The organism is Mucilaginibacter hurinus (assembly GCF_003324525.1).
Classification (GTDB): Bacteria; Bacteroidota; Bacteroidia; order Sphingobacteriales; family Sphingobacteriaceae; genus Mucilaginibacter; species Mucilaginibacter hurinus.
Genome location: NZ_QGDC01000002.1, coordinates 403,701 through 461,371 on the forward strand (window position 1 = coordinate 403,701; position 57,671 = coordinate 461,371).

Annotated in this window: 46 protein-coding genes and 1 tRNA gene (2 of these 47 cut by a window edge); 20 read left to right on the forward strand and 27 right to left on the reverse strand. The window is 42.4% G+C overall.

From position 1 onward, the window contains the following. The 4 genes from DJ568_RS04970 to DJ568_RS04985 all read left to right on the forward strand — a co-directional run. Positions 1-669, forward strand: partial view of a GH3 auxin-responsive promoter family protein gene (locus DJ568_RS04970; RefSeq protein ID WP_114004136.1) — the end only. The gene continues 831 nt to the left of window position 1, outside the view; only the last 669 of its 1,500 coding nucleotides appear in the window; the start codon falls outside the window, past its left edge; it ends in the stop codon at positions 667-669. An 81-nt stretch (positions 670-750) separates the two neighbouring features. After that, entirely contained in the window at positions 751-1,956 is a 1,206-nt protein-coding gene (locus DJ568_RS04975) for a 1-deoxy-D-xylulose-5-phosphate reductoisomerase (protein ID WP_114004137.1), read from the forward strand. Further along, entirely contained in the window at positions 1,957-3,282 is a 1,326-nt protein-coding gene (gene rseP / locus DJ568_RS04980) for an RIP metalloprotease RseP (protein WP_114004138.1), read from the forward strand. A 95-nt stretch (positions 3,283-3,377) separates the two neighbouring features. Beyond that, a complete protein-coding gene (locus DJ568_RS04985) occupies positions 3,378-5,819 on the forward strand; it encodes a T9SS type A sorting domain-containing protein (protein WP_114004139.1) in 2,442 nt (813 codons plus the stop codon). Between the two features lie 129 nt (positions 5,820-5,948). Here the strand turns inward: DJ568_RS04985 and DJ568_RS04990 are convergent, their stop codons facing one another. From DJ568_RS04990 to DJ568_RS05005, 4 genes are read right to left on the reverse strand one after another with little or no spacing between them, the layout of a single operon-like run. Beyond that, positions 5,949-6,506, reverse strand: coding sequence for a DUF4199 domain-containing protein (locus tag DJ568_RS04990; RefSeq protein ID WP_114004140.1), 558 nt, complete (start codon positions 6,504-6,506; stop codon positions 5,949-5,951). Positions 6,507-6,521: 15 nt separating this feature from the next. Next, a complete protein-coding gene (locus DJ568_RS04995; protein ID WP_114004141.1) occupies positions 6,522-7,190 on the reverse strand; it encodes a hypothetical protein in 669 nt (222 codons plus the stop codon). Positions 7,191-7,194: 4 nt separating this feature from the next. Beyond that, positions 7,195-8,451, reverse strand: a complete 1,257-nt coding sequence (locus DJ568_RS05000; protein ID WP_199560868.1) for a dihydroorotase — start codon at positions 8,449-8,451, stop codon at positions 7,195-7,197. After that, complete coding sequence (locus DJ568_RS05005) at positions 8,451-10,541, reverse strand: BatA domain-containing protein (protein WP_114004143.1); 2,091 nt, start codon at positions 10,539-10,541, stop codon at positions 8,451-8,453. The genes DJ568_RS05000 and DJ568_RS05005 overlap by 1 nt, the downstream gene beginning before the upstream one ends. A gap of 117 nt (positions 10,542-10,658) precedes the next feature. Here DJ568_RS05005 and DJ568_RS05010 point away from each other — a divergent pair, with 117 nt between their 5' ends. Continuing rightward, positions 10,659-11,393: a DUF72 domain-containing protein gene (locus tag DJ568_RS05010; protein ID WP_114004144.1), complete on the forward strand. Its 735-nt coding sequence runs from the start codon at positions 10,659-10,661 to the stop codon at positions 11,391-11,393. 77 nt (positions 11,394-11,470) lie between these two features. Here DJ568_RS05010 and DJ568_RS05015 read toward each other — a convergent pair whose 3' ends face one another. The 3 genes from DJ568_RS05015 to trxB form a co-directional block, all read right to left on the reverse strand. Further along, positions 11,471-12,208 carry a hypothetical protein gene (locus DJ568_RS05015; RefSeq protein WP_114004145.1) on the reverse strand — a complete coding sequence of 246 codons (738 nt, stop codon included), beginning with the start codon at positions 12,206-12,208 and terminating at the stop codon, positions 11,471-11,473. A 13-nt stretch (positions 12,209-12,221) separates the two neighbouring features. Then, complete coding sequence (locus DJ568_RS05020) at positions 12,222-14,525, reverse strand: family 20 glycosylhydrolase (RefSeq protein WP_114004146.1); 2,304 nt, start codon at positions 14,523-14,525, stop codon at positions 12,222-12,224. Between the two features lie 148 nt (positions 14,526-14,673). Continuing rightward, positions 14,674-15,630, reverse strand: a complete 957-nt coding sequence (gene trxB / locus DJ568_RS05025) for a thioredoxin-disulfide reductase (RefSeq protein WP_114004147.1) — start codon at positions 15,628-15,630, stop codon at positions 14,674-14,676. A gap of 179 nt (positions 15,631-15,809) precedes the next feature. On the opposite strand from trxB, the gene DJ568_RS05030 reads away from it, so the two are divergent. Next, on the forward strand, positions 15,810-17,066 hold the full coding sequence (locus DJ568_RS05030) for a hypothetical protein (protein ID WP_114004148.1): 1,257 nt from the start codon (positions 15,810-15,812) through the stop codon (positions 17,064-17,066). Here DJ568_RS05030 and DJ568_RS05035 read toward each other — a convergent pair whose 3' ends face one another. The 8 genes from DJ568_RS05035 to DJ568_RS05070 form a co-directional block, all read right to left on the reverse strand. Further along, on the reverse strand, positions 17,067-18,200 hold the full coding sequence (locus DJ568_RS05035) for a DUF4185 domain-containing protein (protein ID WP_114004149.1): 1,134 nt from the start codon (positions 18,198-18,200) through the stop codon (positions 17,067-17,069). Positions 18,201-18,303: 103 nt separating this feature from the next. Next, entirely contained in the window at positions 18,304-19,827 is a 1,524-nt protein-coding gene (locus DJ568_RS05040) for a RagB/SusD family nutrient uptake outer membrane protein (protein ID WP_114004150.1), read from the reverse strand. A gap of 32 nt (positions 19,828-19,859) precedes the next feature. After that, positions 19,860-23,222: a SusC/RagA family TonB-linked outer membrane protein gene (locus DJ568_RS05045; RefSeq protein ID WP_158534874.1), complete on the reverse strand. Its 3,363-nt coding sequence runs from the start codon at positions 23,220-23,222 to the stop codon at positions 19,860-19,862. A gap of 236 nt (positions 23,223-23,458) precedes the next feature. Next, positions 23,459-24,475 (reverse strand): FecR family protein, encoded by a 1,017-nt coding sequence (locus tag DJ568_RS05050; RefSeq protein WP_114004152.1) that lies wholly within the window; start codon positions 24,473-24,475, stop codon positions 23,459-23,461. Positions 24,476-24,557: 82 nt separating this feature from the next. Continuing rightward, entirely contained in the window at positions 24,558-25,115 is a 558-nt protein-coding gene (locus DJ568_RS05055; protein WP_114004153.1) for an RNA polymerase sigma-70 factor, read from the reverse strand. Between the two features lie 351 nt (positions 25,116-25,466). Next, positions 25,467-26,936 carry an IMP dehydrogenase gene (gene guaB, locus DJ568_RS05060; RefSeq protein WP_114004154.1) on the reverse strand — a complete coding sequence of 490 codons (1,470 nt, stop codon included), beginning with the start codon at positions 26,934-26,936 and terminating at the stop codon, positions 25,467-25,469. A gap of 217 nt (positions 26,937-27,153) precedes the next feature. Next, a complete protein-coding gene (locus DJ568_RS05065) occupies positions 27,154-28,428 on the reverse strand; it encodes a M16 family metallopeptidase (protein ID WP_114004155.1) in 1,275 nt (424 codons plus the stop codon). 55 nt (positions 28,429-28,483) lie between these two features. Further along, positions 28,484-29,728 (reverse strand): M16 family metallopeptidase, encoded by a 1,245-nt coding sequence (locus DJ568_RS05070; protein ID WP_114004156.1) that lies wholly within the window; start codon positions 29,726-29,728, stop codon positions 28,484-28,486. Between the two features lie 124 nt (positions 29,729-29,852). Between DJ568_RS05070 and DJ568_RS05075 the strand changes: the two genes are divergently transcribed. After that, a complete protein-coding gene (locus tag DJ568_RS05075) occupies positions 29,853-30,416 on the forward strand; it encodes a hypothetical protein (RefSeq protein WP_114004157.1) in 564 nt (187 codons plus the stop codon). A 79-nt stretch (positions 30,417-30,495) separates the two neighbouring features. Here the strand turns inward: DJ568_RS05075 and DJ568_RS05080 are convergent, their stop codons facing one another. After that, a complete protein-coding gene (locus DJ568_RS05080; RefSeq protein ID WP_114004158.1) occupies positions 30,496-30,840 on the reverse strand; it encodes a phosphoribosylpyrophosphate synthetase in 345 nt (114 codons plus the stop codon). Positions 30,841-31,124: 284 nt separating this feature from the next. Continuing rightward, positions 31,125-33,716, reverse strand: coding sequence for an ATP-dependent chaperone ClpB (gene clpB / locus DJ568_RS05085; protein WP_114004159.1), 2,592 nt, complete (start codon positions 33,714-33,716; stop codon positions 31,125-31,127). Between the two features lie 141 nt (positions 33,717-33,857). Here clpB and DJ568_RS05090 point away from each other — a divergent pair, with 141 nt between their 5' ends. Next, positions 33,858-35,222, forward strand: coding sequence for a sensor histidine kinase (locus DJ568_RS05090; protein ID WP_147238712.1), 1,365 nt, complete (start codon positions 33,858-33,860; stop codon positions 35,220-35,222). Positions 35,223-35,404: 182 nt separating this feature from the next. Here DJ568_RS05090 and DJ568_RS05095 read toward each other — a convergent pair whose 3' ends face one another. Then, positions 35,405-36,814: an ATP-dependent DNA helicase gene (locus DJ568_RS05095; protein WP_114004161.1), complete on the reverse strand. Its 1,410-nt coding sequence runs from the start codon at positions 36,812-36,814 to the stop codon at positions 35,405-35,407. A 125-nt stretch (positions 36,815-36,939) separates the two neighbouring features. Between DJ568_RS05095 and DJ568_RS05100 the strand changes: the two genes are divergently transcribed. The 3 genes from DJ568_RS05100 (at position 36,940) to coaD (ending at position 38,804) form a co-directional block, all read left to right on the forward strand. Beyond that, positions 36,940-37,734, forward strand: coding sequence for a DUF3822 family protein (locus DJ568_RS05100; RefSeq protein ID WP_114004162.1), 795 nt, complete (start codon positions 36,940-36,942; stop codon positions 37,732-37,734). Continuing rightward, on the forward strand, positions 37,725-38,267 hold the full coding sequence (gene rsmD, locus DJ568_RS05105) for a 16S rRNA (guanine(966)-N(2))-methyltransferase RsmD (RefSeq protein WP_114004163.1): 543 nt from the start codon (positions 37,725-37,727) through the stop codon (positions 38,265-38,267). The genes DJ568_RS05100 and rsmD overlap by 10 nt, the downstream gene beginning before the upstream one ends. Before the next feature lie 75 nt (positions 38,268-38,342). Then, positions 38,343-38,804 (forward strand): pantetheine-phosphate adenylyltransferase, encoded by a 462-nt coding sequence (gene coaD, locus DJ568_RS05110; RefSeq protein ID WP_114004164.1) that lies wholly within the window; start codon positions 38,343-38,345, stop codon positions 38,802-38,804. Here the strand turns inward: coaD and DJ568_RS05115 are convergent. After that, on the reverse strand, positions 38,773-39,411 hold the full coding sequence (locus DJ568_RS05115) for an NUDIX hydrolase (protein ID WP_114004165.1): 639 nt from the start codon (positions 39,409-39,411) through the stop codon (positions 38,773-38,775). The genes coaD and DJ568_RS05115 overlap by 32 nt on opposite strands. Between DJ568_RS05115 and pyrE the strand changes: the two genes are divergently transcribed. Then, positions 39,410-40,051, forward strand: a complete 642-nt coding sequence (gene pyrE / locus DJ568_RS05120) for an orotate phosphoribosyltransferase (RefSeq protein WP_114004166.1) — start codon at positions 39,410-39,412, stop codon at positions 40,049-40,051. The two genes, DJ568_RS05115 and pyrE, sit on opposite strands and share 2 nt — an antisense overlap. Before the next feature lie 9 nt (positions 40,052-40,060). Further along, positions 40,061-40,465 (forward strand): SRPBCC family protein, encoded by a 405-nt coding sequence (locus tag DJ568_RS05125; protein WP_114004167.1) that lies wholly within the window; start codon positions 40,061-40,063, stop codon positions 40,463-40,465. A gap of 331 nt (positions 40,466-40,796) precedes the next feature. Here the strand turns inward: DJ568_RS05125 and DJ568_RS05130 are convergent, their stop codons facing one another. Next, a complete protein-coding gene (locus DJ568_RS05130) occupies positions 40,797-42,641 on the reverse strand; it encodes a PAS domain-containing sensor histidine kinase (protein WP_114004168.1) in 1,845 nt (614 codons plus the stop codon). A gap of 293 nt (positions 42,642-42,934) precedes the next feature. On the opposite strand from DJ568_RS05130, the gene DJ568_RS05135 reads away from it, so the two are divergent. Beyond that, entirely contained in the window at positions 42,935-44,563 is a 1,629-nt protein-coding gene (locus tag DJ568_RS05135) for an ABC-F family ATP-binding cassette domain-containing protein (RefSeq protein WP_114004169.1), read from the forward strand. Between the two features lie 193 nt (positions 44,564-44,756). Here the strand turns inward: DJ568_RS05135 and DJ568_RS05140 are convergent, their stop codons facing one another. Continuing rightward, the gene (locus DJ568_RS05140) at positions 44,757-45,962 is read right to left on the reverse strand and encodes an MFS transporter (RefSeq protein WP_114004170.1); all 1,206 of its coding nucleotides are present in this window, start codon (positions 45,960-45,962) and stop codon (positions 44,757-44,759) included. Positions 45,963-46,190: 228 nt separating this feature from the next. On the opposite strand from DJ568_RS05140, the gene DJ568_RS05145 reads away from it, so the two are divergent. The 6 genes from DJ568_RS05145 to DJ568_RS05170 all read left to right on the forward strand — a co-directional run bounded on the left by DJ568_RS05145 (position 46,191) and on the right by DJ568_RS05170 (position 50,842). After that, positions 46,191-47,633 (forward strand): MBOAT family O-acyltransferase, encoded by a 1,443-nt coding sequence (locus DJ568_RS05145; RefSeq protein WP_114004171.1) that lies wholly within the window; start codon positions 46,191-46,193, stop codon positions 47,631-47,633. 3 nt (positions 47,634-47,636) lie between these two features. Then, positions 47,637-48,545 (forward strand): hypothetical protein, encoded by a 909-nt coding sequence (locus DJ568_RS05150; protein WP_114004172.1) that lies wholly within the window; start codon positions 47,637-47,639, stop codon positions 48,543-48,545. Between the two features lie 449 nt (positions 48,546-48,994). Continuing rightward, on the forward strand, positions 48,995-49,426 hold the full coding sequence (locus DJ568_RS05155) for a hypothetical protein (protein ID WP_114004173.1): 432 nt from the start codon (positions 48,995-48,997) through the stop codon (positions 49,424-49,426). 149 nt (positions 49,427-49,575) lie between these two features. Next, a complete protein-coding gene (locus DJ568_RS05160) occupies positions 49,576-50,043 on the forward strand; it encodes a RidA family protein (RefSeq protein ID WP_114004305.1) in 468 nt (155 codons plus the stop codon). Between the two features lie 60 nt (positions 50,044-50,103). Next, positions 50,104-50,176, forward strand: a tRNA-Lys gene (locus tag DJ568_RS05165). 174 nt (positions 50,177-50,350) lie between these two features. Then, a complete protein-coding gene (locus tag DJ568_RS05170) occupies positions 50,351-50,842 on the forward strand; it encodes a hypothetical protein (protein WP_114004174.1) in 492 nt (163 codons plus the stop codon). A 149-nt stretch (positions 50,843-50,991) separates the two neighbouring features. Here DJ568_RS05170 and DJ568_RS05175 read toward each other — a convergent pair whose 3' ends face one another. The 6 genes from DJ568_RS05175 to DJ568_RS05200 form a co-directional block, all read right to left on the reverse strand. Next, positions 50,992-52,137: a glycoside hydrolase family 26 protein gene (locus DJ568_RS05175; protein ID WP_114004175.1), complete on the reverse strand. Its 1,146-nt coding sequence runs from the start codon at positions 52,135-52,137 to the stop codon at positions 50,992-50,994. Positions 52,138-52,240: 103 nt separating this feature from the next. Continuing rightward, complete coding sequence (locus tag DJ568_RS05180; RefSeq protein ID WP_114004176.1) at positions 52,241-52,471, reverse strand: hypothetical protein; 231 nt, start codon at positions 52,469-52,471, stop codon at positions 52,241-52,243. A gap of 33 nt (positions 52,472-52,504) precedes the next feature. Beyond that, entirely contained in the window at positions 52,505-54,838 is a 2,334-nt protein-coding gene (locus DJ568_RS05185) for a tetratricopeptide repeat protein (protein WP_158534875.1), read from the reverse strand. A gap of 37 nt (positions 54,839-54,875) precedes the next feature. Then, the gene (locus tag DJ568_RS05190) at positions 54,876-56,198 is read right to left on the reverse strand and encodes an acetylxylan esterase (protein ID WP_158534876.1); all 1,323 of its coding nucleotides are present in this window, start codon (positions 56,196-56,198) and stop codon (positions 54,876-54,878) included. Between the two features lie 42 nt (positions 56,199-56,240). Beyond that, positions 56,241-57,509, reverse strand: coding sequence for an acetylxylan esterase (locus DJ568_RS05195; protein ID WP_158534877.1), 1,269 nt, complete (start codon positions 57,507-57,509; stop codon positions 56,241-56,243). A gap of 81 nt (positions 57,510-57,590) precedes the next feature. Continuing rightward, positions 57,591-57,671: the final stretch of an acetylxylan esterase gene (locus DJ568_RS05200; RefSeq protein ID WP_114004180.1), read on the reverse strand. The gene runs 1,251 nt beyond the window's last position; only the last 81 of its 1,332 coding nucleotides appear in the window; the start codon falls outside the window, past its right edge; the stop codon is at positions 57,591-57,593.

The window sequence follows — 57,671 nt, forward strand, 5'->3', positions numbered from 1 at the left end:
TTTATCGCTTTCCAGGATTCGCAAAACGAAAAAGGTCTGTTGCTGCTGGTAGATGCGGGTATATTTTATGAATTTGTGCCTGCGGATGAATATTTTAATGACACCCCTACCCGTGTTAGCCTTGAAGACGTAGAACTGGATAAAAATTACGCGCTGATACTTAACACAAACGCAGGGCTGTGGGGCTATAGCATAGGCGATACCGTTAAATTTGTGTCTAAAAATCCATATAAGATAGTTGTCAGCGGACGCATAAAGCATTATATATCAGCCTTTGGGGAACATGTAATTGGTGAGGAAGTTGAGCACGCACTCATGAGCGTGGCAAAAGAAGAAGGCGTTGACGTAGTAGAATTTACTGTGGCACCGCAAGTAACGCCCCCACCCGGCCAGCTGCCTTACCATGAATGGTTTGTTGAATTTGGGCAACAACCAAAAGATTTAAAAGCATTTGCCTTAAAGGTGGACCAGGCCTTACAGAAAAAAAATATTTACTATTTCGACCTTATTGAGGGTAACATTTTGCAGCCTTTGATTGTCCAAAGCCTAAAAAAAGATACCTTTATAAATTACATGCGGAGCCAGGGTAAGCTGGGTGGGCAAAACAAAGTGCCACGCTTGTCAAACGACAGGAAGATCGCAGATGAATTGGAGGGGTATATCAACTAATAATACGTCATTGCGAGGTACGAAGCAATCTATGGCAATCTGATTATGAGGTTGCTTCGGACTTCGTAATGACGACGGAATATGCAGAACGCAACTACCAATATTAAAAACATCGCCATACTGGGTTCTACAGGCAGTATTGGCACCCAGGCATTAGAGGTGGCAGCTGAAAATACCAACTTATTTAAAGTTGTATTACTTACCGCCAACACCAGCGCAGACCTGCTGATACAACAGGCCATTGCTTTTAAACCTGCGCACGTGGCTATATGCGATGAAAGCAAGTACGATACCGTAAAGCAAGCGCTCGCTCCCTTCGATATACAGGTACACGCCGGCCATAAAGCGGTTTCGCAACTGGTTACCCTTGCAGAAATTGATACGGTATTAACCGCCATGGTAGGATTCGCTGGTTTAGAATCAACCATCGCTGCGATACAGGCAGGCAAGCACATAGCGTTGGCCAATAAAGAAACCCTGGTAGTAGCCGGCGAACTGGTTATGGCGCTCGCAAAAAAACACAGTGTAAGCATATTGCCTGTAGATTCAGAACACTCCGCTATATTTCAATGCCTGGTGGGCGAAGAAAACAATTCAATAGAAAAGATTATTCTGACTGCCTCCGGCGGCCCGTTCAGAGGTAAAGACGCTGAATTTTTAGCGAATGTAACCCGGGAAGACGCGCTGAAACATCCAAACTGGGTGATGGGCGCTAAGATTACTATCGATTCGGCATCGTTAATGAATAAGGGCCTGGAGGTGATAGAGGCAAAATGGCTGTTTGGATTAACGGCCGAACAAATAGACGTAATTGTTCATCCGCAATCAATCATTCATTCGATGGTGCAGTTTACAGACGGCTCTGTTAAGGCACAAATGGGATTACCCGATATGAAACTTCCTATACAATACGCGCTGGGGTATCCGCAACGTATTGCCAACACGTATAAAAGATTTAGCTTTACCGATTACCCAAGTCTCACTTTTGAACAGCCCGACTTAGATACCTTCCGTAACCTGGCGTTGGTTTTTAATGCGCTTGAAAAGGGCGGCAATATGCCCTGCATTGTTAATGCCGCAAATGAGGTAGCTGTGGCAGCTTTTCTTGATAGGCAGATCGGTTTTTTAGCCATGAGTGATATTATTGAGCGTTGTATGGAGCAAATAAACTTTATAGCCCAGCCCGCATTAACCGATTATTTGAATACTGACAAACAAACACGCATCTTTGCACAAAATTTAATAGCGCCTTTACCGTTAAAGGCAGAACAACTTGATAATAAATAAATGAGTATAGTAATAATGGCCGGCCAGCTACTGCTCGGTCTTTCAATTTTAGTAATTCTGCATGAATTTGGGCATTTTATAGCGGCCCGCGCTTTTGGTATCAAGGTAGAGAAGTTTTACCTGTTTTTTGATGCCTGGAACTTCAGCTTGTTTAAATTCAATTACAAAGGTGTTGAATATGGTATTGGCTGGCTGCCGTTGGGCGGCTATGTAAAAATTGCCGGTATGATTGATGAATCAATGGATACCGAGCAAATGGCAGGGCCACCTCAGCCGTGGGAGTTCAGGTCTAAACCAGCCTGGCAGCGGCTTATCGTAATGCTTGGCGGCATTATCGTTAATATTATTGTAGGTATTTTCATCTTTTGGATGTTAACGGTAAGTTACGGCGAAAGCTATACACCCAATGAGGCTATAAAATATGGCATAGCGCCTGGCAAAGTGGGTACAAAAATCGGGCTGCAGGCCGGCGATAAAATTTACGCCATTAACGGTAAACCCATCGAGCGTTTTGAAGATTTGATTAGCCCGAAGGTATTGCTTGATAATACCGTGTTAAATGTACGGCGCGGCAATCAGAATATTGATATCACTGTACCACCCAGTATCCTTAACGACATTTCAGACGAAGGCATAAGTGAATTTATACTGCCACGAAGCAAATTCAGCGTCGATTCGGTAGTTAAGGGTAGCAATGCCGCAATGGCCGGACTTTTAAAAGGAGATAGTATAGTTGCTATAAATGGCTCACCAATTGCCTTTTTTGATCAGTTGAGTAAAACGCTGGCTGATAATAAGGGAAAGAAAGTTCAGCTGGACGTGAAACGGAAGGGTGAAATTAAGCAGCTAACGGCGCAGGTTACTAATCAGGGGACACTTGGTTTTTCACGTAAGCCTGACGAGCTTGAACGGAAAACAATTACTTACGGTTTCTTTGAATCCCTCCCTATTGGTGCTTCAAGGGCTATAAGCACTTTCAGAGACAATGCTAAAGGCTTAGGCAAGCTATTTACCGGCGACGTAAACCCACGTAAAGCTGTGTCGAGCCCCATTGGTATTGCCACAATGTACGGAGATCAATTTGACTGGGCACGTTTTTGGGGACTCACGGGCTTACTATCAATGGTACTTGCACTAATGAATTTATTGCCCATCCCGGCACTTGACGGTGGCCATTCATTGTTTCTTATTATCGAAATGATAAAAGGAAAACCACTAAGCGATAAATTTTTAGAACGAGCCCAACTGGTAGGGTTCGTTATGCTTATTTCGCTAATGGTTTTTGCTTTCGGAAACGACATTTTAAAACATGTGTTCTCGCGATGAAACACCGTGAAAACGGCTTTATAAACAGTATTTTTATATATTTGAGCAGTGCATCATTAAATGAGCACTGCTTTTTTATAAACCGATACTGAGTCATGTTCCAAAAGAAATCTGTTTTTTTTACTTCTTTATTAATCGTTTTTAGCGGTGGTGTTTATACTGCAAAGTGCCAGGACGTGATGCTGCAAGGCTTTCATTTAGGGCGCCACTGGGATGGGAGTGTGTTTAACAATACAGCTACTCATGCCGTGCCATGCCCTTTAGATCCCAATTCAACGATACCTACCGATACCTGGCATTACGACAGGATAGCCAAACAGGCAAATCAGATTGCGGCCAGCGGTTTTACGTCGATATGGATGCCCCCAATGTCCAAAGGTAATCTGGGCTTTTCCGGCACACCCGAAAAACCCAGGTACCTGGTAGGCGGTATATATGACGCAGGCTATGGGATATATGATGACTATGATTTGGGCGACAAATTGCAAAACGGTAATTATCAAACCCGGTACGGCTCGCGTACGCAACTTACCCGTTGTATAGCTATGCTTCGGGCCAACGGTATTAATGTTTATGAAGACCTTATACTTAACCACCGATCTATAACGCCTAACGCTAAACCTGCAGCGCCCGACTATTTATGGTATAGCTATAAAAATGCATATGATAGTGTTGGCGGCGGGCGCTTCCCAAAATATACGCCCGATTTTCACAATCCTAATCAATACCCCGGCGCGCCTGGTGGCAAAAATGACCCGAATACCCCTAACCTGGTATATCCTGACGGCTCCCCTACCGGCGCTGACGACGGCACCTTCGGACCCGATTTTGCACATATTACCGGGCAGCGTGATGTACATGGCATAAACGGAGTGTATTGTGCCGAGCAGTTAAACAGGTGGGGCGATTGGCTGCTGCGTGCTACCGGCATACAGGGATACCGTATTGATGCTGCAGGCGGGATATCATGGGATTGGCTAAAAGAATTTGTGAATTATGGCGATATGAAAGGTAAGTTTTGGTTTGCAGAACTACTTACGGCGAAATATGGGCCCGTACATTTTAAACAGTGGATGAATAACTCAATGGAACAAACCGGCAGTAACTTTACCACTTTTGACTTTGCCCTTCAAGGCACCCTGCGTGCGCTATGCCGAACCAATCGTTTTTGGATGGGATCACTTCAAACCAAACATCTGAGCTGGGGTACTACTAATGAAATCAATCCTGCGGCAGGCTCGGTTGACCCGGGGCCGTGGGGTATATACAGAAGCAGTATGGTAACAGCGCCGCAGCAATCGGTAACCGTTTTAAATGAGGCAAACACCGAATCAAGCGCCAGCCCGTTACTGCCCCATGAATCATTAATCGGTTACGCTTACCTCTTATCCATCGGGTACGGCACTCCTATTGTATCGTACAAGGATTGGGGAACTGATGCTGATTGTTACGGCAGTACGATGATTGACGGAAACACCTTAAACTATCACCTGAATAAATTGATCTGGTGCCATAAATTTTTATGTACCGGCGACCTTATGAATGAATACAACTCATCAAACGGTCACGTGTATACCTTTCAAAAAAACGGAACCAACCCAACAATGGTGTTCCTGAACAGCGACCAGAATTATCCTGTTACGGCTAATGCGCCTACGTCCATCCCCGATGGCACCGTGCTGGTTGATTATACCGACCACAATATTACCGCTACCGTTAGCGGCGGGCGGCTGCGGGTTACCGTGCCGGCCAATAAAAATGGCAGAGGTTATTTGATTATGGCTGCGCCGGGTATTACCGGTACATTTACGCCGGTAGCACAACAGGTTACCCAGGAATGGGAGGCCAATAAAGATCTGAGTATCCCGCCGGCCAGTCATGTGCAACAGCAGGTATGCCGTATATGGGTTGACAAGGGCCAGACCATTTCTTTATCGCTTTTAGATTACGCCACCACAAGCTGGACCGGTAAAACCAATTTGCACGTAGAAATTAACAAAACATCACTTGATAATGCAACGCATATAAAAGTTGCCTCGCGTACGTTTAACAGTAACCAAAAAGGCCAAACCTTAACCACTACGGCACAACACGGCACGGGTTATTACAGCATATGGGTTAAAGGGAATAATCTGCCTGATAGTACCGGCAATTGGTGGTTCAGATTGCAAAACACCTACACGGCATCCAAAACAGCTACTGAAAGCTTTAATGATACCATACCAACATTAGTGAATGCACGTAAAGCTTTTGTGCCGGATACCGTTGAAACTAATGCCGGTAAACTTGAAATTTACCCCAACCCGGTAAGGGGAATACTGAATGCTGAATATCTGTTGGTGAATCCCGCAGATGTACGGGTACGGATACTGGATATGACAGGCAGGGTGCTACATACCCAGAGTGAAGGCAAACGCGTTGCAGGAAGAAGTAAATTAGCGGTTAATACTACCGGTTGGGTAAATGGGGTTTATATTTTACAGGTACTGACGGACGATAAAACACTTGCAGCAAAAAAACTTGTTATCGTTGATTAAACAGTTCAATATTATACAAGCAAAATAATTGCAAGAAAAAGCAATCTCCGAACTATTTGCCCAACTAATGGGGTTAATTGTCCGGAGATTGACTTTGGCTTCTCAAAAAGCCTGAGATGGAATTTAGTTTTATTCAGCAGGCTGCTGTTCTATTACTTCCTGATCATTGTCATAGATCGAACGCTCCTTTTTAAATATGGCGGCTCCTATTAAACTAAGAATAGCCCCCATGATGGCCGATCCGACTGCTATAGCAAATACAGTCATAATCATGCCGTATTTATTAGTAAAGTCCATAGCCACCTTAACTTGCTCATCAGTCATGGTGCCTTTTTCTTCCATTTGCGCTTGTGCTACTTCCATAGCCTTTGTCCACTGGTCTGGACTTAAAAATCCCAAGTAGATGTAGGTAAACAACGCCGATAACAGTCCGGAAAATAAAGCGTATCTAAATCCTGCAGAAAATCCTTGTCCAAAAGTCATGTACCCGCCCAGTTCGTCGCGATATTCCTTTTGTGTTAACAGCAACAGCGCTATAAAAGGTATGTAGTTAATGTATTTTGCCGCAGAGTTAGGATCAATATCTAATAACTCGAATGCATATGTAAGCACGATGGTAATAGCGAGCCCTATAAAAGCCCATTTGGTGGCTATCCGGGTTGCTGATGGTTTTATTGTGTCGGTCATGGTTAATAATTTAGGTTATTTGAAGTTAGTTAATATCTCATAAACTGCAACATCAAACGGCTTATCGGGCGCATGCTGCGCTACGTCATCTGCTGCATTGGCCGCAGGTTTGGTATTTCTGAAATAAGCCATTATCGGGTAGAATAACTCTTTAAGTTCAGCATCATCAGGTAACGTAGCGGCAACACCGCTTATGTCAACCAGCGAACCTTCAGCAAGCACCTGGTTTGAAATTATCGGTTCGTAAATGCGATATTCGTCCTGAAACTCATCCTCATCAACCAATAAAAATTCCTTTAAAAAGTCTTCAAGCTCAGGTTCAATACCTTCGTCTTCACATTCATTAAGATATAACAATAAGTTTAGCAGTTCTGTGCCCCGGTCAATGGTCTCCTCCTCAATGGCTTCCCATTCCGGCGTATCCAGGTAATCTTCCTCCAGCTTTTTTACATCTGCGCTAAAAAAATTGATCAACAGCAAATCGAAGAACACTTCACGCAACACTTCAACCTGTGGGTTATTGTCAAACACGGCATCCAGCAGCTCAACTTTATTTAAAAAATCCTTGTCTGATGAAATTACCTCGTGAAACTCTTTGCCAAGTTCAACAGCGTTAAAGCCGCTGTATTTGCTATAGGCCTGTAAAGCGGCGTCAACTGCCGACCTGACTTTAGGAAATATCATAGTTTTATGATTTAAATAATTGGTTATTGTTACAGGTTAACAGCGTTTTTCCTGTTAAGTTTTGCCCAATATAAGGCGAATTGTAGGACTTGGAAAGATTGCTTTCGCGGGTATACGTCCACTCCTCTTTAACGCTAAACAGGGTTAAGTTGGCCCTTTCGCCCTCATTAATAACCGGCGTATTTACCGATAAGATATTACGCGGGTTTACAGCCATAGCCTGAACAATTATTTCGGCAGATAAGCCGGCCTTCACTGCGAGCGAAAGCGCTGTTTGTAAACCGGTTATACCATATTCAGCTATTTCAAACTCAACGTCCTTAAACTCCACCTCATGTGGTGTGTGCTGCGATACTATGGCATCAATCGTTCCATCTTTTAAACCGCTTACAAGCGCGTCGGCATCCGCTTTCGTACGTAAGGGAGGTTTCACTTTGTACATGCTGTCAAAGCCCAGCAAAGCTTCGTCTGTGAGTACCAAATGATGCGCGGCTACATCGCACGTTACTTTTATACCCTTGCTTTTCGCCTCTCTTATAAGGCTTACAGAGCGCTCTGTTGATATGGTGCTAAAATGTATTCTTGAATTGGTGTATTCGGCTAAATAAAGGTCGCGCGCAATCATCAGCTCCTCAGCCAGCGGAGGTATACCTTTCATACCCAGCATAGTACTGATGTGGCCTTCATTCACTTTTGCCTTGCCGGCAATGGCCGTATCTTCAGGGTATGAAAATACCGCGGCGCCAAACCCCTGGGCATACAATAAAGCCCGCTCCATCAACCCGGCATCCTGTACGGGCCGGTTACCGTCGGTAAAAGCTTTAGCACCACTGCTGTACATGTCATACATTTCCGCCAGGTCTTTCCCTTCACGCTTATATGATATTGTCCCCAGCGGAAAAACATCCACTAAATTATCTTTAGCACGGTTAAGCAGGTATTCAACTTCGGCTTTAGAATGAACCGGCGGCTGGGTGCCGGGCATCAACGCAAGCGCTGTGAAGCCCCCGGCGGCGGCGGCGGCAGTGCCGGTTGCTATATCCTCTTTAGTTTCCAGCCCCAACTCTCCTATATTGCAATTAAGGTCTAAAAAGCCAGGCGATAAAAATGCGCCTGCAGCATCGAACTCCTTCACGCCGTCAGCGTCAGTTATATTACCAATGCTGGCGATAACACCGTTCTTTATCAACACATCAGCAGTCTTGTTATTAAACGGTGAGTTTGGATCGGTAATCAGGGAGGCTTTGATAAGCAAATTCATCAGCGTTGCTTTAATTGAGTAGTTTGGGTTGACGCTTCCTGCTGTACGCTCCGTTTACCAATTTTAAAGTATCTTATCAGCACAATCTCGGCAGCCAGGAATATCAGTGTCAAAATTATACAAAGTTTCCATAAATGCATACCATTATTTACGTCATTAGCTACGCTTGTTAATGGTGTTTGTTCAGCTATAACTCTGTTATCTTTACCGGGCAATAACTTATCTATATCACCTGCGCTCAAGTAACTCAAATCTGATTCCGTCCTGTTATCATTAAACGCCAGCAACGCAACAATGCTGTCTTGCCTTTTAAGTTCGTACACGCCAGGTTCCAGCACTTGCCCGGGCAGGTAAAGCAGGGTGCTCCCCTCCTGTTGCCTTACGTCAGGTATAATTTTTTTTCCACTTTTTTCGATGCTTACCAACTGCTTTTCTGTGGACCGTAACGGCAGGGTTTCAATACTCTGGTTATTGCCAAGGGTATAAAATAGCGGCATATCGCGGCCGCTCAGTAAAGCTATCCTGTAAATAACCGGCAAAAAAAGACCATGCCGCTGCAGGTTGCTAAAATCATCACTTAACGCAACAGCGGCTATGTACACCCTGCCTGCATTACTTTTATATCCTGCCCAAAATGGCTGGTTACCGGCTATCTGCATTATATTTTCGCCGCCCGAGGCAGCTAACGCGTAATATTTTTTTACTGCCGGCAGATCGGGATTTTGAGGAACCTCATCGAATATGCTTTTAAACAATGGATTTTGAAGGTTTAAGAGGGATACTTTAGCATCACCGGCCACAAGCATTTGCGGATATGCCGCATTGAGGGGCTGCAACAATAATTTATAACTTGCAACGTCAGCATCTGCACCGGGAAACACAACCAGCGTACCGCCTTTTTTTACGTATAGTTGTAATTGCTGGGTAAGGCCCGGGGATATAGCATTAACATCACTGATGATTATCAGCGGGTAGATGCTTAAGCCAGCATAGTCAATGTTGCCTTCGGGCACCCTGGTAGTTTTAAAAAACGCGTCGGCTGCAAATGCCGCCTTAATAAAAGTATTTTCAACGCCACCGTCGATCAGCAGAACAGGCATCTGTTTTTTGACCTGGAAGGTGAAGAAAAATTTGTTATCAAATGTTACCGGGTTATCCTGCAGTTGTACTTCGCCGTGCTGCCAGCCGGCTAGTAAACCCGAAAAGCGTAGCGTATCTGTTAAAACCTCGTGCGGCTTAATAGTAAAACTACCTACGGCTTTCTGCTCACCGTTAACAAATAATTTTAAGGGCACGTTTGTGGCCACCTCGGTAGCATAGTTATGCAGCTTAACTACTAGCTTTTCGCTATCACCGGGCTTATGCACCGCACTCAATAACCAAACAGAGTCTACCGCTACATTGGCCAGCGCGTTTGACTTAACCTGCACCAGGTTAACCGGCGTACCCTTATTTGTGGTAACAGCGCTTCCGGGAGCGATGTTTTTTTGCAGGTCAGATATAATGTAGATACTACTGGCCACGCCGTTTTGTTCGTTGAGCAAACTTTGCTGCCTGTTGACTATCTGCTGCATATCACGGCTATAGGCGCTTACTTTTACCTGATCAACAGCATCGTTAAATTCATCCCGGCTTAACAGGCGCTGGTGTTTTCCTTCAAAGTCCTGTGTAAGCAGCTGAAACCTGTCGTTAAGGCTGTAAGCGGCAGCTATGTCTTTAGCTTTTTGCCGCGCCTGGTCAAGCAAAACGCCTTCGCGGTTGAGGGTTTGCATTGAATATGAATTATCTACGAAAATACTTACGACGTTTTGCCGGCCGGCATCTTCGTCGCTTTGAGGTATAAAGGGCCGGGCAAAAGCCAGCACTAAGAAGAACAAAGCCAATAAACGCGATAACAGGATGAGCCGCTCTTTTAAATTACGACTTGACGCTTGCTGCTCCTGTAGTTTTTTTAAGAACTGTACATTACTGAAATATACTTTTTTATATCTGCGGAAATTAAAAAGATGTATTGCCACCGGAATGGCCAATGACGCCAATGCAAATAAAAACGCGGGATACAAAAAGTGCATATATGCAAAAGTGGGCATACATGTGCAGATATGCAAGGCTCTAAATACGCTTAATACCACAACAGGTTAAGCAGGTATTTCGGCAGAATTAAAACAATTTTTCGCGCAATCGTATTAATCCGGGAAAGACTGGTTATGAAATGGCACATAGGATGTTCCGGGTTCCATTACAAGGGCTGGAAAAGAAAGTTTTATCCGGAAAACCTGGCACAAGCAAAGTGGTTTGAGTTTTACTGCGAACACTTCAGCACACTTGAACTTAATGTGACGTTTTATCGTTTTCCGCAACTCTCTTTTCTGAAAAGTTGGTACGACAGGTGCCCGGCCAACTTCAGGTTTTCCGTTAAAGCGCCGCGGGCCATTACCCATTTTAAACAATTTCACAATTCGGCAGACATGCTCGATAGTTTTTATGACACCATAAATAATGGTTTACAGGCTAAACTCGGCCCGGTATTGTTCCAGATGCCGCCGCGGTTTCACTACACGACGGATAAGCTTGAACGTATTATAAATAACCTAAACCCGGCGTTTAACAATGTGCTTGAGTTAAGGCACCAAAGTTGGTGGAACCCTGAGGTATATAAAACATTAGGGAAACATAACATCGCTTTTTGCGGGCAAAGCCATCCCGAGCTTCCGGACGAGGTAGTACAAAACACACCTGTTATTTACTATCGTTTTCACGGCGTACCATTGTTATATAAATCGCCATATACCACAGCTGATCTAAAAAAGGTTATTACACAAGTAAAGGCTAACAAAAAAGCTAAACAAGGCTGGTTTTATTTTAATAACGATATTGATGTAGAGGCTGTGTACAATGCTAAAGAGATGATAGGGCTGGTAAGTGATCATGCGCAATCGTAAACACCGTACTACAGGGGATTAAAGACCAGTGTTCTGCTACACGGTTATTTATAGGTTGAACCACAATCAACGTAATACTAATTTCTTTTCCGGCGTTTACTTTTATTTGATGATGACTTTTTGTTTGAGGGCTTATCTGCAACTGCTTTCTTTTCCTCTTTTACAGGCGTGACAGCACCGTCATCCTTGTCTGTAGAGTCTTTGCTGATCTGCTCGACAGTAAAACTATTGTTTCGCAAACCGTATTGAAGTACTCTTTTGGCACCGCTAAGTTTAGCTGTATTGCCCTCTCCGCCGTATATCGGAAACTCACGCATAAATTTTCCTTCTTTAATATAGAAGTTGTCTTTACCCCTATAGCCACGCTTTTGCTTTTTTGTCAGATCAGGGAAGTTAAGCTTGTTTGCTTTGTCTCCGTTAAACTCAAAGGGGTATATACGCGTAAAATTTAAGGTATCATCAGAGTTTGCATGTATCAATAACTCCGGGTTACCGTCAAGGTCCATATCTGCGTTGTACACATCCATAATAGCACCTTCCAGGTCGCCGGTAGTAGTAGTGTATTTGAGGCTGGACGAATCGGAGTGCAAAATCATAAACGCCCCTACTTTGGCCGCGCCACGGCCCCAACTCAGTACATCAAAAGCATTGCCGGGCGCTACCTCAATATACTTATGATAACGAAAGGGTGCTTGTACGGCAGGTGGCTTAATTATTTTAGTATTGTTATTAACTATCACCTTCCCCTCATTGCCGCCACAACCCGCCACAACGAGGCCACCTGCTAATAAAAACAGACAATATTTGATCTTCATATTACACTAAAACTTAATTTAATAGCGTCGCCGCCGAAAGTTCACCTTTGGGCCGGCCCGGCATCGTCATAAATACTTTTAAGATGCTTGTAGCACCTATATTAAAATATCTTACGGTTATTTTATGAAAGCCTTTTTGTAATGGTATTGCGCCGCCCTGCTCAAACAAGTTATGGCGGCCGTCATTATCAACAACGGGCTGATCATCTATCAGCAGTACAGATCCGTCTGCCGATTGCGTACCAAATTCATACGTACCGTCGGCAGGAATGTTAATATATCCTGTGTAAATAACACCGAATGTTTTATTATTCTTTTTAAAAGCCAGCGGACTAAATGTTTTAACCACCCCTGTATCTATGCGCGGGGCAGTTTCTATACGCCCGGTATTGCCAAACGTACCCGAAAACAGTTGGTATTTTACGCCTGGTGTTGTGCCGGCAAAAGGCACCGCCGGTAACGGCGCCCGGTTGTAAATGGTGGTTTTCGTCACCCGGCTGCGCTTGCCTGTTGGCGTAATTACCATGGTTTGAAATTCACGGTACTGGTTAGGCGGAACGCTGTAGCTCAGCGGTATGTTGTACACCAGGTCGGTTTCGCGCGGGGTATAACCGTCTATAGTATAATATATTTTAGCACCGTTTACCGGTGACTTAAGGGCAACATTGAACTGCGACGCGATTATGATAGTGTCTTGCGCGCCAATAGCAGGCGGCACCCTAAAATTATAGTTATTGCGCTCAAGCCAGGCAAAATGTTGCGGCAGCCTGGTTTCGCTAAAATCTTTAAAATTTTTGTTGGCAAGCGGTGTCCAGGCGATTTCTGACAGAGCAAGTAATCGCGGCAGCAGCATATACTCAATTTTATTTTCGGTTGCTATATACTCGCACCATAAATTAGCCTGCACCCCTATAATATACTTTTGTTGCTGTGCAGTTAATACAGCGGGTGTAGGGTTGTATGCATAGGTTTTTTCCAGTGGAGCCCAGCCGCCTATACCAACCGGTTCCTGAAAAAGTTTGCCCTGGGCATGATCCAGGTAGAGGCCCTGGCTGCTGGGCGTCATGATAACGTTATGATTTTGCTGTGCCGCGCTAATGCCGCCGGCTTCGCCGCGCCAGCTCATCACCGTAGCATTAGGCGCCAGGCCACCCTCTAATATTTCGTCCCAGCCGATGATGCTGCGGCCCTTTGAGTTAACAAACTTTTCCATACGCTGTATAAAGTAACTCTGCAGGCCATGCTCGTTTTTTAGCTTTAAGTCGCGGATCAGCTTTTGGCAGTACGCCGACTTTTTCCACACATCCTTTGGAACCTCATCGCCGCCGATATGGATATATTTGCTGGGGAAAAGATCAATCACCTCAGTTAACACATCCTGCAAAAACGAGAATGTTTTTTCGGTAGGACAAAAAACGTTCTTAAATACACCCCAGGTACCCATCACTTCGTACGTTTGCGTTGGGTCGCAGCTAAGTTCAGGGTAAGCAGTCAACGCGGCCAATGCATGGCCGGGCATTTCTATCTCAGGCACTACGGTAATATACCTGTCGGCAGCGTACCTGATAACATCGCGTATCTCGTCCTGCGTATAAAACCCGCTTACCGGGGTATCATCGTATTGCTGTGGAACGCGATCATGGTAATTGCCTATTACCGTTGCCGGACGCTTACTGCCTACCTGTGTTAAACGTGGATATTTTTTTATCTCGATACGCCAGCCCTGGTCGTCGGTAAGGTGCCAGTGAAAAGTGTTTAACTTATAAGCGGCCATAAGGTCGATATACTTTTTTACCGTCTCTACCGTAAAAAAATGACGGCATACGTCCAGCATAAAACCCCGGTAACCGTATCGCGGATAGTCATCAACTACCGCGCATGGTATTTTAGCAACACCCGAACGCTCAGCCGGAAAAAGCTGAATAAGTGTTTGTATACCGTAAAAAAGCCCCGCGCCTTTACCGGCGATAGTAACTTTTTGCGGTGTTATGGTTAAACGATAGCCATTGGCCCGAAGTCCTTCGGTGCCGGCGGATGTTAGTACGATACTATTGTCGATGCTACCAGCGCTATTTTGCCTGGGCTGAATGGCCAGCATAGTTTTATTTTTCAGGAAATCAGCCAAAAACAGCACAGCCTTATTGTTAACACTATCAGCAAGTAAACTGGTCTCCTTGCTTATAACAAATTCACCGGCGGTTTTGCGTACAGATACCGGGGCAGGTATGATACCCATGTTGGGGTTAACATCTTGTGCGCTTACGGCCTCTATAGCTGCAAATAACACACAAATCAGCTTAAATATTTTTTTGTACATCAGATTAAAAACGGTCAGTTTATAAAAATATGATGGTGAAGATAGTGATTAGTGATTAGAGGTGGACAGATTTGTTTAAAAATTTACAGTGAAAAAGGCCACTTGATTAAACAAATGGCCTTTTAAATAATTATCGTGAACGCTTTTGTTAAGCCGTTACTACGTGCTCTTTTGCTGCAAGATAACGCTCGGCGTCGATAGCAGCCATGCAACCTGTACCCGCAGCCGTTATTGCCTGGCGGTAAATATGGTCCTGCGCATCGCCGCAGGCAAAAACGCCTTCGATATTCGTTTCAGATGAATCGGGTTTAGTGATGATGTAACCCGTTTCGTCCATATTTATCTGGCCACGGAAAATTTCTGTATTCGGATGGTGACCGATGGCCACAAAAAAACCAGTGACATCCAGCTTAGTTTCCTGGTTTGTTTCGTTATTGATAACCAATACGCCATTCACCGTTTTACCATCGCCCAATATCTCTTTGGTTTCAGTGTTGTAAATAACTTCTATGTTCGGTGTATTTAACACGCGGTGAACCATAGCCTTTGAAGCACGAAATTCATCGCGCCGTACCAGCATGTAAACTTTACGGCAAAGTTTGGCCAGGTATGTGGCTTCTTCAGCGGCTGTGTCGCCAGCGCCTACTATGGCTACGTCCTGCCCGCGAAAAAAGAAACCATCGCACACCGCACAGGCTGAAACACCGAAGCCATTGTATTTTTGTTCCGACTCCAATCCAAGCCATTTAGCCGACGCACCTGTAGATATAATCACTGTATCGGCCAGTATGGTTTTACTTTCATCAACTACTACCTTATGCGGCAGGCTCGAAAAATCAACCGAGCTTACATAACCAAAACGGATATCAGTACCCAAACGTGCAGCTTGCTTTTCAAAATTCTGCATCATTTCAGGCCCCAATATACCTTCGGGATAACCGGGATAATTTTCCACTTCAGTTGTTTGGGTGAGCTGGCCGCCGGCCAGCATACCGGTGTACAATACAGGTTTCAGGTCGGCGCGCGAGGCATATATCGCAGCAGTGTAACCTGCAGGACCCGATCCTATTATAAGGCATTTAACGTGTTCTATTTCTTCAGACATGAGTTCTTATTAGTCAGCAAATTTACAACATAAGGTGCATTACAGCAACCTTCGTAAGTCAGTATTGTGCCATTTGAGCGGGTCTTTTTAATCAACATTGCAAGGCTTATCAACAATTACCCGCATTATAAATAGTGGGGAATAAATATTATTTTGGTAGCATAATCACGCCATTCTTTATGCACATAAACCGAATAATCCTGTTAGCAGTTGTATTGTTGCACGTAGCGTTTAATAACAGTAACGCACAAAACACCGGCTTGCCTTTTAAAAGAGATTATCGGTTTAAAAATACTATGCCCCGTAATGTGCTGGAAAGTTATCTGAGCAGGGCTATACAAATGTACGAGTATGGCAAAAGCGACAAATTTACCCAGTTTGGTAATACGATAAATAATCGTGATGATGATAAGCGGATGATAATAAATACCGGCGCCAAGTTTGTGGGCCGCGTTATATTTTCATTTGGCGAAGACGAAAAATTTAAAGATCCCAATTTTATAGGTTATGCCAAACGGCGTGTATCCGAGCTACATGCCGCCGACCCGGAAATCATCGCACAAGCATGCATATTTGAAATTGTTACCACCAAAATAAACGACATTGCCGTACCTGACTGGGTTTTCACTGCGTTTGGCCTACCGGTGGAGAACCGCAACTTCAAGTACAATGATATGCTGTATGCAAGTGGTTCGCGCGTTAACCAGTGGGCCGCCGGGCAAAGCGTGCCCGACATAAGCAGACAGGAAACGCGCCTTTGGTTTTACTGGCTCGCAAAACAATACATTGATGCCGGAATTGAGGCTTTACATTTTGGCCAGGTTGACCTGATGGCCGAAACCGATAAAAACAATGACTACGCCGGCTGGAAAGACATTTTGGGGAAGATACGGGTGTACGCGACCGGACATGCGCGCCGGAAAATGGTTTTGTGCGACGGACACGTACCCTTCGGCGGCTTGAAAGATGCATCCGGAAACCTGCTGCTTGATTTTCATTCTTTCCCGTTACGTCCTAAGGAACACGGTCCGCAAGCACAGCACCATACCATACTTAAAAAAGGTTATAGCGACTCGTTTTACGGACGAAGTAAGGGCGGCGTGACACCAAGCGGCTGGAGTTGCCAAAGCCTGCCCTACCTGGTTGAACTGGATTCATATGGAAACACTCCGCATACAGGTTCGGCCGGACCGGAGCCATACGATGTTTGGGGTTATGACGAGGTGAACTGGTTCGCCTCGCAACCGGAAGAATACCGCAATAAATGGTTGGTGTATGCAAGCAAGAGGGTAACTGAACTTGATCCGAACGGCTTCGTCATATTCACCGGTGCCGCGCCTGCAGGCACCTACCGGCTAAACACACGAGGCGCAAACTGCCTTAACTGCGGCAACGGCGAAAAAACAATTAAAGCTTTGTGGATTAGTAATAGATAACTATTGTATTCTTAACTTCGATTTTACCAAAAACACATTGTAAGGCTGCCACACCGACATCAAAAAATAAAGTTCATCACCACTGTTTTTTTGTGGGTGGATATAGGCCCCATATAATCCCGGCTGGGTTAGCGCACTAACCACGGTACGTGTCTTAGTCCATGGGCCGGTAATGTTAACAGCGCTGCGCATTACAATGCCATAAGGCCAATCTGTAAGATATGTTGTAATCCAGCGGTTAAAGTGCGTATTGTAAACTACTGATATTTCACCCACCGGGGCATCAAATATCTTAACAGCAGCTGCTTCGTTATTTTTTACCCATGTAGTTCCGTTCCAGTACTCATATTCGCTTTGCTGCAAAATATTCGCGTCTAAAAACCGCGATAAATAAGCTGCACCAAAACGGCCCGATCTGGTGCCGATCATATATACATAGCCGTCCTTTTTAGCGTAGGCTGCCTGTGCGAAATTACTGGTAGACGAAAACCTAACACCGGGAGCAGCGCTCCAAGTTTTGCCGTTATCAGCAGTCATATATAACGATGAGGAATTGGTTGTCCAATTGCCGGCTGTACCCCATTGCCTGATATCCATATAATGTATATAATCAACGTTACCCAAACGCACGGCAGCCGTTGGTATAGATGTGAAACTTCCGTTACCCGAAGTGTTGTGCGGGCTGGGTATAACTTCTATTGCCGAACCCGAATTGTCGGTAATCATGCCCTCAAAGCTAAGGCCATCGTCCAGGTTTGTATCTTTTGACCACGCCACCACATTTGATCGCCAGTTTGTACCGCTTGCGCCACCGGCATCGGTATATACCCAATCGCTGCCAAAGGTATCACCGAAAATGATTCCCGTTTGCTTGCCGCCTAAATCCCACATAATACCCAGGTCAGTACCGCCTACATTATAGTTTACATCCGTTTGGTTGGGATTAGGATATTTATCCCAGGGCAGTGTTTTGCCGGTAACGCGAGCTATGCCACGCGTATTATAGGTTTGCAAATCGCCAATGGCGGCGGTTTTAGGCGTATTTACGGTAACAACCGATCGCGGTTTTAGGGTATCGTCTTTTTTACAGCTAAACATAAAAAAGATGCTGAGAACAAGGAATGTTTTCTTCATACTATGCTGATGTCACTGAACTAATATACAACTATCTATATAACTTCATTACTAAAACTAAAAGCCGCTTGCGGGCGGCTTTTAGTTTTAATAAGTACAAAAATTATTGAGCAGGTTCGTTTAGCTTAGGATTAAGCAAACGTGCCTGGGTTGGTAACGGTTGTATCAAATCGCTCTCTTTGAATTCTCTAAGATGCGATGGTGATTTATAACCAAGTAATGGTACAATATTGCCAGTTTCCATATTTAGTGTCTGACGGGTTCGCAGCATATCAAACCAGCTAACATACTCAAAAGCTAATTCATGGAATCTTTCTTTCAGTACTTGCTCGGCAGTAATAGTACCTGCAACGGGATCAGTAGGTATCGCACGTCTGTGTACATCATTGTAAGCTTTTACAGCTGTCGCGTCGCTTGTGGAGCCACCATCAGCACGCGCTTTCGCTTCTGCGTTTATTAATAACACGTCGGCATATCTTATAAGCCAGATGTTTAAACCCGAACGGGTACTTGGAGTACTATGAAATGCGTCATCCCAAAATTTGTAATTCATTACTTTTTCTACGCCATCATCATCAGTAAAGGATAAGAAGAATTGCCTGTCCTGTTTTCTTTTGTCATTATCCGGATAAGTTTCATAAAACTCATTGGTCGGTAATAAAGCAGCTTCAAAAACAAGGTTTCTCGAAAGTTGTTCCGGCTCCGGAACATTTAGTAAAGGCACCATACCTAACGGCAGCTCATTATGAGCTCCTGACAATGTTGACGAACGTTGCACTTGAAAGATGTGCTCGCCCCGATTATTGTTAGCAGGATTACGGAGATCAGCATAGTTAGTAGCTAAATTTATCGCAGTACCGCCCGCTCCGGGGTTGATTACTTCTTTAGACTTTTCATAAGCCATATTGTAGTAGTCGTTACCTTTTTGCAACGGGAAACCGGCCATAGTAATATATACATGTGCTAGTAGTGATTTAACCGCCGACATACTTACATGCCCGGTTTCATCACGCCATGGCAGGGCTTTAGTTTCAGCTGTAGTGAGGTCAGAAACTATCTGATCGTAAATCCTGTCAATTTTCGCTTTCGGAAATTGCGTTTGGTCATTGCTAATACCTTCAATCGGTTCAGTAATCAAAGGCATTTCACCAAACACACGCACGCCATGAAAATAGTGCCAGGCCCGTAAAAAATGAAGCTGGCCCAGATAACTGCTTTTAGTAGCATCATCTAAAACCGTTGTTGCATTTATTTTAGAGATTGCCAAATTAATGGATTTTAAAGGGGCGTATATACCTCTATATGTTGAAAGAAGATAACCGTTACGTGGGTCAATATCGTCAAGTCGGTCATAAGTTGTTTCATCAGGCCCTGTACCAAAAACGTTATCGCTAAATCCCGTTAAAGATTCCATTGCCCAGTATTCAGAAAGGGGTAATCCGAGAAAAACGGAAACGTATGGAGTTTCCAATCCCTGGTAGGCGCCGTCTACAGCTGTTTTTATTTGGTTGGGCGTTGCATAAAACAATGGTGCCACAAGCTTTGAACGCGGCTTTTCTTCTAAAAATTTATTACATGAAGCAAATGACAAACTTGCTATTGCTGTTAAAATTATATATCGTTTCATAGTATTGTTAATTAAAAATTATCGAATGTTTGTTAGAAACTCGCGTTCAAACTAAATGAAACTATGCGTGGCTTAGGATACTGATAAATATCAACACCCTGATCAAGTTGTGGAGTAAGGGATGTGTATTCCGGATCAAAACCTGAATATCTTGTCCAAAGGAAAGCGTTTTCCACATTGGCACCGATAGTAAGCGATTTAACAAGGATATTTTTAAGCCATGGAGAAGTTGACGTATATGATAAGCCTATGTTACGCACACGCAAGAAGGATCCATCCTCAACTGCGTAAGAGTCAGCCACTTCGCTAGGATTACCTGAATCTTGTGGAGTACGCACGGCAGGTACCATCGTATTCTCATTGGTATTTGCTTTCCAGGCAGATTGGATATCTCTAAAACTATTAACAGTTACAGCAGAATTCTGCATCAGGTGCTTACCTGTATTGATTAGATTCAGACCATACATACCGCCAAGATCTATTAACAACGAGAATCCTTTATAGCTAAAACGGTTAATCAAGGTAGCTTCCCATCTTGGCATAGCGTTACCCAATGGTCTGCGATCATCAATATCTTTTGCACCATTATTATTTGCATCAAGCCATTTTGTATCGCCAGGCTTTCTACCATATTTAGCCGCTTCCTCTTTTTCATTAGTACCCCAAACACCTTGTCTAACAAAGCCATAAAACTCGTTAAGTGGGCGACCTTCAGCTATCCAACCGCCCCATGTGCCAAAAATTGGCACGCCAATCAATTTTAAAACTTTTGAGCGGTTCATAGTAAAGTTCGCGGTTGTACTCCACCTGAAGTTTTTATTCTCGATATTCACCGTGTTTAAACCTATCTCAATGCCGCGGTTACGTATTGCACCTATATTTTCAAAGGCATTCGGATAGCCCGTTTCCATTGAAAGTTCTTTGTTCAGCAATAAGTTCCTGTTCTCTTTGTTATAGTACTCAATAGTAAAGCTTACACGGTTGTTAGCAAAGCCTAGATCCAAGGCAACGTTAGACATAACAGCCTCTTCCCAGCCTAGGTTTGGATTACCTAAACTAAGCGGTGTAGCGATAGTAACAGGCGACCCGCCGAATACATAAGTACCTGTAGTAATTAAAGGAAGGCTTGAAAACGGAGTTAACAAGGCATTACCAGTTTTACCCCAGCTACCTCTTAATTTAAGTTGGCTAACGGTTCGCGCTAAGCTGCTTTCCTTAAAGAATGCTTCATTGTGTATATTCCAGCCTAATGCTATCGAAGGGAAAGAACCATATTTCTTACCAGAAGCCACTTGTGACGCCCCGTCAACTCTGTACGATGCCTGAAATAGGTAACGGCTATCGTAGTTATAAACTAACCTGCCGTAAAATGCATTAGTTTGCTCTTGCAACCAGTCAGATTCAGCCGCGCCGCGCACAGAGCCTGCTCCGATGTTGTTGAAGCTGTAATAGTCATCAAAAAAGTTGGTTGCTTGAGTCAGGGTGTAGGTACTGCGTCGATAAATCCAATCGGCACCTGCCGTTAACACAACGTTATGCTTGCCAAAATCGTGTTTGTAAGTTAAGAAATTACTGTTACTCCATTGGCCGATATTGGTATGACGACGGCGGGCGCGTCCTAAGTCAGTTGCTGAAACACCGGTCAAGGTGCGGCCTGCGTAGTAGAAATCATAATTACCTTCAGTTAAGCCACCTAAAGTAGTGGTTAAATCTAAATCCTTTGTGATGTGAAAGATACCTGTAAAGTTCGCATTTGAAAACGAAGTGCCTACAGTGTTTTTAATGCCATTTAACAAAGTAACCGGATTTTCAGAGTTTTCAGCACCCGGGTAATCACCCTGGAGTGAAGGTTTGCCGTCAGGATACGTCACCGGAAGAAATGGCAGCATCTCATACATTTTACGGATAGCAGTTGAGCTAAGCGGGTCAAGATCAACGTTATTGCCCTGTGCAGCACCAGTATTTATCTGTGCTTGTATATCAAGCCATGGCTTAACTTTCCACATAACGTTAACGAAACCTGATACGCGTTTTTCGTAGCTATTAAGTAGTAAGCCCTGAAGATTACGGTAGTTTAAATTAGCTGTAATGCTCATTTTTTCAGTTCCGCCGGTAAATGCTAATGAGTGATTGTTTGAAACGCCCAAACGGGTAGATTCATCTACCCAGTCAGTATTATACTTGGGTGAACCGTCAGCGTTAAACAAATCTGCTTTACGTGGAAAGTCTCTACCACCCTGTGCTATTGGAAGGTGTGGAGCAGCAGGATTGGCCGGGTTATAGTTATATTGGTCAACGAACAACTGCAAGCGCTCATTTGCGTTCATTAAATCGGGCTTGCGCAATATGGAGCTAAAACCCACATTGTTCGATATCGAAATCTCAGATGTACCTGCTTTACCCCGCCTTGTGGTAACAATGATTACACCATTTGAACCACGGGCGCCGTAAATCGCGGTTGCAGCGGCGTCTTTTAATATTTCCATCGATTCCACGATGTTTGGATCAATGTTGATGGGGTTGGCACCTATAAAGCCGTCAACAACCCATAACGGATCACTAGTAGTGTTAATTGAACCTACGCCACGAATTTTCACTGCTGGCGCACCACCAGGTTTACCTGAGTTTATCATTACGTTCACACCCGGCGCCCGACCTTGCAATGCTTGCACAATATTTGTAGAGTTGGGACGCTCACGTAATGCTTCACCTTTAACTGAACTTACTGAGGTAGAGACATTAGCACGGGTAATTGTACCATAACCTTGCACAACTACTTCTTGCAGGTTCTGGCCTTTGCCAACAGCCATTTGCACGTTAAACGTACGTGTTGAGCCTACGGTAACTGTTTGGTTATCGTAACCGATAAAGCTGAAAGTAAGTACATCAGTATCCGCGTCAACGTTAAGGGTAAATTCACCGTTTGCATCGGTATTGGTTCCCCTGTCAGTATTATTCAGCCTTACAGATACGCCAGGTAAAGGCTGACCATTTTCGTCAACTACTTTACCTGAAACCGGAAAAGCCTGGTTAACGGCATTACCCGGACCATCTGCCGAAACAGCTGATGCGGTTTTTATCGTGTTAAGCACTATCCGGTCGTTTAATACTTCGTAAGCAATACCATTAGCAGTCAGCAGCTTATCAAGTATGGTATTAAGCGACATTTTATTCGCAGTGATTGACACTTCTTTGTCAGTTTTAATAATGCTTTTGCTGTAAACAAATTTTACATCAGCACTTTTTTCAAGCTTTTTTAAGGCGCTGTTTAAGCTGGTATTATTTATAGTGATGGTCACCTGCTTGTTTAGTATAGCCTGGGCCTTGCCGGCATTGGCATACGATAAGCTTGTGAGCATTACTGCTATAAATACTTGGCCCAATGTTATCTTCATAATTGTACACCAGGATTTGGGTATGTGTAGAATAAATTTCATAACTTAGAAAGTTTTATTATCGTGAAAAAATTGAGATAAAACACAGCCCTTACACCTGCCTGGCAAGTGTTCAAATGGGCTAATTATTAAGGACGGGAGTGGTACCAGCACTCCTGTTCTTTTTTAGCTTGTTATGTTCTTAGGGTTCTTATCATAAATTTAAACTTAGGTGAATAACTCTGATAATTGGCTTATTAATTATTGTTCTTCAGTATGATGTTAGTATTGTTTATTTCATAGCTCACGTTAAGTGTCTTTCTTAATATCTCCATTACAGACACAAAATTCAACCCGTTAAAATCAGCGTTCAGCAGATAATTATCCAGCTTTTCATCAGTTGAAACGATGTTTACATTATAATGCCGGTTGAGTACTGGTATTACGGTTTTTATCGGAGCGTTGTCAAATGACAGGTTGATTTTCTTCCAGATGTCGAGATCAGATTCCCGGACACGTTTTTTAGAGTTTAAAATTTCCTTCTGTTTAATATAGGTAACCTGTTCATTCGGATGCAGCATAACCTCCTCTATCTTATCCTCGCTACTCTTAATCGACTTCACAGATACTTTACCTGTAACCACCGTAACATCGGCAAAACCGGATGCCTTTGAATCACGCACCCTAAAGCTGGTACCCCAAACTTTAGTTACCATATGCTCGCTGTAAATTATAAATGGCTTTGCAGCGTTTTTTGCAACATCAAAAAATGATGCTCCGGACATGGTAACTTCCCTGGTATTACCGGTGAATAGTTTTGGAAAACTAATTTTTGCGCCCGGATAAAGCCACACATGGCTCCCATCACTTAATATCTGCTCCTGTATTATTTTAGTGTTATTCACTATGTTAACCATTTCAAGCGGAGCAGATACCCCGGTGGCGGGCTTGTACTGCGCATTTAATAACACAAGCCCCACAGCGATCACCAGCATGGCCGCGATGCCTGTAACGGCATAGCTTAATCTTTTAATTGAAAACTTACTTGTCGTAACGCCTTCAGGGTTGGTTTTTTGCAGCAACTCGATATTACTCTCAATTGCCTGCTTAATCTTAAACTGAAGTTTAACTTTTTCGGCGTTGGTGTATGATGATACCTGATCGTCATCATTAACAAAGGAATTATACCATTCCCTTACAATCAGCTCCTCCTCGGCGCTGCAAGTACCTTTTAAATATTTATCAAGAAGGGCGGTAGGTATTCCTTTATCCATCTACAATTGTAATAGCTAATAATGGTTGTATGGGTATAGTCAGTTAACTATAACCTTCCCCCTACTCCCATGTAAAATTTTATTAAAAGAAAGAACCAAGGCTGGTGCGTAAGCGGCGCAACGCTTTGGTGATATGATTTTCGACAGTTTTTTCGGATATGCCCAGGCTCCGGGCTATCTCTTTGTTACTTTTATGCTCATCGCGGCTTAATTCAAAAATCGCACGGCACTTCTCCGGTAGTAAATTAACCTGCGTCTTAATTCTTTTATTCAGGTCGCTAAGCAGTACAAGTTCCTCGGTTGAATTGTCAAAGTCCCTGGTACTGTGCAAAATGGTTTGCTGATAATTGTTTTTTACCAGCTCGTGGTGTATATAATTTATAACCCGGTAGCGTACTGCCGAAAATAAATATACCGGTAAAGATGTAGTAATATGAAGTGAGTCGCGGCGCAGCCAAATGTCAGTAAATAAATCCTGTACTATCTCTTCGGCTACCTCGGTTGAACGCAAGCGTTTATAAGCCGCCCCGTACATTTTTTCCCAATAGCGGGCATATATCTCGTTAAAGGCATGTTTGTCATCCCCGCCACGCAATAATTCCAAAAGTTCAATATCAGATATTTCAGCATGATTTCTCATCGTACTCCCTTTATCAGAATCTTGTAATTAGGCCTATTATCAGCTAAAGTGAATAAAAGTTTTAATATTAACAAAAGTTAATAACGCCTGTATTTTTAACATTTAATCGCTAAAAATGGTCGTTTGTACATACAAATAGAATTTTGCCACACAACTGCATATAACATTAGCAAATACACAATAAATAATTGATATTATTATGAATTTGTTATCGCTTTAATATAGTATATATTTTTCAACTTGCCTATACAAGTTGTTGAAAACTTTAACAAACAATACTAAATATTATAATTGCTCATAAACGAAAAAAGAGACGCTGATGGCGTCTCCTTTAGTTTATAAGTACAGGTATTATCTGGTATAGTTGGGAGCTTCTTTAGTAATGGTTATATCGTGCGGGTGCGACTCGCGGATGCCAGAAGCAGTTATGCGCACAAATTTGGCCTTTTGTAATGCAGGTATATCTTTAGCACCGCAATAGCCCATGCTTGCCCGCAGGCCACCTACATATTGATACACCACTTCAGCCAATGTACCTTTAAATGGCACCCGGCCTACAATACCTTCAGGAACAAGTTTTTTGATATCGTCTTCCACATCCTGGAAGTAACGGTCTTTTGAGCCTTGCTCCATAGCTTCGATAGAGCCCATGCCGCGGTACGATTTAAAACGCCGGCCCTCATATATAATGCTTTCGCCGGGCGACTCTTCAACCCCGGCAAATAACGAACCTGCCATAATTGAGCTTGCTCCAGCCGCAACAGCCTTGGCAATATCACCTGTGTGTTTTATACCGCCATCGGCAATTACCGGTACGCCTGTACCCTCTAATGCCTTTGCACACTCGTAAACGGCATATAACTGTGGTACCCCAACACCGGCTATAATCCGGGTGGTGCATATTGAGCCGGGCCCAATCCCTACCTTAACGGCATCTGCACCGGCGTCAGCTAAAGCACGCGCGGCATCGCCGGTGGCTATATTGCCTGCAATAACCTGCAAATCAGGATATTTAGCTTTCACTTCCTTTAATTTGTCAATAACACCTTTTGAATGGCCGTGCGCGGTATCAATGGCTATAACATCAACTCCAGCTTTTACCAATGCGTCTACCCTGTCCATCGTGTCAGGAGTGACACCCACAGCGGCACCAACACGTAAACGGCCATGCTCATCTTTGCACGCGTTAGGGAAGTTTTTAAATTTTTGTATATCCTTAAATGTGATGAGTCCGATTAACACGTTGTTGTTATCAACCACCGGCAGTTTCTCAATTTTATGATTTTGCAGTATCTCTTCAGCTTGTATAAGGGTGGTGCCCTTTGGCGCAGTTATCAGATTCTCTTTTGTCATTATATCCATAACACGCTTATTGCCGTCTTTCTCAAAACGCAAATCGCGATTAGTTATAATCCCTTTTAACTCGCCACTACTGCTTACTACCGGAATACCCCCTATTTTATACTCCTTCATTATTTTAAAAGCATCAGCCAGTACAGCGCCCTCATTAAGTGTTACCGGATCTTGTATCATCCCGCTTTCTGACCGTTTTACTTTACGCACCTCATCTGCCTGGCGTTGTATACTCATGTTTTTATGTAGCATACCAAGTCCGCCTGCCTGGGCCATAGCAATAGCCAGCTGAGCCTCGGTTACGGTATCCATAGCTGCTGAAACCAGCGGAATATTCAACTTGATTTTTTTGGTAAGATAAGAGCTGGTATCAACTTCGCGAGGCAATACTTCAGAATATGCAGGGAGCAAAAGCACATCATCGTAGGTTAAACCTTCGGCAACAAATTTTGAGAAGTCTGGGTGCATAGCAAACAATTTTAGGAGTTATTATTTGCCGGGCAAAGATAAGGAATTATTTCAGATTCGGGAACTGATACAGTGTATTTATAGATATAAATATTGTTTACCGTATATTATTGCGATGCGATGATATTACTCCTTCTGACTAGATGATAATTCAGGATATATAAAAGCAAAGATTAAAACAATTGATAAAGAATAAACAATGAAGCATTTAACAAAATCAATATTTGCCCGCTATAACCTTATAAAACTGCGTAAAATCCCAATACTGCTCCGCTATATATTTTAGTTCAGTTGCGGATACTGTTTTTATCACATGCACGTAACGCTCGTAATAATCATAGCCCAAACCAGAGAAATAAAGGTTTTTAAATTTGTCGGCATGCGAAAATACATTCTCTAAACTACCAAGTAACGAGCCCAACATATAATTGCGTACAAGGTTTACCTCTTCGTCCGGAATCAAATCAGTTTTCAGCAACGTAATTTCCTTTTCAATTTCAGTCATCGCGGCGCGCGCAACATCAGCCCCTACCTCGCTTGCTATAAAAAAAGTACCTGCATTTTTTAAAGATGATACACCGGAGCCAATGCCGTAAGTGTAACCTTTATCCTCGCGTATATTAGCCATTAACCTCGACCCAAAATAACCGCCAAGTACCGTGTTAAGCACCTGTAAAGCCGGAAAATCTTTATGCGCGCGGGTGACCGATGGCGCACCAAGCCTTAGGGCAGATTGCAGGGCCTCCGGTTTTTCAAGGTAATAAAAGCGTTCGGCAGCGGGAGTTGCTGCCGGTTGCGAAAGGTCGGCAGGTTCTGTGTGGTTCTGCCACGCTTCAAATGTACTGCAAATAAGATCAAATATGTCCGGCTCAATTTTACCGGCAATTATCAAAGTGCAGTTGGAGGGCTGATACATTTGATTGTAATGCGCAAGCATATCTTCGCGCTGTAATTGCCGGTAATCTTCGGCAGTGGCGGCGTAACCATATATAGTATCGCCATGTACCGCTTTGTTAAATTGCCTGCGGGCTACAATATCGTTTTTTTGAAGGCTAACCTGGAGTTTTTGCTGTTGATTACGCACATAGGTATCCACTTCCTTTTGCGGAAAAATAGCCTCGGTCAACACATCAAATACTACCGGCAACGTTTGCGGCAAATGCTTGTTAAGACTAAACAAGGTAACCTGCGACTGGTCAAAACCATAGTCGGCTTGTAAAAAAGCGCCGTAATAATCAACCCTGTCGGCTATTTGGGCACCGGTAAAATTCTTGGTGCCTTCGGTCACCAACGCATTTACAGCCATATTAAGCAAGGGCTTTGCTGTATCAAAACGCAAATTGCCAAATATCCATTCAATCCTCACTAAATCTTGTCCGCCCGAGTTAAAGCTATATATATTACAACCATTATCCAGCTGCTTATGCTGAGGCTTAATTAAATTAATATCATTGATGGCATTAAAGCCGGGAGCAATAGTTCTGTCTAACATTTTTGTGTTTTATCAGGTTGGCTTAATTGATTAAACGGCATACTCAACAAGTTTATCAACTTGCCTTTTCCGCAAGGTAAATCAATGTTGATGAATTTTCTACACGAAATATTTTATTGGCCTCCACCTGTATATCATGCGGCGTAACAGCCAAAAATTTACCGGTTTCATGATTTAGCATGTCAGCATCACCAAAAAGTTCAAAGAAAGCCAGGTTCATCGCCTTTTCCAATAAAGCCATTTCACCAAATACCATGGTGGATTCCGTTTTGTTTTTCACTTTGGTAAGCTCATCATCCGGTACAGGGTTAGCCTTTATATTTTCGAGCTCTTCCCATATAGCGGCCTCAGCGGCTTCGATAGAAATATTTTCCAGGGGCTTACCCTCCACTACAAACATGCCCTTATCCATGCTACCCATTATGTACGCGTGTACCTCGCTAAATAGCTGACGGTCTTTAACCAGATTACGATAAAGCCTTGATGAGTTGCCTCGTGACAAAATATCAGATATCAACTCAGCTGCATGGAAGCCTTCATCAAGACGTCCGCCCATTTGGAAGGCTATATATACGTCATTAAGTGGCACTTTGGCGGTAACAGTTTGCCTGCGCGCCTCTTGCTGTTCAGCTTCCTGCGGTAGGTTACGAAGATATTTTTCGCCGGCAGGTATTGGCCCAAACCATTTTTCGGCCAGTTGTTTTACTTGTTCTGTAGTAATATCACCCCCAACCACTAAAATGGCATTTTGCGGGTTATAATGCTTTTTAAAAAAAGCTTTGACGTCTTCAATTTTCGCTTCGGCGATATGCTCAATTTTTTCGCCAATAGTGGCCCACCTGTACGGATGGGTTTTGTAAACCATCGGCCGCAGTTTAAGCCAAACGTCGCCATAAGGCTGGTTAAGGTAACGTTGCTTAAATTCTTCTATCACCACATTACGCTGTACCTCCAGGCTTTTTTCGCTAAACGCCAGGTTCAGCATCCGGTCGCTCTCAAGCCAAAAAGCGGTTTCTATATTTGCCGATGGTAGTGTTATATAGTAATTAGTAATATCATTACTTGTAAAAGCATTGTTTTCGCCACCAACACGCTGCAAGGGCTCGTCATACGACGGTATGTTTACCGACCCGCCGAACATGAGGTGCTCAAACAAATGTGCAAAACCAGTGCGCTCAGGGTCCTCATCGCGGGCGCCAACATCGTACAGGATGTTAACTACCGCCATCGGCGTGGTATTATCTTCGTGAACAATTACCCGAAGGCCATTGTCAAGTGTAAAACGGTTGAAATTAACCATGTATTAGCAGTAATTTTTATATGGCGGTAAAAGTAATTTTTATTTCGGATATCGGTTATTCGATTTCGGATTTTTACCTTCCTGTTAGTATTTTGATTTTTTACTTTTGAATTTGATTAAACCAATGCTTTCCCAACAACTTCTTGCAAAACTAATATCTTCAACAATAGGCAAAGCAAAAGTACTTGAGCTAACCAGCACAATCACCGAACAGCAGTTTCCGCTGTGCGATCTTATTGACCTTACCTTTCATCCTGACAAAAAAATCGCCTTTCGCGCGTCGTGGATACTTGAAAATGTTTTGATGCAAAATGCAAATGCTTACGTAACCGACCTCCCCTATTTGCTGCATCGATTTCCCGAAGTTAATCATGCCAGCAGCCAGCGGCATTATGCTAATATTCTTACCCGGCTTACATCATCAAAAGGCCATCCCGATATTAAGGCTGCATTGGCTAACATAAATATGGAACCTGTAGTTGAGAAATTATTTGACTGGATGATAGACCCAAAAGTGTTGGTAGCCGTGAAATGCTCGGCCGCAGAAGCATTAATGCACCTCAGCCAGCGTTACGACTGGATAACGGAAGAACTGAGAAATCAGCTTGAATTTTTAATGCGTAACGGCACTGCTGCCTTACAGGCACGCGGAAAAATGATTTTAAAAAAAATACAAACTAAGAGTTAAGAGCCAAGAATTAAGAGCTAAGACTGGATGTTTATCTTAAATCTTAACTCCTAATTCCTGACTTCAATTTTAGCTAAAGTTATGCTGTAGGCCTGTCTTCGCCATGCAGATTTGAACTTACCTGGCCATGGTGTAGTTTAGCAACCAGCGCGGCTGTTGCATCATCGGCATATACGCCATAGGCATTTACCAGCACCCCTTTCAGGTTATGCTTTTCAGAACTGATGGCATATACTATAGACATGTCTGAAGGGTTGCTTGGCCCTTCAAAGCGGTAAAATCCGTCGATTTCAAACTCATCAGGAAGCATCTCTATTCCCTGGCTATTGTCATTAACCGAATCATTGTCCAAACTTAAGTTAGCTGTATATCCTTTTTTAAAAAGGTCGTTAGTGGCATCCACTAAGGTTTCATAATTTTCCATGGTAGTATATTTTAGTGATAAATAATCAGCAGAGGTTGATAGCTGCTGCCTGATATACTAACCGTATTAAGCTAATATTTGTTTGTTATGCAAGATTAAATTTATAATGATTGAAGGCTATACTATTCAATTCAATTAACTAATGCAGGCAAAACGCAAAAGAGCCGCCCGAAAGCAGCTCTTTTGCTATATGATGGAGTTATTATATTTGTTTGATGCGATTAAGCAAATTAGGTTTAACCGGTCACTCAAAAAAGCTACTCACTTAATAAACCACTCACTAATCACGAATTCATAAATACAAACTGGTTATCAAACATATCCAGCTTTATGGTGCTGTCCTTATCCACTTTACCACCAAGTATCTGTTTAGATAACTCGTTCAGTATCTTTTTTTGGATAACACGCTTAAGCGGGCGTGCACCAAATTGCGGATCATAACCCAGTTGGGCCAGCCAGTCGAGCGCTTCATCTGTCGCTTCTATGGTCATACCCATTTCCGCCAGTGTATCCTGCACCTGTTTAAATTGCAGTTTAACAATTGCCCCAATCTCGTTCCGGCTTAGCGGGGTAAACATGATAATTTCATCTATCCTGTTTAAAAACTCCGGCCTGATGGTGCTGCGCAGCAACTCAAACAGTTCATTTTTGGTTTTAGCCATCACTTCGTCGCGGTTATCATCGTCAAGTGTCTGAAAGTTTTCCTGTATCACATTTGAACCAATGTTAGACGTCATGATGATGATGGTATTTTTGAAATTTACCACACGACCTTTATTATCAGTTAAGCGACCGTCATCAAGCACTTGTAGAAGGATATTAAACACGTCAGGATGTGCTTTCTCAATCTCGTCGAGTAAAACCACACTGTATGGTTTCCGGCGCACAGCTTCAGTTAGCTGGCCGCCTTCATCATAACCGACATATCCCGGAGGCGCACCTATCAAACGCGATACAGCGTGGCGCTCCTGGTACTCGCTCATATCAATGCGTACCAGCGCACTCTCGTCATTAAACAGGAACTCGGCAAGCGCCTTGGCAAGTTCTGTTTTACCTACACCGGTAGTACCCAAAAAGATGAAGGAGCCGATTGGCTTGCGCTTGTCCTGTAAACCTGCACGGCTGCGGCGTATGGCATCACTGATTGCTTCAATCGCCTCTTCCTGACCCGCTACCCGTTTATGCAATTCTTCTTCCAGGTGCAGCAGCTTTTCACGTTCACTCTGTATCATTTTGCTCACCGGTATGCCGGTCCATCTTGATACAACGCCTGCTATATCATCAGCCGTTACCTCTTCATTCAGCATCCGGCTATCGCTCTGCATTTGTTGCAGCGATATTTTCAGTTTTTCTATCTCGTCCTGCACCTCTTTGATACGGCCGTAGCGTAACTCCGCTACCTTGCCATAGTCGCCGGCACGTTCGGCCTGGTCGGCCTCCAGCTTAAAGTTTTCTATCTGCTCAGTTTTCTGGTTAATATTATCAACCAGGTCCTTTTCGCCTTTCCACTTCGCATACAACGAATCGCGGTCGGCTGATAAATTAGCTATTTCTTCGCTTAGCTCTTTAACCTTCTTTTCATCCTTTTCGCGCTTGATGGCTTCACGTTCAATTTCCAACTGCATGATGCGGCGGTTTAGCTCATCAACAGCCTCAGGTACCGAATCCATCTCCAAACGCAGTTTGCTTGCTGCTTCATCCATCAGGTCAATGGCTTTATCAGGCAAAAATCTGTCAGATATATAGCGTTGCGACATCTCAACCGCCGCTATAATGGCTTCGTCCCGGATGATCACTTTGTGATGCGCCTCGTAGCGTTCTTTTAATCCACGCAATATTGATATGGCATCCGCCGCATCAGGTTCGTCAACCATTACCTTTTGAAAACGGCGCTCAAGGGCCTTATCCTTTTCCACATATTTTTGATACTCGTTAAGCGTGGTGGCACCAATCGAGCGTAGTTCGCCACGGGCAAGAGCAGGCTTAAGTATGTTTGCGGCGTCCATTGCGCCTTCGCCTCCCCCGGCACCTACAAGGGTGTGTATCTCGTCGATAAAAAGGATAATATCGCCATCGCTTTGTACTACCTCTTTTATAACCGCCTTCAGGCGCTCTTCAAATTCACCCTTGTATTTAGCACCCGCAACCAATGCGCCCATATCAAGCGAATAAACAACCTTGCTTTTTAAACTTTCAGGGACGTCGCCCTGGATGATGCGGAAGGCAATGCCTTCGGCTATAGCGGTTTTTCCCACGCCGGGCTCACCCACAAGTATAGGGTTGTTTTTTGTACGACGTGATAATATCTGTATCACACGACGTATCTCTTCATCCCGTCCTATCACAGGGTCTAGCTTGCCCGATTCGGCATACTCGTTAAGGTTACGGGCATATTTATTTAGCGCGTTGTAAGTAGCCTCGGCATTCTGATCGGTTACTTTATTATCGCCACGCAGGCTAACAATAGCTTTTTTTAGATCCTTTTCACTAACGCCGGCATCTTTAAGTACACCGGCTGTTTTATCATTTGATGCCAGGATACCTAAAAGAATATGTTCAACCGACACAAATTCGTCCTTAAATTCCTTTAAATATCCCTGCGCTTTTTGCAAGGCCGCATTGGCATCTGATGATAAATATATATTACTTCCGCTCACCTTCGGAAAAGTGCCGATCTGCTTGTCAAGAGTTTCGGTCAACCTGTTAAGGTTCACGTTGAGCTTTTTTAACAGGTATGAAATAACGTTCTCGTCAACCAATAGCAAGCCTTTCAGTAAATGCGCGTTTTCAATAGCTTGCTGCTGATTCCCTGTAGCAATTTCCGAAGCCTTTTGAACGGCTTCCTGGGCTTTTATGGTAAAATTGTTAAAATTCATAGTGTTTAACCTTGTTCAAAACTATTGCCAATTTTAGTTTGATGAAAAAATGTCGCGAACATTTAAATATGAGTGACGTTTTGTCTGCAAAAACATATAAAACAGCAGTTTAAGCTCTTTTTACTGCTAAAATTTCTATTTTTGAATCGACCCCAATTCGTTTTTGCTGTGAGTGATCATTTTTTAAAAACCATTGCTAAAAAAAGCCGCGCCGATTTTCGCTGTTATTACACACTGCAAAATTTAAAGGCTGTAAAAACGCTGTGTATCATATTCTGGGGATTAAACTTATCACTCAGGCTCCTGCTTTCCTTATTCCCTAAAAACATTACGCGGATACATAACTTTCCGGAGTTTAACTTAACCAACTGGATATTTGTAGTGGTTGCCCCCATATTTTATGTAGCCACCTATTTTTTGTATAAAGAGATAAAAAAAACGCACAAAGCAACATTTATCATGTCGGTCAACGTGGTAGCTTTTGCCTTCTTCATTATCGTGAGCGGAATGATATCCAGCTTTTTAGCAACCTACATCCCCAGCGATAACCCTATAACGTTTATGATTGCCTTAACTGTTATAGGAGCAGTATGTGTTTTTGAATACTCTGAGACCTGGCTTTTAACACTTTTAAGCGGTATTATTTTCACTTTTGTACTATTAAAGTTATCAAGCGATCCTACCGAAATATTGTATAATGAGCTTATTGCTGCTATACTGCTTACAGGCTTCTTTTTTATATCGAGATACAACTACTCATACCGGGCAAACCATTTTTTACAGCTTGTTGAGATAAGCCAGAAAAACATCGAGATAGAAAAAGCCAGCAACTTTAAAAACGAGGTGTTGGGCATGGTTGCCCATGATTTACGCAACCCTATTGGGGCGGTAGAAACTATAGCCATGTTAATGGAACTGGACGATGTTGACGAAAACACACAGGAAAACCTCACCATGATAAAAGCATCGTGCGTAAAAGCACGCAGTATTATCAATGATTTGCTTGAGGTAGCCCGCAACGAGAATGCATCGTTTGAAACACAAAAAACCGAGGTAAACATGCTGTTAAAAAGCATTGTGAACACTTGGCGTGTAGCAAAAAAACTACCCAACAACATTATATTTAAAAGTGAACAAGACCCGGCATATGTTTTTCTGAACACCGAAAAATTTCACCGTGTAATAGATAACCTGGTAAGTAATGCCAGCAAGTTTTCAAAAGAAACGGACCCTATCGAAGTATTACTCAGCAAAGAAGACAACCGGATTGTTATTGAAGTAAAGGATTATGGGATGGGAATACCAGCGAATATGCTGCCACGGATTTTCGACCGTTTTTCGGCAGCGGGCCGCGCCGGCATACGTGGTGAGCAATCAACCGGGTTGGGTTTGAGCATAGTGCATCAGATAGTTGAAAAACATAAAGGACGCATTGAGGTAGAAAGTGAAGTTGGCAAGGGCTCTGTCTTCAGGATGTACCTGCCCGAGGCGGATGAGGTATTTTAGTTGATAGCGGGTGAACTTTGTTGATGGTTCATAGTTCATGGTTCATAGTTCGTAGTTCATGGATCATCGATCATAGTTCATCGATCATAGTTCATGGCTGATGATTCATGGCTGATGATTCTTGGTTCTTGGTTCATGGATCTTGGTTCATATTAACGCTGTGTTTATCCGTGAACTGCTGGTTAAACGAAAAATCTTTCATTAAAATTCACTAAGAATAATTCGTTTGTAGCCCGTGTGCAAGCCGTGTAAAACCAGCGTAAAAAATCCATATTAACCATTTCTTCCGTTAAAAAACCCTGGTCTACAAATACGGCAGGCCATTGCCCACCCTGCGCCTTATGGCAGGTAACCGCATATGCAAACTTAACTTGCAGGGCATTATAATAAGGATTCAGCTTAAGTTCATTATGCCGGGCGCGCTTGTTGGCTATGTGCTCATAATCCTTCATTACCTCGTTATAAAAACGCTTCTGATCATCAGCCGGTAAAGCGGGTGCCTCAGTATACAGGGTATCAAGCATAACCTTACAGTCCAATACCGGATCTTCGGCATAATCAATAAACTCCAATTGCACGTTGGCAAACCGAAAGCCATACATATCTTCAATGCCGCGCACTTTTCTGATGCGCGCTATATCACCATTGGCAATAAAGCCGGTGCTGCCTTCTTCCTGCTCCTGCAGCCAAAAATAGTTGTTACGTACCACCATTATCTGGTCGCCGCCGGTAAGCTCTTCTTCCCGCCATAAAATACGGGCCCGTATTTGCCGATTGTACATATTGGCATTTTTATTTGAGCGGCAAATTATCAGGGTACTGTCGTGCCCATACTTGCTATAGGCATATTCCAGTCCTTCTTCAAGCCTTTCACTGCCCATCCGGTAAACATCCTTATAACCTTTTGTGGTAATGCGCGGCATTTGCATTTTTTCCAGCCTTATCATGTCGCGCACATTGGTTACGTTGTATAAAATACCCGAGTTTTTTTGTTGGCGCAATACATCGGTCATTTCATAGCTAAATATGTTTAACGCGTAATTGGCTTTCATCAGTTCCACATCGAGCGCCGGGCTATCCTCTGACCCTACCGGCGGAAGCTGTGCTGTATCACCAACAAGCATTAGTTTACAATTTTTAGTGTTATAAACGTAATTTACCAAGTCGCGCAATAAACTGCGCGCGTTAACGCCCGTTTCGTCAGCTATCATCGAAGCTTCATCAACAATATACAACGTATCGCTCGCCAGGTTATCGCTCAGCACAAACCCCTCCTCTACGCTCAGCGCCGACTTTTTACGATAAATGCGCTTATGAACAGTAAAAGCCTTTTTCCCTGAATAATTGGTAATAACCTTGGCGGCTCTGCCTGTGGGCGCTAACAAAACAGACTTGTAGTTGAAGCCGCGCAGCGCTTTTACCAGCGCGCTTACAACAGTTGTTTTACCCGTACCTGCGTAACCCTTTAATATAAAGCATTCGTCGCCGCCGTCACTGGATAAGAACCGGTGGAGTATGCTAAATAATTCTTCCTGTTGTGGTGTTGGTTCATGAGGGAACGCTTTGCGAATGATGTCGGTAGATGCAGGCACACACAAATGTAATGAATTAACCGCTCTGCCCTGTGATGAATATAGCGTGTTTTAAAACTCCTTTGTAACTGACATGGCCGCGGGTATACAATGTTTCCTAAAAAATATTACTTTTGCTAACAAGCATGAACGAACCTGTTTATAACTATCAAAACGAAAGTTTTAGCCTTGAACAGGCTGGTAATTATACTTTCTTATTGCAACTAAATACCGGCTCATTCACTTTTGCCGTTGTTCACAATAACAAACTGATGGCCTCCGGTCAGGCTGTTACCAGCGAGTTAACACAGCCTGATAAGTTTAAAAGCGTTTTATCCGCTAATTACAACAAGGTTGTTGTTGGTTTGCCCGCAGCAGGATTTACTTTGGTGCCCGAAAGTATTTATAACGATGCTCAAGCCCAAAATTTCGCGCGTTTTTTGAATGTACAAACAGACGAAAGCGTATTTATACAGAAGCTTGACAGCGAAAACCGCATAGTGTACAAAGTAACAGCCCTCATTACCGAAGCCGCTGATGTATTAGGCCTTGAAAATACCACCTTTGGCGCTAAAGGCTGGATAAAAGCCATAGCAGGCAGCAATCCTGCCGATGATATTTTATATGCAGACATAAATGGCAGCAAAGTTTCTTTTCTGTATTATCACTACGGCAAGCTGCGCTACTATAATGCATTTGACTTTTTCAACCCTGATGAGCTTGCTTATTACGCCACCCTGGTTACTAATCAACTTAAACTGCAGCCAAAACGCACAGGCGTGTGCCTGAGCGGCGATGTAGCAAAGGGCGATGAAAACGCGGCCAGGCTTGCCGAATTTTTTGGCGTTATTGATACCATTAACTTGCAAATACTGCAATTACCTCCGCAGGTTGAACCGCATCAGATACTCTCACTTGCATCATTATCTTTATGCGGATAATTGGCGGCACATTACGGGGCTTACGATTAAATCCACCTACGAACTTACCGGTACGCCCAACTACCGACCTGGCAAAAGAAGCACTATTTAACATTTTGCAAAACAGGGTACAACTTGAAGGCATCAACGTGCTCGACCTGTTTAGCGGCACGGGCAATATATCGTTTGAGTTTGCATCACGCGGGGCGCTACTAGTTACTGCGGTAGACCGCAACCAGGGCGGAATTAACTATGTAAACGATACCGCCCGCAAACATAAGCTGGAAAACATAAAGACTTTTAAAGCTGATGTGTTTAAATATCTTGAAATGGAAACGCCCACTTACGATATTATATTTGCCGACCCGCCTTACGATTTAAACCGTATCCCCGAGATACCTAAGCTGGTTTTTGAAAAAAGCCTTTTATCGCCGGGAGGATTGCTCATTGTGGAACACCAGTCCATGCAAAATTTAAGTAACCATCCGGCATATACAGAGCAGCGTAAGTACGGGCATTCATCATTTTCGTTTTTTAATCAACCAGCTTCCTGAGGGACGCCGGTATCCCATTGATGTAATCAAAAGGTACAGCCGTCAACTAATAAAAATAATTACCATCTTTACGTTATGAACATTGCCTTATTCCCCGGCTCGTTTGACCCGGTAACCAAAGCACACGTTGATATCGTAAAACGATCAGTAGGATTGTTTGATAAAATTTATATCGGGATAGGTGTAAACAGTTCAAAAACCAGTTTTTTAAGCATCGAAAAGCGTCAGCAAATGTTGCGGTCGGTTTTTGAGCATGAACCTAAAATACATATCATCGCTTACGAGGGGCTGACTGTGGATTTTTGTCGCAGTATCGATGCTAATTACATGATACGCGGCATACGTACCGTATCAGACTTTGAGTATGAAAAAGGCATAGCCCAGATGAACCATACACTTGCCCCTGATGTTGAAAGTATTTTTATAGTGAGCAAGCCGGGATACTCTGCACTTAGCTCAACCATTGTACGCGAAATTATGCGCCACAATGGCGATGTTAGCCAGTTTATCCCAAAAGAAGCGCTGGCCTTTCTTTAACAAGCCCTGTTTTAACCAGCACATCAACAATTGACGGAAAGGTATTTTGTAAAATCGGGTCAATGTCGCCCTTTTTAAACCACCGCACATCGGTTATACCCTCCTCTTTTTGCGGTTTCAATTTTTCGTGACCTTTGTGTTTCATGGCATACCAATGCGTTTTTTTCAATACCGGCGTACCTTTAATGGTGTATACATGGTATGTTTTGCATATTTTTTTTTGGAGGGCATTTACCGTAATTCCGCACTCTTCCTCAACCTCGCGTACAGCGCCGGTTTTTTTTGTTTCGCCGTCTTCCAGCTTCCCCTTCGGCAGGTCCCACTTATCATTGCGATAGATAAATAAATAATTTCCCTCGTCATTTTTCACCAGGCCGCCCGCAGCTTCAATAACCGCTATACTACGCTCAACCTCTTTAATAAAGGCTTTGGCATCCTCACAAATCACATAAAAAAGCCCGATATTATATTTTAATATTTTTGGGTAAATGGTAGTCAAATTAAAGGTTTGACCATCAATCAATTGATAGCTGGCGGCATTTTGAGGCACTTTTTCTGTTATCAAAATAACCTTTTGGTTGATATAAATTCTGTATTTTTGAGCCATGTTTAATACTATTGAAACAGAACGGCAGGTAGCCGAATTCCTATTGCAAATTAAAGCAATTAAATTACAACCCAACAATCCTTTTACATGGGCGTCGGGGTGGAAATCACCTATTTATTGCGACAATCGTGTAACCTTATCGCATCCGGCTATACGCACCTATATCAGGCAAAAACTTTCGGCAATGATACAGGAAGAGTTTGGTGCTGTTGGTTGTATTGCTGGTGTAGCAACCGCGGGTATCCCACAGGGCGCACTGGTGGCACAGGAGTTAGGTTTGCCATTTGTTTACGTACGTGCAAAAGCGAAAGAGCACGGCCGCGGTAACTTAATTGAAGGCGAAATCTCTGCCGGACACCGGGTTGTGGTTATAGAGGATCTTATATCAACCGGCAAAAGCAGTTTGCAGGCAGTGGATGCCCTGCGCGAAGCCGGCTGTGATGTTGCGGGGCTCGCGGCAATATTTACATACGGTTTTGATGTTGCTACTGAAAATTTTAAAAATGCCAGGTGCCCGTTTTTCACACTCTCAAATTATAATGCGCTTATAAAATACGCCGAAGAGAACCAGTATATTTTACCTGCCGACGTTGAGTTGTTAAAGCAATGGCGCGAAAGCCCCGGTACATGGGGGCAATAAACATTTAGCATGACTATTTTTGAAAGCATAGTACATATAGAACGGCCGGTAACCGAGATATATCATTTCCTGGCCGACCTTAACAACCATAAGCAATTGATGCCGCCTAACGTACAGGATTGGCGCTCAACCGCTGACGAATGTACGCTTAGCATACAGAACATGGCTAAACTGCGGTTAGTGGTAGCTAATCGTATAGAAAACGCTCTAATAGACATTGTAGCGGCTGATGAGCCGCCTTTTAAGTTAAACTTTAAATGGATGCTTGCACAAGAAACTGCTTACACAAGTGTTTCGCTCTCCATTTCGGCAGAACTTAACATGATGATGAAAATGCTTGCATCCGGTCCACTGCAAAAACTAGCAGACCATCAAACGCAGTCATTATTGGAGTTACTGATGTTGCCCAAATAGCAACTACATAATTTAATAGATCCTACTCCTTGGTGATCTTCGGCCTAAAACCAATAATACATTGGCAATTACCAAACCTATAATTAAAGCTATCATACGGGGTATATAATTGATTAACTAAATATAATAGGTCAAAATTTATTCCAAATAATGCAGGTGGGTTAAGCAGTGTATATTTTTGCATTTATAACGGCGTAAGCTCTGTTTTAGTGCGCATTTTTAAATAAAACCGCTTAATTGTTAATAGAATCAATTTAATATTAATACGTGGCTTAAAATTGCTGTAATCAATATTCCACAATTTTCCTCAAAATGTGATCAAAAGTCGCGATTAAGGTATAAATACGCTAAAAGTTGTGCCCTCGCCCACCCGGCTCTGCACCTCAATTTTCCCTCCCATAGCCTCAATCTGGTTTTTAGTGATAAAAAGGCCCACGCCTTTAGCATCTGTGTTGCCATGAAAAGTTTTATACATGCCAAACAAGTTATGACCATGCTTATCCATATCTATCCCCCGGCCATTGTCGCATACACTTAGTATGCCTGCTTGGCCCTCTGGTAAATAACCTATAGTAATTTCTGGCGCCCTATGTTCGCACTTGTAACGTATGCTATTGGTTAAAAAATTAAGTAAAATGCTCTCCAGGTAAGCCGGATGATAGTCAATTTCTACACTACTATCAACCTTATTGTAAATAATTGCGTTGTGGCGGCCAATTTCGGCAGCAAGCACATTAATGGTTTTATTAATGTAGCTGTTAAGATTTACTTTGACTTTTTGCAGGCCGGTGTTTGTTTGAATAGAAACTACATCGTTAAGGTTAAGAATTGTTTCATTTAGCTGAGCAGATACATTTTCAAGCAATTGCAGGTATTCAACCCTTTCGTCAGGCGAAGTATGCGGATCATTCACAAGGTTTATAAGTGATTGAAAATTACCGGCATGCGTTCGTAAATTGTGCGATACGATGTAAGCAAAATTTAAAAGGCGGTTATTTTGCTGGCTTACAATATCAAGGGTTTGTTTTATTTGTTCTTCTTTTAGCTTTTTATCAGTTATATCCTGCACGTGCGAAATGTAATGCAAAGCGTTACCTTCATCATCGCGCACCAACGATACACTCAACAATGTCCATATCACATCGCCATTTTTATGGAAATAACGCTTTTCCATTTGATAGTTCTGTATATCGCCGGCAAGCAATTTTCTTAAAAGCTGTAAATCGGCTTCCAGGTCATTCGGGTAGGTGATCTCCTGAAATGTTATTTCATTTAATTCTTCCTGCGTATATCCCAAACATTCAACCAGCTTTTGATTAACCTTTAACCATCTGCCTTCCGGTGATACCAGCGCCATGCCAATGGTTGAGTTTTCAAATGCACCCTTAAACCTATCTTCGCTGTTTTTTAACTCCTGCTCAACCTTCTTCTTGTCATTTATATCTTGCAGTGTGCCAAAAACCTTTACGCAGCGTCCATTATCAAATTCAGCGTTACCAATTACCCGCACCCACAGTTCCTTACCACTTGTAGTAATCAGTATAGCTTCTACATCAAAGGGCTGGCCGGTTATAATAGCTTTGTCTACCGCTTCCCTTATTTTTTCGCGGCTATCGCCTTCTTTATAAAATTCGAGCCTGGTTTCCAGGCGTGGTTCGTAATCAAGCGGTACCTCGTAAATTTGCTTTGTAACCCGTGTCCATGCTACCTTACCTGTAACTACGTCTATTTCCCATCCGCCCAGCCTTACGCTCAGGTTGGTTTTATTGAGCAAGTCTTTGGTTTTTTTGAGCTTTTGCTCAATTAACTTTTGGTTGGTAACATCAATATGCCAGCCAACCATACGTGCTGGCTTACCGGCGTGATCCCACTCAGCCACCATACCGGTTGAATTTATCCAAATGATGGATCCGTTTTTATGCCAGTATCTTACCGTAACACGAAACGTGTCCTTACTCCCGCTATCCAGAAATTTATTTAACGCCTGCGTTGCCGGGCCTATGTCGTCAGCATGAATTAATGATTGCCAGCCGTAAGGTGTGCTATCCAACTCAGAGTCATCATATCCGAACATTGACTTAAATGACGGACTTAAATAAGTTGTATTATTTTTTATATCCCAGTCCCATATGCCGGCCAGCCCGCGATCTAAAATAATACGGTAAACATCATCCATAAAAGATTGTAAAAAAATATGCTATATATATTGGGAGAAAATTGGTTATTAACTTAAAATCTATTGCTATTTTACAAATGCAGTCTGTTAAATTTTATTGGTTCAGACCTTATGGTAAAAGAGCTAAATTTTAGCCATTAAAATTAAAGATTTATTACACCTAAATTATAAATTAATATCATGTCAACAAATATTATTGCAGGTAAAATATAAAGCGGAAACCCCCAATTATCGCCGGTTTCTTTAATCTTGAATTAATTAACCGTATTTTTGCGCCAAATTAAAGGTGCAGCATGATTACAGTATCAAATCTAACGTTACGGTACGGCAAACGTACATTGTTTGAGGATGTTAATTTAAAATTTACGCAGGGTAACTGCTATGGTATAATTGGTGCCAACGGTGCAGGAAAATCAACTTTTTTAAAGATACTCTCAAAAGAGATTGACCCTACCAGTGGCACGGTAAGCTTTACCCCCGGCGAGCGTATGGCCGTATTAAAACAAAACCACCATGAGTTTGATGAGTTTACGGTGATTGAAACTGTATTGATGGGACATAGCGAGCTGTACAAGGTAATGAAAGATAAGGATGCGATTTACCTGAAGGAAGACTTTAGTGACGCAGACGGGGAACGTGCCGGAGAACTGGAAAGCCAATTTGCCGAAATGGATGGCTGGAACGCTGAGAGTAACGCCGCTACCCTGCTAAGTAACCTGGGCATAAAGGAAGATTTGCACTACAAACTTCTAAAAGAGCTTGACGGTAAACAAAAAGTACGCGTATTGTTAGCGCAGGCGCTGTTTGGCAATCCGGATATATTATTGCTGGATGAGCCTACCAACGACCTGGATATACATACCGTTACCTGGCTGGAAGACTTTTTGGCGAGTTACGAGGCCATTGTGCTTGTGGTATCGCACGACAGGCACTTTTTAGATACTGTATGTACACACGTGGTAGATATAGATTTTGGTAAGATGACCATATTTACGGGCAACTACAGCTTTTGGTATGAATCTAGCCAGCTTGCCTTAAAACAGCGGGCCGACCAGAATAAAAAGATGGAAGACCGCGTAAAAGAATTACAGGATTTTATACGCCGCTTCAGCGCAAATGCATCAAAATCAAAACAGGCTACCAGCCGTAAAAAAGCGTTGGATAAAATTGATCTGCAGGAAATACAACCATCAAACCGAAAATACCCGGGTATTATATTTAACAACACCGGCCGCGAGGCGGGCGACCAGATATTGCAGGTTGAAAAACTTGGAAAAACTCAAAACGGCGAAAAGCTTTTCGGCGATGTAAGCTTTATGGTAGGCAAAGGCGATAAAATTGCCATACTATCTCAAAACAGCCTCGCCACTACCGCTTTTTATGATGTGCTGATGGGGCGTGATAACGATTATAAGGGTAGTTTTAAATGGGGTGTTACCATTAATGCAGCCGATATTCCTATTGAAAACTCTGAGTACTTTGAGGGAAAAAACGACAATCTGATAGACTGGCTGCGCGAATATTCGCCGGGCGAAAAAGACGATCAGTTTATCCGCGGCTTTTTAGGGCGCATGTTGTTCAGCGGCGAAGAGGTATTAAAGAAAAGCAATGTACTATCGGGCGGAGAAAAAATGCGCTGCATGTTTAGCCGTATGATGTTGCAGCAGGCTAACGTTTTGCTTTTTGACGAGCCGACCAATCACCTGGACCTTGAGTCAATAACCGCGCTTAATAATGGCATGAAAGACTTCCGCGGTACTATACTGTTTACCTCGCGTGACCACGAGTTGCTGCAAACCGTAGCTACACGTATTATTGAAATTACACCGGCAGGTTACATTGACAAACTAATGACCTACGATGAATATATAAACAGCGAGGCTGTACAACAACAGCGCGAAGAACTTTATGCGCTGGCTTAATAATTAGCGGCGTGCGGGTAGCTACATGGTAACTCGCACGCTGCTGAAATAACCGGCTATAAAACTTCTGTTATACAGAACGCCTTGACCATCTACAAGCATCGGGGCATAACAAACAACCCTTACTGGGCTAAAGTCACTAAATTACCGTCAACAATGTAAGATATTATCTGTGCTTCGCTGCGACATACTTTTAATGTCCGCTATACGGTGTCTTGGTCCAATAAAACATGTAGACGAACCCAACAATCAATATCCCGGCAGAGGCGTATAATAACGGAGGGATCATTTGTATTACGTCATTAAAAAACCAGCCGGCAAGCAATGCTCCCAAACCTATACCTACTTCAAGGGCTATGTACATGGTGGCGTTTGCCTTACCCCGTTGATCGGGCGATGCCAGGTCTATCGTCCAGGCACTTATAGCCGGCGACATAATACCGCCGCCAATACCAAACAGTACCGCGCCGGCCATCAATCCGCTAAAACTTTCGTAAGCGGCCATAACAATAAGGGACATAGCCGTAATAATTAACCCCGTACGAATTACCTGTACCCGGCCGTAACTATCAGACATGCGGCCTGCTATAAACCTGATGAACAGCGACGCAACGGTAAACACCATAAAAAACAAACCTTTATTTGCTACGCCAAGATAAGCAGCCCAATCAGGTATAATAGTAACGATAACACCATACGGCATGTAACCGAGCAATGTAACTACGCCTGCCGGTATTACCGGGAGGTCGATTATATCATGCCTGGATATATTAAACATGGATAAACTGAAACGTTGCTTATGCATCAATGTTTTCTTCATATTAAATAGGATGGCGATAGACAACAATGCGAGTACTGATGATGTATAAAACAATACGTTAATTGAAAACCAGTTGGTAATCGCGCTGCCTATGGCCGGGCCCAGTGCCATGCCGGTGCTGAAACAAATACCATGTATACCCATTGCCTCACCCCAGCGGTTTTGCGGAACAATATCGGCCACATATGCCGCCGTAGCCGTTGGTTTAAAGCCAGTAGAGAAGCCATGAAAAAGACGCAAAAACAGAAAGCCGCTTACGGCAGTAAGCACGGGATATAAAAATCCGCACAGAAAACACACTAATGACCCTACCGCCATTACAGGCACCCGGCCAAGCGTATCAGTAAGTTTACCACTAAACGGCCGTGACAGTGCCGCTGTAAGTGTAAACAACGCAATTATTAATCCCTTGTACTCCGCACCGCCCAAACTACTAAGGTACGCAGGTAACTCCGGTATCAGCATATTGAAGCTGGCCGAAAACAGCAGTGAGCTTAGACATACCAGGGCAAAATGAGCATTGTATATGGGGTGGACAGGTTTTGAGGCACTATTTGTGAAAGCAGTTGTATCGTCCATTACTATGGGCAAAGATAAAATTGAGTAATTATCGCCCAATAGTTTTACTGAGACGTTACAATCTGGATTAATATAGTAAGCAATATCATCGTAATGCGAGATTTATTAAAATATTAACAAAAAATAATTACCATGTTTATAAATATATTAATAAATTTAACTGTTTTATATTGAAAAGAATTAAATATGAGAGACCTAACATTTGCACTACTTTTTAACTTATAACTGATGCTTTTTAATTCTATTGAATTTCTTTTCTTTTTACCAGTTGTATTCTTGATATATTGGTTCGTTTTAAAAAACAGCGTAAAAGCACAAAACATTTTCATCCTGGCTGCAAGCTATTTATTTTATGGTTGGTGGGATTGGCGTTTCGTTTTCCTGCTGATGCTTTCCACTTTTATTGATTATTATTTTGGGCTGGTTATTCACAATTCGCAAAGTCGAAAAAAGTTTTTTTTGTGGTTGAGTATTTTTAACAATCTTATTATACTATGTTTTTTCAAATATTACAATTTTTTTGCCGACTCTGCAGGAGTATTGTTGAGCAGTATGGGTTTTAAGGTACATCCATATATATTAGATATTGCCTTACCCGTTGGCATTTCTTTTTATACCTTTCACGGGATTTCATATGTAATTGATATATATCGTGGAAACACAATCCCTACTAAAAACTTTGTAAACTACGCAGCATTTGTTTGTTTTTTCCCATTGCTTGTTGCGGGCCCCATTGAAAGGGCTACTCACCTTTTACCCCAAATCGAAACTAATCGAATTTTTAGTTACGAGAAAGCCGTCGACGGCTTGCGCCAGATGCTCTGGGGTTTTTTTAAAAAAGTTGTTGTAGCGGACAACTGCGCTATTTATGTAAACCAGATATTTGATAATTATGAGACTTTACCAGCTACTACCCTGTTAATCGGCGGTATATACTTCGCATTTCAGATATACTGCGATTTTTCGGGTTATTCAGATATAGCATTAGGCTGCGCCAGGCTATTTGGCTTTGAACTGCTGCGTAATTTCGCTTATCCGTATTTTTCACGCGATATCGCGGAGTTTTGGCGGCGTTGGCACATATCACTTACTACATGGTTTCGTGATTATCTTTACATTCCTTTGGGAGGTAGCAGAGGTTCAGTTTTTATTGTAATTCGTAACACCTTTATCATATTTATTGTAAGTGGCTTTTGGCATGGGGCTAACTGGACCTTTATTGCTTGGGGTTTTCTAAACGCCTTGTATTTTTTACCTCTGATGTTACGTGGTAGCAACCGTAAAAACGTCGACCTAATCGCTAAAGGCCGTACGCTTCCGACTCTTCGCGAGTTGACACAGATGCTCGCCACATTTGCGTTGAGTGTTTTTGCCTGGATATTTTTCAGGGCCAGCAGCATAGCGGAGGCTTTAATATATTTAAAACGAATCTTTACCACATCGTGGCTGTCAGCTCCAAAATACACAGGTATTGAGATCTTACTGCCGTTACTCATCGCATCGATGCTTGTAATAGAGTGGCTAAACCGCGAAAAGCAGCATGCGCTACAAGATATTTCGGGCCCTCTATTTAAACATAAATTCTTTCGCTGGAGCTATTATTGCATACTCGCATGGTTAATAATATGGGTTGGCGCACAGCAGCAAAATTTTATATATTTCCAATTTTAATATATGACAGCGAAAAAATTTTTAAGTCAGTTCATGTTGTTTACAGCGCTGTTCTTAGTGGCAAACTCATTACTTATAAGTGCAATTTATTATATCCTGAATAAAGCCTCATTCCAATTACCAACGGGAAAGAATATATTAATACTAGGTGACTCTCATACGGCTCTTGGTATTAATGATAAGTATATACCGCGAGCACTTAACATGTCTTCAGAAGGCGAAGGTTACCTTTACACTTATATAAAACTAAAGAAGTTCATAGCTGACAATCGGAAATTAGATACCGTGCTACTCTCGTTTAATTTTAATAGTGTGTATACCGAGAAGGATGAGTGGACAATTGGAGATGAATATATAGTTGAAAGAGTACCTCATTATTTTCCTTTCCTAGGCTGTCGGGAGATTAGGCTTTTTGCTTTAAAACCATCTTTTTACGAATCACTATTGAAAATTCCGGTAAAAAGCAAACGTAGTGTTTTCGAATTATTAACAGGAAATTTCACACTCGCTGACCTACATATAGGTGGCTATGTGAATAATAAAGAAAGAAAGATTGAAAAATCATTAGCAAAACTAAATAAAGATCCACATAATATAAGGTTTGAAGGTTATTCTCAGTATCAAACAGAATATCTTAATGGAATTGTAAAAGCATGTGATAGTGCTGGAATTAAATTGATATTGATTAATATGCCAATTTTTAAAGATGCTCAAAGATTTTTTAACAAACAGGATTATTACAGGTATTATAAAAACCATTTGTCGCAATTAACTTTATGGGATTTTCATGATATGAATATTAAGCCAGAAAGCTTCCGGGACGCTGACCACCTTAATTTTTATGGTGCAAAAGACTTTTCTCTTTTTATTAAAACAAAACTCGACTCAAGCCAGCAAAGTCATTTGTTTTAGTGGCGTTCTTGTATTAAGGGGCTACCACCGCCTTTTGTTTGTTGTCCTCAATGGTTCAAAAACAACTATAGTTGACAGAATAAAGCAAATGTATCAGCCAAAACCGCTTGAATAATACTATCACAAAACAATAAGCATTTAGTTTGGGTGGATTATGCTAGATCGAAAGTTATACGAGCCACTACAGTTAATGCCTGTCTTTAATCATGCAAGAAATATTTTTGTGATTCTGATGAACTTATTTAAGATGATTACCTTTACTTTTCTTGGCCATTCATGTTGCTAAGGGTGTAAGATAAAATATTAATTTATACTTTTTATATTACATAGCCATTGAAACGGCTAAAACCAAGCCGAACCAATACTTTTTTTTAACACCTATTGCATTTATTATCAAATAATTATACTTTAGCATTAACTTATTTTAACCTTATATAAACGTTAAACCTATGTTATACGTAATTATCGCGCTTGCGGTTGCAGCAATTGTATATTTTTTTAAAACCGCTAAAAAAACACGACTTGATATTAAGCAGGAAGACTTGTATCAAAAATTCAAATCAATCACTGATGCCCTTAATGCCACTGCTTTTGAAAACAAAGGTCACGTTATTAAGCTGAACAATCACAGCTATAATCTTTATAAAGAAGGCGCAAACCAGTTGCTAAACTTTGCTATTGAAGGTAATAATTTAACAATTACCTGGCGGTTTAAACATCTTAAAAGAGAAACCAAGCACGAAAGAACCTTTCACAATATTAGCCAGGATGCGGCCGAACAGGAAAAACTCGCGCTGACGCTGATTGGCGAAATGAATGTTATTATTGAAAGGTTGCAAACCAGCGTTGAAAGGCCCCAGACAGTATTGGTAAACAATTAATCTTCCGCCGACACACTTACCGGGGATCTACCTGTAATACAGCAATTTATTGTCCTACCCCATCTTATGCCTGATGGGGTTTGTTTTGCCATGTTACGCACCGCGAATTAAAGACTGATAATTATATTTACGGTTTATTAATCGATATCATGCATCCGTTAAATAAACTGGCCGAACTCAATATTGATCTCACTGACCGGCCGCAGCCGGGGGGCAATTATGTTTCATTAAACATAAGGGGCAACATTGGTTATGTTGCCATACAATTTCCGATAAATGGCGGTAACCGGTTATATACCGGGAGGTTTGGGTCAACGCTATCAACTGCCGAAGGATACCAGGCCGGGAAGCTATGCGCCGTTAACGTGCTTCGTCAAATACACCATTATGTAGGTTTAGATAATATCGAGGGTATTAACCATGCCGATATCTATTACCAGGCTGCAGGTGACTGGGATGAAGGCCCTAAAGTTGCCGACGGCGTGTCAGACATCTTTACAGAAATTTTAGGTGATGCAGGCGTCCACAGCCGTGGCATTTACGGCGTGGAAAGATTATCACGAAATTTTAGCATTGGTGTAACCGCCTCTTTTACGCTAAAGAATTCATGCACATAACGGCACACCTCTGATTTATTCCGAAAATAATCGTTTATTTGCTGCACCAAAAAATATCATGACTCCGTAGCTCAGTTGGTAGAGCAACAGACTCTTAATCTGTGGGTCCTGAGTTCGAGCCTCAGCGGGGTCACTGGTTGATAGGGATAGCAGCAACAGTTAGCTATCCCTTTTTTTGTATATTATCATTGTTGCACTTCGGTACTATTTATTATATGCTGAATGACGATCAGGGAATAATTCACATAGCAAGTAAACCAAAAGCAGTTATTTTTGTCTAATTCATACCTCCCTATATTTTTTTGTTATGAAAAAGATTACAGTAATGTTGTTGCTAAGCATTGCAACAATTAGTTATACTTCGGCACAAACTTTACCTGCTATTAATGAGCTAAAGCTAAACTCTGACGATGCCTGTGTGGCCGCTGATAAAGTTGCCCTACAGGTGGCCGAATATCTTTTTGCCACACCATTTATTACGGATGATGAGGATAGGTTGCGCGCATCGGCATTCATAAACCGTTGGATGGATTGCACACCTACCTATACATTTTTGATAGACGAAGATATAACTGCGAATTTTGATGATGACCCTGACCTTGTAAATATGTACATGGCGGCACTAACTGTATATACACTGCAAAATCCCGACGTTACTGATGAAGACAAAATATCAATCGGCGCGCTTAAAAAAGTGTTGGATTATGCAGACAAAGATGCTAATATGGTGCTGCTAACATCGCGTATGCAAAAGCTTGTAGAGGCTAATAAGAAAAAGCAACTGGAAAGCGCTATGTAAACGATTTCAAGTTTAGCCGGCAGAATCCCGCAATTTTTAAGCTATAACGTCACCTATTAACAGCAACACCTACGCTATGGCGTAATAAATGCCCTGAATGAGGGTGTGAACATTAGAGCCAGAGCTTTAAAATACAGCATCGGTAACTGCTATCTTTTTAGCGCCTTACGGTATATGGATGATTTGATATCCTTTTGAAACAGCGTAACAGGCGATTTGTAAAATAGCTTGAAGTCGGCTTCTGTAGCATGACCAGGATATGGTGCAAAAAAATGACTTTCTTTCCAGTTACGCCACGTAAGCATGTATGAAAACTGATACTTTGTTATTACAGGCAATAAAGTTTGTGTCCACCAGTCGCTATCGGGTTGGTTTTCATAACCAACTTCGGTAAGCGCAGGTAATTTATTTTTTAATTTAGCAATGCTTATCAACATGGCACTGCGCTTGTTTAGCTGCGTTGTAAAGTAGGTGCTATCTTTATCCGCATACAGGTCAAAGCCTAAAATATCAACATATTGATCTCCGGGATAGCGTTCCAGATAGTCTCCCTCCGTAGCAAAGTCAGCTGCAGAATAAGCATATAATATGTTATGCAGTTTCTGCTTGTTGCGCAGGTAATCAACAGTGTACTTCCATAAAGCAATAAATTCTGCAGGGCTGCAAGACGACTTTCCCCACCAAAACCAGTTACCTGTATGCTCATGCAGCGGCCTGAATATTATTGGAATAGGCTCGCCTTTCTTTCCTTTAAATTGCTTAACTAGTGTTGCAAACTTATCAAGGTACGCAGTGTATTTGGCCTTGAATATAGAATCAGTTAATATCAGATTAACACTTTTTCCGGGTTTGCTCCACGCCGTACTATCAGTAACCGGATCTTTGAAGTGCCAGCTGATGGTGTTGATACCTCCCCTGTCATAAATTTCTTTAACATATTTTACCATATCGGTAAAAGGCACCCCATCGAAATTATTTAAACTATCGTTTTCAAGATGCCCCAAGTCCCAACCGTACACCGCCGGGTATGAACCGGTCACCTCTTTTACATCCGAGCGGCCTTCGATATTTTTCCAACCTACTCCGTAAGCAAGGTCATCCTGGTGTCCGAACATTACCCCCTTGTTTTTTAAAACAAAAAGATTGTTATATAAAATCTTAGTCTCATTAGTTGCCCGTATGTCTGAAACAAATGAATGCTGTGCCACGGTACTGCTAAAAAAAGGATACAATAAAAATACTATAATAATGCCCAGCTTCATTAAAGAGAACAAATACTTTATAAGTGAATACATTAGCCTTTTAAACGGTATAAGATAACCGGAGTTGCGAACTTCAAACTATTTATTTTCACACGTACACAAGCCATGTAAAACATAGCCCGGCCCGCAACATAAACTACTGGTTAAAATCGTTTTGCTTACGGCTTTCGTGTATTATACGTTTCTTTCGGGTCATGCTTTTATTTGGAAATAACTCATCTGAAATGAGAGCATACAACAACATGGTAACCGCAGCAAAGTAAAAAACGGTTTGTATCTCAGGACGTTTTTTAAATAACGATATGCCTACCAATGCAATAACAATGATAAGTACTACATAAAAAAGAACTTTTAAAAAACTGTTCATCTATATTGAATTATATTGTATAAAGTTAAAAATTTAATTACATAATTTCTTGATGGCATCGTATGCTTCTTTTAAGCCCAGTTCCCCCGCTTTACTTAAATCAAGGCAGCCGTCATTTTTTTCTTTTACAGTAATCCGGGCAAGTCCGCGTAAATAATATATCTGTTTATCGGCATTGTTTAAAGCCAGGCCTGCATTGTAGTCAGCAATGGCTTCGGTATAATTTTTCAGCATAACCTTTGCTTCTCCACGCTTTACATAAGCTTGCTTAAGATTATCCTGCAAACTTAAAGCCTTGTTATAATCCTGTATGGCCCCACGGGCATCCTTTAAGGCAAATTTAGCCATGCCTCTGTGCAGGTAACCAGATGCGTTCTCGTCATTTAACTCAATGGCTATATTGCAATCCTGCACGGCACCAATTGAATCTCGCAGCAATAAACGGCCGGTTGAACGCTCCAGGTAGATATTTTGATTAGTGGGTTGTATTTTAAGCGCCACTTTAAAATCGTCAAACATGCCAACGGTATCTTTCAGTAACGCTTTATTAATGGCGCGGCTGATGTAACCACGCACGTTACGCGGATCAAGCTCAAGGGCACGGCTGTAAAAATCGAGCGCATGCTGATAATCCTTCTGTTCTATCTTTGCCATACCCATTAAAATATGCGGCTCGGCCTGATCTCCCTGCAGTTCAATCGCACGGTTCAAGTCGGTCATGGCACCTTCTACATCGCCATTCCTCATCTTCTCCAATCCGCGGTTGCCGTAAGCTTCGGCAAATACACTATCTATAGCAATTGCCCTGTCAAAATCCTTTAAGGCTTGTCGCGACCCGTCCAGGTGAGTACGCGTAATGCCACGCTGCAGGTAAAAATTTTTATTTTGCGGGTTGATAGCAATGCCCGCCGTAAAAAGGTTGATAGCAGCATTATAATCACTAGTCTTGTCTCGCGCCATACCCAAACCAAGATAGGCGTCTTCATCCTTTGAATTTAACTGCAACGCCTTTTCAAAATCAGACATCGCCCCTTTTATATCACCAATCCGGTCTTTCGCGCGGCCACGTTTTACATAAATATCTTCTATCTTCGGGTTAATCTCCAGTACCTTGTTGTAATCGCTTATAGCTACCGAATCCTGGCCCATACCGCTTCTGATGTCGCCACGGGTGTAGTATGCACTAACGCTTTTAGGATTAATCTTTAGCGCGGCTTCAATATCTTTAAGGGCGCTCGTAGTATCGTTTGTATAATATTTGCCTTTTGCCCGCATGGACAGCAATTCAACATTTTTGGCGTCGTAAGTTAAACCGGTATCGGCATCAAGTATAGCATCGGCAAACTTTTGCTGCTCCAATTTAACATTTCCGCGGTTTAAATATGCCTCTGCATTGCGTGGATTAAGCTTGATGGACTTGTTTAAATCAAGCATAGCTGCAGCTGTATCCTTTAAATAATAATGTGCAACACCCCTTAGCAAGTATAATTCTGCATTAAGCGGATTTAATTCTATGGCTTTGGTATAGTCTGCAACAGCGCCGGCGTGGTCAGAGGTGTTTATCCGTGCGTTACCCAGGTAATGGTAAAGCTCGGTGAGTTTTGGGTTTAATTTAATAGCCCTGTTGTAATCTTCAATGGCGCCCTTATTATCATTAATATTACTTTTGGCGTTACCACGGTAGTATATTGCCTCGGGATTATTTGGATTAAGTTCAATTGCCCTGTTAAAATCATCAATAGCGCCCCTGAAATCGTTTAGGTTTGCCTTAGCATTTGCCCGATAGTAATATACATCGGCATTCCTCGGTGCCATTTTTAAAGCGGTTGTGTAGTCCGCAACGGCACCGGCATAATCGCTCATGTTCGCCCGTGCAACACCTCTGAACTGGAATAATTCTGCCTTTTTTGGCTTCAACTGTATGGCGCGGTTAAAATCTTCAATAGCGCCAGCATGATCGTTTATATTCTCTTTGGCGTTTGCGCGATAATGAAAAATATCGGCGTTGCGTGGTGCCAGTTGCGCGGCCCGGTCAAAATCGGCAATGGCAAGCCTGTACTCTTTAAAGTTGCTGTAGGCATTAGCGCGATAAAAGTATGCGTTGGGATAGCTTGGCTTTAACTCAATTACCTTGCTGTAATCAAACACCGCCAGCTCATAATTTTTCATATTACTGTGCGCGTTACCACGATAAAAATAGGCATCAATATTTTGCGCGTTCAGTTCAATGGCTTTGGTAAACTCAACCACCGCGCCTGACAGGTCTTTAGCATTAGCTTTGGTATTGCCGCGTTGTACATACGAGTCAGATGTTTGCGCCGATGCCCGTGCACCAATTAATAAAAAGAGTAAAAAAACATATCTCATGCTGCTATAAATCATATAATTGCGATAAAATCTTTATTTAAAAAATACCGTACTCATCCATCATCCACTTTATGAAATATTCATAAATGGACTGTGGCACTTCGTGCGTCAGATCAGGATAAACAAATAATTTGTATGGGCCCGGTATGTTATTAAGCATAGCATATTGGTTATAAGCGGGCGCCAGGTGATCAAGCAAACCTATACCTATAAGCGCTTTACACTCTAAACCGTTGGTAAAGTTTTTTAAATCGAAATAGTCGAGGTTATCCAACAGTTTATTGAGCGGAACAAATCGTGCTTTACTGTATTTTATTAATCCGCTCATGGGCCATTCCGAACTGTTTAATGCCCGCCAATCACTAAAAACAGGATTATTTGACGAGCATAATTTTACCCGCTTATCCAAACTTGCCAATGCAATGCTAAAGTAACCGCCCAAACTTGCACCTGACACCGTGATGTTTTTGGGATCAAGCTCTGGCCGTGACATAACAAAATCAATCCCTCGCATACCATCCATTAAGGCACCGCGCAATATATACTTATCCCTGTACTCAATGCCCTCTGTTAAATAGCCGTCATAAGTGGGATGTATAACGTCACGGCTATTGCCCTGTCCGCGTACATTTAAGGACAACACGGCTAAGCCGCCTTGTGCGTATATTGGCTTTACTCCCGTTCCGCCGTATCCGGGCATTACTACCCATACAGGCAATTTATCCTTTTCCTTCCTGTTTTTTGGCATGGTTAACCAACCACGTATCGTTAAGTTATTTAACGACTGCATTTCAACAAGATAAACCTTAATGCCATTTTGCTCCATCACGGGTTGTTCGGTCATTTTAAAGCCGGGCTTAACAGCAGATAATTCTGTCGCTGCATCCGCCCAAAACTTATCAAAGTCTGCCGGTTTTGGATTTTTTGACACGATTTGCTGAGGATTGATACCGATAACTTTTCGTAAAGTGTCATCATATTCGGTGACATTTATCATAATAGATATCTTATAAAATCCAGGCTCTTTTTGCTGAGGTACGCTTAGCGAATATTCTCCGGAACTGCGTTTGTCAAACTTAACTTTAACCGAATTTTGCGCCACCTCCTTATTGTCAAGTGAGGTTAGCAAAAAACTTACAGTGCCTTCCTGTACAACATCAAAGGGGTTATGTACTTTAACCTTATAACTTATCTTATCACCCGTTTTAAAAATGGCGTCCTTTTTTGATGGTACTACCGAAAATAAAAACTCTTTCTCGTCTTCGCCAGCGCCATGCTCTTCGTCTGTTTGCAAAATATTGCTAAAAGCTGGCAGCGTAAGGCTCCCTATAAGTAAAACAACAAGTATTCCTCTTAGCATCTTTATATTAATTATCACTCTATTTATCTGCATAACGGCTACTTAAAACATTCCAAATTCATCCATCATCCACCCGCTTAAATACTCGTATGAGGATTGGGGTACTTCATGCGCCAGGTCAGGGTATACCAATACCTTATATGGCGCTTTTATATTGTTAATCATAGTATACTGATTATAGGGTGGTGCCAGATTATCAAGCAAACTTATAGCTATCAGCGTGCGGGCATCAAGTTTTGGTGTAAAGTTTTTCAGATCAAAATAATCAAGAGTGGTTAGCATCCGGGATATTGGAATAAAACGGTCTTTACTGTAAGTTAACAGCGCGCTCATTGGCCATGAACCCCTCTCCTGCAAAGCCCGCCAGTCTGCAAAAGTTGGGTTATATGCCGAACAAAACTTTACCCTTTTATCCAAGCAGCTTGTAATCAAACTATAATAGCCTCCCATGCTTTCGCCTGAGCAAATAATGTTGGTAGAATCAAGCTCGGGCCGCGAGCAAATAAAATCAACCGCTCGTACACAGTCCATAATGGCACCACGTAAAATATACCGCTCTTTATGTTCAATGTCCGTAGTCAGGTAGCCGTCAGTTGTTGGGCGCACCTGATCGCGGCTATTGCCCTGACCTCGCAGATTAAACGTAATTACAGCTAAGCCCGGCGGACCATATATAGGTTCATAACCCCTTATACCATACCCGGGAAACACCAGCCACACAGGCAGCTTTTGTCCGGGCTTTCTTTTAGTTGTTATAGTAAGCCATCCCCTTACGGTTACATTATTTAATGATTGCGCCTCTATTAAATAAACTTCTTGCTCTCCCCTGCGCATTGCAGACTGTTCAGTCATCTTAAACTGAGGCGCAACCTTTCTTAAATCTGCCCGTGCACTTAACCAATATTTTTCAAAGTCAGCCGGTGGTTGGTTATCCGAAATAATTTGCTGCGGGTTCACGCCAAAAACCCGCTTTAAGGTATCATCGTATTCAGTAACATTTATTTTAACGGATATTTTGTAAAAACCGGGATCTTTTTGAAATGGCACTGGAAGTGAATAGCTGCCCGAACTGCGTTTGCCAATACTCACCTTAATAGATTTACTGGCCACCTCAATATTATTTTGCGTGGTAACCTGGTAGCTAATGGTACCTTCCTGTACGATGTTAAAAGGGTTGGTTACTTTAACATCATACCTAATGTTGTCGCCTGTTTTAAATATTGCATTCTTTTTTGAAGGGTGTATGCTGAATAGAAACTCTTTCTCAGATCCACCATCACGATGGGTTGCATAGCAAATACTACCAACCATTATGAACAGTTGCAGCAATAAACACTTAAACACCCTAATTTTTAACATATAACTCAATCATCCCTTTACAGGGCATTACTATTAAAATAATCCAAATTCATCCATTAGCCAATGCGTTACATACACATGTAGCGATGGCGGTACCTCATGCGTTAAATTTGG

What these genes read in the sequence shown, in the direction of transcription:
- DJ568_RS05160 (WP_114004305.1), top strand. Translation starts at nt 49,576, where the DNA reads ATGCATCCGTTAAATAAACTGGCCGAACTCAATATTGATCTCACTGAC.
- DJ568_RS04985 (WP_114004139.1), top strand. Translation starts at nt 3,378, where the DNA reads ATGTTCCAAAAGAAATCTGTTTTTTTTACTTCTTTATTAATCGTTTTT.
- DJ568_RS05195 (WP_158534877.1), bottom strand. Translation starts at nt 57,509, where the DNA reads ATGGTTGGTAGTATTTGCTATGCAACCCATCGTGATGGTGGATCTGAG.
- DJ568_RS05075 (WP_114004157.1), top strand. Translation starts at nt 29,853, where the DNA reads ATGCTTTCCCAACAACTTCTTGCAAAACTAATATCTTCAACAATAGGC.
- DJ568_RS05130 (WP_114004168.1), bottom strand. Translation starts at nt 42,641, where the DNA reads ATGGATGATGTTTACCGTATTATTTTAGATCGCGGGCTGGCCGGCATA.
- DJ568_RS05000 (WP_199560868.1), bottom strand. Translation starts at nt 8,451, where the DNA reads ATGAATTTGCTTATCAAAGCCTCCCTGATTACCGATCCAAACTCACCG.
- DJ568_RS05055 (WP_114004153.1), bottom strand. Translation starts at nt 25,115, where the DNA reads ATGAGAAATCATGCTGAAATATCTGATATTGAACTTTTGGAATTATTG.
- DJ568_RS05155 (WP_114004173.1), top strand. Translation starts at nt 48,995, where the DNA reads ATGTTATACGTAATTATCGCGCTTGCGGTTGCAGCAATTGTATATTTT.
- DJ568_RS05050 (WP_114004152.1), bottom strand. Translation starts at nt 24,475, where the DNA reads ATGGATAAAGGAATACCTACCGCCCTTCTTGATAAATATTTAAAAGGT.
- trxB (WP_114004147.1), bottom strand. Translation starts at nt 15,630, where the DNA reads ATGTCTGAAGAAATAGAACACGTTAAATGCCTTATAATAGGATCGGGT.
- DJ568_RS05140 (WP_114004170.1), bottom strand. Translation starts at nt 45,962, where the DNA reads ATGGACGATACAACTGCTTTCACAAATAGTGCCTCAAAACCTGTCCAC.
- DJ568_RS05040 (WP_114004150.1), bottom strand. Translation starts at nt 19,827, where the DNA reads ATGAAACGATATATAATTTTAACAGCAATAGCAAGTTTGTCATTTGCT.
- DJ568_RS05070 (WP_114004156.1), bottom strand. Translation starts at nt 29,728, where the DNA reads ATGGTTAATTTCAACCGTTTTACACTTGACAATGGCCTTCGGGTAATT.
- DJ568_RS05175 (WP_114004175.1), bottom strand. Translation starts at nt 52,137, where the DNA reads ATGTATTCACTTATAAAGTATTTGTTCTCTTTAATGAAGCTGGGCATT.
- pyrE (WP_114004166.1), top strand. Translation starts at nt 39,410, where the DNA reads ATGTTTAATACTATTGAAACAGAACGGCAGGTAGCCGAATTCCTATTG.
- DJ568_RS04975 (WP_114004137.1), top strand. Translation starts at nt 751, where the DNA reads ATGCAGAACGCAACTACCAATATTAAAAACATCGCCATACTGGGTTCT.
- DJ568_RS05170 (WP_114004174.1), top strand. Translation starts at nt 50,351, where the DNA reads ATGAAAAAGATTACAGTAATGTTGTTGCTAAGCATTGCAACAATTAGT.
- guaB (WP_114004154.1), bottom strand. Translation starts at nt 26,936, where the DNA reads ATGCACCCAGACTTCTCAAAATTTGTTGCCGAAGGTTTAACCTACGAT.
- DJ568_RS05020 (WP_114004146.1), bottom strand. Translation starts at nt 14,525, where the DNA reads ATGTACAAAAAAATATTTAAGCTGATTTGTGTGTTATTTGCAGCTATA.
- DJ568_RS05150 (WP_114004172.1), top strand. Translation starts at nt 47,637, where the DNA reads ATGACAGCGAAAAAATTTTTAAGTCAGTTCATGTTGTTTACAGCGCTG.
- DJ568_RS05125 (WP_114004167.1), top strand. Translation starts at nt 40,061, where the DNA reads ATGACTATTTTTGAAAGCATAGTACATATAGAACGGCCGGTAACCGAG.
- DJ568_RS05065 (WP_114004155.1), bottom strand. Translation starts at nt 28,428, where the DNA reads ATGTTAGACAGAACTATTGCTCCCGGCTTTAATGCCATCAATGATATT.
- DJ568_RS05185 (WP_158534875.1), bottom strand. Translation starts at nt 54,838, where the DNA reads ATGAGATATGTTTTTTTACTCTTTTTATTAATTGGTGCACGGGCATCG.
- clpB (WP_114004159.1), bottom strand. Translation starts at nt 33,716, where the DNA reads ATGAATTTTAACAATTTTACCATAAAAGCCCAGGAAGCCGTTCAAAAG.
- DJ568_RS05190 (WP_158534876.1), bottom strand. Translation starts at nt 56,198, where the DNA reads ATGCTAAGAGGAATACTTGTTGTTTTACTTATAGGGAGCCTTACGCTG.
- DJ568_RS04990 (WP_114004140.1), bottom strand. Translation starts at nt 6,506, where the DNA reads ATGACCGACACAATAAAACCATCAGCAACCCGGATAGCCACCAAATGG.
- DJ568_RS05080 (WP_114004158.1), bottom strand. Translation starts at nt 30,840, where the DNA reads ATGGAAAATTATGAAACCTTAGTGGATGCCACTAACGACCTTTTTAAA.
- DJ568_RS05100 (WP_114004162.1), top strand. Translation starts at nt 36,940, where the DNA reads ATGAACGAACCTGTTTATAACTATCAAAACGAAAGTTTTAGCCTTGAA.
- DJ568_RS05010 (WP_114004144.1), top strand. Translation starts at nt 10,659, where the DNA reads ATGAAATGGCACATAGGATGTTCCGGGTTCCATTACAAGGGCTGGAAA.
- DJ568_RS05030 (WP_114004148.1), top strand. Translation starts at nt 15,810, where the DNA reads ATGCACATAAACCGAATAATCCTGTTAGCAGTTGTATTGTTGCACGTA.
- DJ568_RS05145 (WP_114004171.1), top strand. Translation starts at nt 46,191, where the DNA reads ATGCTTTTTAATTCTATTGAATTTCTTTTCTTTTTACCAGTTGTATTC.
- DJ568_RS05180 (WP_114004176.1), bottom strand. Translation starts at nt 52,471, where the DNA reads ATGAACAGTTTTTTAAAAGTTCTTTTTTATGTAGTACTTATCATTGTT.
- rseP (WP_114004138.1), top strand. Translation starts at nt 1,957, where the DNA reads ATGAGTATAGTAATAATGGCCGGCCAGCTACTGCTCGGTCTTTCAATT.
- DJ568_RS05015 (WP_114004145.1), bottom strand. Translation starts at nt 12,208, where the DNA reads ATGAAGATCAAATATTGTCTGTTTTTATTAGCAGGTGGCCTCGTTGTG.
- DJ568_RS05005 (WP_114004143.1), bottom strand. Translation starts at nt 10,541, where the DNA reads ATGCCCACTTTTGCATATATGCACTTTTTGTATCCCGCGTTTTTATTT.
- DJ568_RS05045 (WP_158534874.1), bottom strand. Translation starts at nt 23,222, where the DNA reads ATGAAGATAACATTGGGCCAAGTATTTATAGCAGTAATGCTCACAAGC.
- DJ568_RS05135 (WP_114004169.1), top strand. Translation starts at nt 42,935, where the DNA reads ATGATTACAGTATCAAATCTAACGTTACGGTACGGCAAACGTACATTG.
- coaD (WP_114004164.1), top strand. Translation starts at nt 38,343, where the DNA reads ATGAACATTGCCTTATTCCCCGGCTCGTTTGACCCGGTAACCAAAGCA.
- DJ568_RS05035 (WP_114004149.1), bottom strand. Translation starts at nt 18,200, where the DNA reads ATGAAGAAAACATTCCTTGTTCTCAGCATCTTTTTTATGTTTAGCTGT.
- rsmD (WP_114004163.1), top strand. Translation starts at nt 37,725, where the DNA reads ATGCGGATAATTGGCGGCACATTACGGGGCTTACGATTAAATCCACCT.
- DJ568_RS05115 (WP_114004165.1), bottom strand. Translation starts at nt 39,411, where the DNA reads ATGGCTCAAAAATACAGAATTTATATCAACCAAAAGGTTATTTTGATA.
- DJ568_RS04995 (WP_114004141.1), bottom strand. Translation starts at nt 7,190, where the DNA reads ATGATATTTCCTAAAGTCAGGTCGGCAGTTGACGCCGCTTTACAGGCC.